Below are 57,671 nucleotides of genomic sequence, written 5' to 3' on the forward strand. Positions count from 1 at the left end.
GAAACCGTCTCGGGGTGAAACGTGATCAGGATCGATGGGTGGTCGAGGTCGATGGCAAATTTCCCGAAGAACTCGACTTTGGTTAGCAATGTCAGGTGCCGGAGATTATCGATGCTGAGCGCGCCTACATTGTACACGTTCTCTGCCGAGCCGGTCAGTTCGAACACCCGCGCTTTGTAGGCGTCGGTGGTTGTGAAATGGTAGGTCGACATGACCGTGATCGCGTGCCGAAACGCGTTGTCGATAGCGCCCAGCGTGGTTTCGCCCCCGTGGATATGCGCGATGGGAATGTTGAACGGCACGGCGCTGGCCACGGCGGCAAACATCTCGAACCGGTCGCCCAGGCACAGCACAAGGTCGTAGCTTTCGGTCGGCCACAGCCCCGAAAACGCCTGCATGACGCTGCCCATGGTGTGACTAATGTCGGCCGGGGTGTCGCCTGCGGGGACCGCGTCAATCCGGTGCGTTACCGAAAAGCCGTTCGCCACGATCTGGTCGACGGTATGGCCGTGGCGGGCCGACAGGTGCGTACCAAAGGCGATGACGCCGAGATCGAAAAGCGAATCGTCTGCTAGGGCCGTCAGCAGTGGGTAATAGATGCTGTAGTCGGCCCGGGAGCTGGTTAAAACGCCGATTTTCATGCCAGATCCTCCCAGCGTAAGAGGTGATCGGGCATGACATCGACGGCCAGAGTCCGGCCCGTGACGCTATCCAGGAGCATGGGCGAAATACCGCTGCCGGGGCGTTTCATCACCAGATCGGCTTCGGTCAGTACGTGCCCCGTTGCCAGTGGCCGGGCGAGGTGAATACTCTTCCGGGCAACGGCTATGTTCTTCTGTTCCGATGGAGTAGGCTGTTTCACGCTATCACCCAGCGCTAGTTCAATGTTTCGGATGGCTCGGACCATGTGTGTCAGCTCATCCGGTTCGAGGGATGCCAGATGGTCGGGGCCTTCCAGCGACCGGTTCAGCGTGAAATGTTTTTCAATCACCGTAGCGCCGAGGGCAACGGCCGCAATGGGTACTTCGATGCCGGACGTATGGTCGGAGTAGCCAACGGCCACGCCAAACGTTTCGCCGATGGTATGCATGGCACGCAGGTTAACATCCTGGAACGGCGAGGGATAATCGGTGTTGCAGTGCAGTACGGTAATGTTTTCGCGGGCAGTACCGGCTTTGATCAGGACATCCAGCATGGCTGAAATGTCGTCCATCGTGGCCATACCCGTTGAGGCAATGACCTGCTTATTATAGCTCCCGATCTTGCGGAGGTAGGGCAGGTTGGTGATTTCACCGGATGGAATCTTGAAAATGTCGATGCCCAGACCCGCCAGAAAGTTGAGACTTTCAAGATCGAAAGCGGTAGACAAAAACTGTATGTTCCGCAGCTGGCAGTGCGCCATCAGCTCCAAATGATCGGTCGGGCTCAGTTCCAGCTTTTTCAGCATGGCATACTGGGAGTTGTCCGTCTCGCCGGGCATGTTGTTCACCTGGTAGTCGGCTTTTTTGGCCGACGTACTCACGAGCTTCTCGGTTTTGAACGTCTGGAACTTGACGATATCGGCCCCCGCTTCGGCCGCTATGTCGATCAGCTGCTTGGCGAGGTCGATATCGCCGTTATGATTGACGCCGGCTTCGGCGATGATCAGTGTCTTACTCATGCTACTCGTTTTTTCAGAACTGCCGGGTTACCCGCATACAGCCCTCCTTCCTCGGAATTGGTCAGCAGCACGGCCCCCGCGCCAATCAGCCCGTTTGGGGCTACGTGGACGCCATGGGACAGTATGGCACGGCTACCCACAAAGCAATGGTCGCCCACCAGACAGTCGCCGTTGACGACGGCCCCCGTCGATACGTGGCAGTGGTCGCCAATCCGGGCGTCGTGCTCGATCAGGGATCCCGTATTGATGATGCAATTGACACCGATCTGCGCCCCCGCATTCACAAACGCCTGGTGATGGATAACCGTGCCCTCGCCAATCAGCGCCCGGTGGGACACGTAGGCCGTGGGTGAAATCACCGTGGTCAACGTACCGCCCAGGCTTTTGATCAAGTGATAGAGTCGGGTGCGTACGGCGCTGGACCGGATCTGGCCCACCGTGACCAGAAAATACCGGTACTCCCGCGCCAGGGCTTCAATGTCGTCATCGGTAGCGACGACGGCATAACCGGATTGGGTCGTACCCAGCTTCTCCCGCGTATCGACAATTCCGGCAATACTGAACTGGCCGGACGCTTCCACCACATCGATCACCGATTTGCAGTGCCCACCGCCCCCTACCAGTATCAGTTGTTCCTTGCTCATGTCAGCCGTACACTGCTGGGAATGTTCACAAGACGATCTTCAATGTACTGTGCATTCGTGCTGTCGTCGTGCAGGCAGTGGCTCAGCATGGGCAGCTTGGTCAGCAACGTCCAGGCCGGGCGGGTCATGATGCCTTTGCTGTTCGTATACGCTAAAAACTCGTCGCGCTCCTGTCGGTCGTTCAGCAAGACGGCGTTTAGCCAGAAGTTGGACTGGCTATCGGCGGGCTGTTGAATAAATTGATACGGAGTTGTCTGGAAAAATGCCTGATAGAACCCGGCCAGCTGCTGCTTGTTGGCAATGAACCCGTCGAGCTGCTCCATCTGGGCGCAGGCCATGGCCGCGTTCAGGTTCGGTAGCCGGTAGTTATAGCCCGTCTGGTCGTGGTTGAACTCCCATTTGTGCGGCACCTTGGCCTGGGTCGTCAGGTGTTTACCCAGTTTACCCAGCTGCTCGTCATTGGTGACGACCATGCCGCCCCCGCCACAGGTAATGGTTTTGTTGCCGTTGAAGCTGTAGGTGCCCAGCAGCCCGAACGTGCCGGTTTGTTTGCCCTGGTACGTACTACCCAGCGATTCGGCGGCATCTTCCACGACGGCAATATGGTGGGTCGTGCAGATCTGAACGATAGCCTCGATCCGGGCCGGATGCCCAAATGTATGCATCGGCACACAGGCGCTCACGCGCTTCCCGCTGGCGATGTGGTAACAACTCCCGTTCCTGATTTCGGTTTGGCTGTCCAGAAAAGCGGATAACTTCTCGGGGCTGAGGCTGAGTGTATTAAGGTCGATGTCGATGAAACAGGGTTCCGCGCCGGTATAGGCAATGGCGTTGCTGGTAGCCACGAACGAGAGCGGCTGGGTCAGCACCAGGTCGTCGCGCTCAACTCCCGCTAGTACCAGCGCGATGTGCAGCGCGGCCGTACCATTTACGGTGGCGATGGCGTAGGGCGCCCCGGTGTACTCCCGGATCTGCTCTTCGAACCGATCGACGTACCGGCCTACCGACGAGACGAACGTGGAGTCTATAGCGTCGTTGACATACGCCTTCTCATTGCCTGTGAAGCGGGGCTCGTGCAGGGGAATAAAACCGTCGGTTTCGCCGAAGGTGTCGCGTACGAACTGAACGAACCGGTCAAACATTATAGATATGGGCCTTATATTGGTTGAGGTTCTCGGGATTGCTGAACCAGGCTATCGTCTCTTTCAGGCCCTCGTCGAAACTGTACTGAGGACGCCAGGCCGTTGTTGAAGTAATCTTCTGATTGGAACCCATCAGCCGTTCCACTTCGCTCTTCTCGGGGCGCAGCCGCTGGTCATCCGAAATGATTTCGGCCTGTACGCCCATCAGATCAATGATCTTGTGGGCCAGGTCACCAATGCTGATTTCGGCGTTGGTAGCAATGTTGACTTCCTGACCGATCAGCGCATCGTGTTTGGCTATCTCAGCAAATCCGTTCACCGTATCTTTAACGAACACCAGATCGCGGGTCGGGTGGAGTGCGCCCAGTTTTATTTCCCGGTAGCCATTAAGCAACTGCGTAATGATCGTGGGAATAACGGCCCGTGCCGACTGGCGGGGCCCGTACGTATTGAACGGCCGCACCGTGACGACGGGCAGGTTGAAACTGCGGAAATACGCGTCGGCCATCGAGTCGGCCCCGATCTTGGTGGCCGAGTAGGGCGACTGGCCCTGCCGGGGGTGCGTCTCATCGATGGGAACGGTCAGGGCGGTGCCGTACACTTCCGAAGTCGACGTGACGAGTACTTTCTCGATTCCCAGGTCGCGGGCGGCCTGAAGAATATTCAGCGTACCCTTGATGTTGGTGTCGACATAACTATCGGGCGAGTGGTAGCTGTAGGGAATGGCGATGAGCGCGGCCAGATGAAACACCATGCTTACATCCTTCATGGCAGTTCGGACCCCGTTTGGGTCCCGCACGTCACCGGCAAATATTTCGATTTCCTGCAGTTTTTCGGTCGGGAGGGTGTCGAGCCAGCCCCAGCTGTTGAACGAGTTGTAGTAGACAAAGGCCTTTACAGCATACCCATCGTCCAGCAATTTTTCAACCAGGTGGCTGCCGATAAAACCGTCAGCGCCGGTAACCAATACTTTTTTTTTCATCCACGGTGGCGTGTTCGAGATAGGCCAAAAGTAGCAAATAAATGCCGGGTGGCAAAGCTGAGCAGGCCCGCCCGGCCATTTGCCGGATTCGTAGTAGTTTTGCAGGCTATTACTGCCGCTGGCACTCGTTGATGAATTATCTCGGTCTGAGCATACCCCGCATTCTTGGTTTCTGGTTCGATACGGTGGCCCGCAACTGGTTCTACCGCCTGAAGGTCGTCAGCCGCAACTACGGCCATCTGCGGCAAACCCGTAAACTCCAGGGCAGTATGACGGGACGTAAAGCTATCGTGCTGGCCAACGGCCCGTCGGTTGGGCGGCTCGACCCCGATAAGATCAACCGGCTGAAGCGGGAGCATAACTTCGACGTGTTTGCGGTGAATTCCTATATCAGCTCCCCGCTGGCCGAGATCGTTGTTCCCGATTATTACCTGCTCAGCGATCCGGCCTTTTTCTTTCCCGAGAAATACCCGCACCTGACCGAGCGGCTCAAACGCGACGTCGCGCTGCTGACCGAAAAAAACATCACCTGTTTCGTCCCGCTGGAGCATGTCGATACTTCGCCCTTCAAAAAGAAACACGGCTACTACGACCGGGGTAATGTGTTTCTGAATCGCATCACGATCACTGGTCCCCGCAGCTACATATCCATGACGGCCTACAAGGCGCTGGCTGCTGCCTGCTACATGGGTTACAGCGAAATATACATCTGCGGTTTCGATAACGATTACTTCCTGAATCTGGTCGTAGATGAGGATAATGACATGTATTACATCGACCGGCACTTTTACGACAAATCGGGCGACCCGCCGTCGAAGGTGCGTAATACGAGCGCGAAGAGCATGGGCGAACTGTTGTATTCGCACCATTTCCTCTTCAAAGACCTCGAAAAGTTCAACGGATACCCCATCGTCAACCTCAATCAACAGGGGCTGGTCGACTGTTTCCCCAAACAACACTCGCTGGATATTTATAAGGAGGAAGCTCGTTCAGGCGGACAGGATGTCCGCGTTACGTAACGCGGACATCCTGTCCTGACAATGGTTTTAGGAAATCTGATCGTTGCCTGGGGCGTTTAACCCCGGTAGGGGTGACCTGTCAATAGACAAGAGTCTGCTTAGTCAATCCCAGCCCCGTTAGGGGCGGCCGCATCGTTTGTCTACGATTGGGTCGCCCCTAACGGGGCTGGCTATTTTTGGCACCGTTTATTTCTATTGACAGGTCACCTCTGCCGGGGTTTTCTCGCTCTTACCTGTTATTAACGTTACTTGCCTCTTCCTGGAACCGCTTCTCGAATACCAGCTTGGGGGATTCCTGTGCGCCGAGGTTGCGTTTGAAGCGGATCAAGCTGGGTTTCGGCTGCTGCTCGCTGTCGAGTGATACGCCGAGGTCGAGTAGTTGGATGTGTTGGACCTGGCAATAGGTAACCAGTCCATCCGTGAGCAGCACCATAGGGCTGTAGGCCTGGTAGTCGGGGCTGGACGCGGGCAGAAAATTGTAGAGAATGTCGGCCCGGACGCGTACTGCTACGGTCAGCGCGGCTATCGTGGTTCCGTCGCTGACGGCAAAAACCGGGAACTGATCGGGAAAGGTCCGGAGCAACTGGCGTAAACGGTCGGGCGGGAGGGTGAGGGCATAGCCCTGCCGCTGCCGGGTGCTGACCAGAAAGGCGGTTACCGCGTCGATATCGGGCTTCTCCCAGTGCGCGAACCGGAAGCCGGCATTCCGGCATTTTTGCAGTCGTCGCCGTTCCGACGCGTCGATGATGGTTTCGAAGGCAGTGCTGGTGATGGGCAGAAAGAAATTCTGGTTGGCCGAGACGATCGTAAACCCGCTTTTGATGAGTTGTTCGGTAAGTCGCTGCGCCTGCTGCGGGGCGTAGCAGTGGGGGTAGTTCACCAGTCGGAAAATAGACACGCCCGTTGCTGCGACGGCCGCAGCTAAGGCATCCAGGAAGTCATCAAGAACCGACTCGGGCAGGGTTTCAACAAATTCGACGGAGCCGAACGGAGCCGCTGCGGGACTACGGGCCTGATCGCCATCGACGAAAAACGTACAGCGCGCTTCGGCCTGATTCGTGAGTGAATTGACCGCTAGTACTGTATGGCCGCCACCGACCCGTTGCTGACGAACATGCTCAGGCGTATTAAAAAAGAAGCCGTTCGGTAAAAACGGCAACTCGGTTGAAACCTGTAAATCAGTATGAAGGTCGATGCGGTAGGGCATAGCAAAAAGGTGGTGCTGGTTGGGCAGGAAAGCGCCTGATCAGTGCACCTTGTGCTTCTTCGCATATTGCGAGTAGACCAACTGGATAATGCCATCCTTAAGGCCGAGATCCGGCACGATGATCTCATTGGCGTTGGCCCACTTCATGACCGAAATATAAATGCCGGCGGCCGGAACGATGACGTCGGCGCGGTCGGCGTTCAGGCGTAGTTTATGGATACGATCTTCCTGGCTGAACCCAGCGATATAGTCCCGGATTCGTTCGATTTCGGCCAGCGTGGTGCTGGCATCCGACGTTTTAGACGCCAGATTGAACAGCTTGCTGATGTTGCCACCCGTACCGACGGCCACCACTTCTTTGGACGAATCGACGTTTTCTTCGACCCAGTCCTCAATTTTTCGCCAGCCTCCTTTAATTTCTTTGCCTTCGAGCAACCGCACTGAGCCAACCTTGAACGATTTGGAGTTCACCTTCTGTCGGTTCACATACAGGTTCAATTCGGTACTGCCGCCACCCACGTCGATGTGCAGAAACTGCCGGTCGTCCAGCGCCTGAACGACAACATTGTTAATGAGTTCGGCTTCCTTCTGGCCGTCGATAATGTTGATTTTTACGCCTGTGAGTGCTTCGATCCGTTTGGCTACATCGTGCCCGTTGGTCGATTCGCGCATGGCCGAGGTAGCGCAGGCCATGTATTCCTCCACCTCGTGCAGCTCCATGAGCAGTTTATAAACCTGCATGAGCTTGGTGGTGCGCGCTTCCGATTCGGGCGTCAGGGCACCGTAGTTGAACACGTCATGGCCAAGGCGCAGCGGAAACCGAACGTATTCGACGCGCTTGAAACTCACAACATTGTCGTTGTGGAGGACGGTGGAGATTTGCAGACGAGCTGCGTTGGAACCGATATCTATAGCTGCCAGTTTCATATATAATCTGATAGAGCGAACGAGAGAATAAATGAGAGCGAAAGGGCAGGCGTTGGCAGGCTTTCCTGCTGTATACGGATCAGGCCTTTCGCGGCCCAACGGCTCAGTCACTTGCTCGTTTCGTTCAAAAGTAACGGATTTTTGCCGTTCAGGGTTTGGATGTGTACTTTTGTATAGGGTTCTATTCCTTCCCGCCTGGCCAATTTTGACTTATATTGACCGTGTACGTGTCTCTTACAAAGGCACATTAACAGCAGTAGCTTTTGAAAACATTACCTGAGCTTCTCCGCGAACGCATTCTTGTGCTCGATGGCGCGATGGGGTCTATGATCCAGCAGTATTCGCTCACCGATGCCGATTACCGGGGGGAGCGTTTTGCCGACTGGTCACACGACCTCAAAGGCAACAATGACCTGTTGTCGCTGACCAAGCCCGAAGTTATTCAGGAAATTCACCGGCAATACCTTGAGGCCGGGGCCGATATCATCGAGACCAACACGTTCAGCAGTACGTCCATCGCGATGGCCGATTACCGCATGGAAGAGTTGGCCTATGAACTCAACTACGAGTCGGCCCGGATTGCTAAAGAGGCTACGGTAGAATTCACGCGCCAGAACCCCAACAAACCACGCTTTGTGGCCGGGGCCATGGGGCCAACCAACCGTACCGCATCGCTCTCGCCCGATGTCAACAACCCGGCTTACCGCGCCGTAACCTTCGATCAACTGGTTGATGCCTACTACGAGCAGGTAAAAGGACTGGTCGACGGTGGGGCCGATCTGCTGCTGGTTGAAACGATCTTCGATACGCTGAACGCTAAGGCCGCGCTTTTCGCCATCGACAAATATTTCTCCGAAGAGGGGTTGCTTTCGGCGGAGAATCCAGCCGAGCGGAAAAGCCTGCCCATCATGGTATCCGGTACCATTACCGATGCCAGCGGCCGGACGCTATCAGGCCAGACGACCGAAGCGTTCCTGTATTCGATGTCGCACCTGCCGTTGCTGAGCGTCGGCCTGAACTGCGCGCTCGGTGCCGAACTGATGCGGCCCTACATCCAGACCCTTGCCAAAGAGTCGCCCTTCTTCACCTCGGCCTATCCCAACGCGGGTCTGCCGAACGAATTTGGCGAATACGACGAGACGCCCGACATGATGGCGGGCCAGATCGAGAGTTTCATCCAGGACAGCTTCGTCAACATCGTTGGCGGCTGCTGCGGCTCGACCCCCGATCACATCCGGGCTATTGCGGCTGTGGCGGCTAAGTACCCGCCCCGGCGCTTACCGGAACCCGAGCCATATCAGAAACTGAGCGGTCTGGAACCGCTGAAGATTACGGAGCAAACCAATTTCCTGAACGTTGGCGAGCGGACCAACGTCACCGGCTCCAAAAAGTTTGCCCGGCTGATCAAAGAAGGTAACTACGACGAAGCTTTGAGCATTGCGCGCGGGCAGGTTGAAGGCGGGGCGCAGGTGATCGACGTTAACATGGACGAAGGTATGCTGGACTCGGTCGAAGCCATGACCACCTTCCTGAACCTGATTGCCGCCGAACCAGACATTGCCCGGGTGCCTATCATGGTCGATTCGTCCAAGTGGGAGGTGATCGAAGCGGGGCTGAAATGTGTGCAGGGGAAGGCCATCGTCAACTCCATTTCGCTCAAGGAAGGCGAGGAAGCATTCATCGAACGGGCGCGGCTCGTCCGGCGCTACGGCGCGGCAGCAGTGGTGATGGCGTTCGATGAAGCCGGTCAGGCCGACTCCTACGAACGGCGCATTGAAATTTGCGAACGGGCCTACCGGATTCTGGTCGATAAGGTGGGTTTTGCTCCGCAGGACATCATCTTCGACCCCAACATCCTGACTGTAGCAACAGGTATCGAAGAGCATAATAATTACGCCGTTGACTTTATCAATGCCACGCGCTGGATCAAGCAGAATCTGCCACTAGCGAAAGTGAGCGGGGGCGTCTCAAATATTTCGTTCAGTTTCCGGGGCAACGACGTCGTCCGCGAAGCCATGCACTCAGCTTTCCTGTACCACGCCATCCGCGCCGGTATGGACATGGGTATTGTCAACGCCGGGCAGCTGGAGGTGTACGACAGCATCCCGAAAGACCTGCTCGAACGCTGTGAAGACGTACTGCTCAACCGGCGCGACGACGCCACCGAGCGCCTAGTCGATTTTGCCGAAACGGTGAAAGCCAAGGGTAAAGTGATCGTGAAGGACGAAAGCTGGCGGCTGGAGCCTGTTCACGAACGGCTCAAACACGCGCTCGTCAAAGGCATCACGGATTTTATCGATCAGGACGTTGAGGAAATCCGTCACCTGGTTGAACGGCCGCTGCATGTGATCGAAGGCCCGCTGATGGACGGCATGAACATCGTTGGTGACCTGTTTGGCGAGGGTAAAATGTTCCTGCCGCAGGTGGTAAAGTCGGCGCGGGTGATGAAAAAAGCCGTTGCCTACCTGACGCCGTTTATCGAAGCCGAGAAAGACGGCACCGCCAGTTCATCGGCTGGGAAAATCCTGCTGGCAACCGTGAAAGGCGATGTGCACGACATCGGCAAGAACATCGTTGGTGTGGTGCTGGGCTGTAACAACTACGAGATCATCGACCTCGGCGTGATGGTGCCCACCCAGAAAATACTGGACGAAGCCCGCAGGCACAACGTCGATATTATTGGCCTGAGCGGACTCATTACGCCCTCGCTGGACGAGATGGTTGGCGTAGCGAAAGAGATGGAGCGCCAGGGATTCACACTGCCGCTGCTCATTGGCGGAGCGACTACCTCGCGGATTCACACGGCGGTAAAAATAGATCCGCACTATTCGGGACCGGTTGTACACGTGCTGGATGCCAGCCGGAGCGTACCGGTAGCCGGGCGACTCGTGAGCGAAACCGATGCGACGCGCGAAAAAATATTCACCGATATCAAAGCCGAATACGTCAAGCTGCGTAGCGACCACGCCAAGCGGCAGAAGGAAAAAGCCAGCCTGTCCATCGACAAAGCGCGGGCCAACCGGACAGTTATCGACTGGAACCAGTTCGAACCTACGAAGCCGACTTTCCTGGGCAACCAGTATTTTGACGATTACTCTATTGCCGAGCTGGCGAAGTACATTGACTGGACGCCTTTTTTCCAGACGTGGCAGCTGCACGGTAAATACCCCGCTATTTTTGAGGATGCCGTAGTGGGTTCGGAAGCCAAAAAGCTGTTCGACGATGCTAAGGAACTGCTGCAGGAGATCATCGACAAGAAGCTGTTGCAGGCAAAAGCCGTCGTTGGTTTTTACCCCGCCAACTCGGCCGATGACGATGTACTGCTGCACGATTATGAAGAGCAGACACGCGATATCGCCTGTGAGCGCCACGGTTCGCACCGGCATGTGGAGTACAAGATATCCCGTTCGGCCCGTGATACGACCGCGGCTGTAACCCCGGCGGGTGAACTGATCTACGATACAAAAACGGTGCTGCATTTCCTGCGCCAGCAGAATCTGAAAGCGCCGGGGCTGCCTAACCTGTGCCTGGCCGACTTCGTCGCCCCGCTCGACAGCGGTCACAATGATTATATTGGTGCGTTTGCTGTTACGACGGGTATCGGTATTGAAGCGCTGCTGGACAAATACGAGCGCGACCACGACGACTATAACAGCATCATGGTCAAAGCCCTCGCCGACCGGCTGGCCGAAGCCTTCGCCGAACGGATGCACGAGCGCGTACGGAAAGAATTCTGGCCTTATGCCACCGGCGAGAAACTGAGCAATGAGCAGCTGATCAAAGAAGATTACCAAGGAATCCGGCCCGCACCGGGTTATCCGGCCTGCCCGGATCACACCGAAAAAGGAAAACTATTCGACCTGCTGGATGCCGGTAAAATTGGCATCGAACTAACCGAAAGCTACGCCATGTACCCGGCTTCGTCGGTAAGCGGTTTCTACTTTGCGAATCCGGAGTCGAAGTATTTTGCCGTCGGCAAGATCAACAAAGACCAGGTGATGGACTATGCGCAACGGAAAGATATGCCCGTTGATGAGATCGAAAAATGGCTGGCCCCGGTGCTGAGTTATGATGCGTAACCGGTAGAAGCTAAATCGATACAAAAAATAAGGCCCGGTGATCACCGGGCCTTATTCATTACTCTGTATTACTATTAAAATTACGGCATCAACACCGTATCGATAACGTGAATCACGCCGTTTGACTGGTTCACATCGGCGATGGTAACGGTCGATGTACCACCTTTAGCGTCGGTCAGCACTACGTTTTTGCCTTTCATCATCGCAGTCAGGTCACCGCCGGCTACCGTTTTCAGCGTGGCTTTGCCGCCGTTGTCTTTGATCATCTTCATCAGGTCGGCAGCGCCTACTTTACCGGCTACCACGTGGTAGGTCAGGATACTGGTCAGCATGTCTTTGCTTTCTGGCTTCACCAGCGTTTCAACCGTGCCCTTAGGCAGTTTGTCGAACGCTTTGTTAGTTGGCGCAAATACGGTGAACGGGCCTGCACCCGATAGCGTCTCAACCAGACCTGCTGCTTTTACAGCGGCAACGAGTGTCGTGTGGTCTTTGGAGTTTACGGCATTCTCAATGATATTTTTCGATGGGTACATAGGTGCACCGCCAACAGTCACTGTTTTCTCCTGAGCAAATGAAACCTGGCTTACGGCCAGCAGCGTAATCATTGAAAAAATAAGTTTGAACGTCTTCATGTTTCTGTTTTAAAATTGTTAAAAATGTATTGAATGTGTGATCGATCGACGGGAAGACATACGGTTTAACGCGATTGTTTAGATTTATCGCTAGTAATAAATACGCAGTAGTTTTTACTAGCGCACAAAAAAGACCATCCGCTTCAACTGTCTGGCAGGCTCATAATCAGGAGGAAGAGTGTAGGACAAACACAGCGTAGAAAGCCTGGGCCTGTAATGAACAGTTGCTGTTTATAACCACAAATTTGATTGGCACTTAGGGAGTTGGTTCAGTTTTTCGGGTAGAACATAAGGGTTGGTCGATTTACCGTTCACTTTGTAAGAGACCACAAAAAACTCCCGACCGTGTTGACCACAGCCGGGAGCGCAAAAACTGTCAAACTATAAATCTACTAGCTACCGCACATCTCGCACCCTTCCGGATCGTCCAGCGAGCAGGTCATAGCGGCATACTGCTGTTCCAGATCCGTTACCATCGGCACGGGAACTGGCCCGGCGTTGGTCGCGTGTTCTTTTGCATACTGTACATAGTCGAGTGGCTTCTCTACCATTACTGCTTCGGCTACGACAGGCTCCAGTTGTGGCTCCGCTTGTGGCTGTACTACGGTGAACTTCACAGCATCGGAAGCGGCCTTCGTACGGAGGTAGTACATACCCGTTTTCAACCCCGCTTTCCAGGCGTAGAAGTGCATCGACGTCAGCTTGCCGAAGTTCGAATCCTGAATGTGAATGTTCAGCGACTGCGACTGGCAGATATAAGCGCCCCGGTCGGCGGCCATATCGATAATGTGTTTCTGCTTGATCTCCCAGACCGTCTTGTACAGGTCTTTGATGTTCTGCGGAATGTTCGGAATCTGCTGAACCGAACCGTTGGCCAGGATCAGGTTGTTCTTCATGGCGTCATTCCAGAGACCCAGCTTCACGAGGTCTTTGAGCAGGTGCTTGTTCACCACCACGAATTCGCCCGACAATACGCGACGGGTGTAGATGTTGCTCGTATAGGGCTCGAAACATTCGTTGTTGCCCAGGATCTGCGAGGTCGATGCGGTTGGCATGGGAGCCAGCAGCAGCGAGTTGCGAACACCGTGCTCGACAACGTCCTTCCGTAGCGTTTCCCAATCCCAGCGTCCCGACTTGGGCTTCACCGGCTGACCATCGCGGGTCCACATATCGAACTGGAAGATACCCTGCGAGATGGGCGAGCCTTTCCAGGTCTCATAGGGGCCGGATTCTTTCGCCTGCTCCATCGACGAGGTCATGGCTCCGAAATAGATCGTCTCGAAAATATCTTCGTTCAACCGGCGCGCTTCATCCGATTCGAACGGCATCCGCAGCATGATGAACGCATCGGCCAGTCCCTGCACCCCGATACCGATGGGCCGGTGGCGCATATTGCTCCGACGGGCTTCTTCAACGGGGTAATAGTTGATGTCGATGATCTTGTTGAGGTTGCGGGTGGCCGTTTTGGTCACCTCGTACAACTTCTGGTGGTCGAACCGCATCACGCCATCCGTGCCGCGGGTAATGAACTTCGGCAGGGCGATAGATGCCAGGTTACACACCGCAATCTCGTCAGGAGCGGTATACTCGATGATCTCGGTGCAGAGGTTACTCGACTTGATGGTGCCAAGGTTCTTCTGGTTCGATTTCTTGTTGGCCGCATCCTTGAACAGCATGTAGGGCGTACCTGTCTCCGTCTGCGACTCCAGGATCTTGTACCACAACTCCTGCGCTTTGATCGTCTTGCGGGCACGTCCTTCGCGCTCGTAGCGCTCATACAGAGCCTCGAACTCTTCACTATGACAATCGGCCAGACCGGGGCACTCGTGCGGGCAGAACAACGACCAGACATCGTTTTCTTCTACGCGCTTCATGAACAGATCGGGCGTCCAGAGGGCATAGAACAAATCGCGGGCGCGTCCTTCTTCCTTACCCGAGTTCTTTTTTAGATCCAGGAAGTCGAAGATGTCGGCATGCCAGGGTTCCAGGTAAATGGCGAACGAGCCTTTGCGCTTGCCACCGCCCTGGTCCACGTAGCGGGCCGTGTCGTTGAAGACGCGCAGCATCGGCACAATCCCGTTTGAGGTTCCATTGGTGCCTTTGATGTAAGTACCCGTTGCCCGGACGTTGTGAATGCTCAGACCAATTCCACCCGCCGACTGCGAGATTTTGGCCGTCTGCTTCAGCGTGTCGTAAATACCATCGATGGAATCGTCTTTCATCGTCAGCAGGAAGCAACTCGACATCTGGGGCTTGGGCGTTCCGGCGTTGAACAGCGTTGGTGTGGCGTGGGTGAACCACTTCTCCGACAGCAGGTTGTAGGTTTCGATGGCCGCGTCGATGTCGTCCATGTGAATACCGACGGCCACCCGCATGAGCATGTGCTGTGGACGTTCGGCAATACGGCCGTCCATTTTCAGCAGGTATGACTTTTCAAGGGTTTTGTATCCAAAGTAGTCATAGCCGTAATCCCGGTCGTAGATGATAGTCGAATCGAGCAGGGCCGCGTGGGTACGAACTATTTCATAGACTTCCTTCGCAATCAGCGACGCGTTTTCACCTGTTTTCGGGTCTTCGTAGGTATAAAGCCGCTTGATGGTGCTGGAGAACGACTTGTTGGTTTCCTTATGCAGGTTCGAGATGGCAATCCGGGCGGCCAGAATGGCATAATCCGGGTGCGTGGTCGTCATCGAAGCCGCTGTTTCGGCGGCTAAGTTGTCCAGTTCCGTTGTTTTAACGCCATCGTACAAGCCGCTGACGACTTTAACGGCGACCTGTACGGGTTGCACGTAGGCAGGGTCAAGGCCGTAGCATAATTTCTCGATCCGGGCGGTAATCTTGTCGAATTTAACCGACTCGTGGCGTCCGTCGCGTTTGATTACGTACATGATTGTCTGGGGATTAGTTAGTATGTATAAATGTTGAATTCGGTCAATGAATACCGTCTCTCCAGCCGGAGCTCAGGGTGAAACGGGACGTTAAAGTTGTTCTGAAATAGACGGAAAAGCAACCCCGATGGTTCGGCGTGCTCAGTCAGTTTTTAAAAATAGAAGGCTGCTAACGGATTACCGAATTGTTAAGTCGTCAGTCTTAGCGACTTACCAATGTCCTGTTGCAGCCATAATTTAGAAAAATAACAAAGAGCGATTTTATCGATTGGCTCGCCAGCTACATGGGCAATCAGGCGAACTGGAGAGGAAGTAGTTTGATATCGAAATGTATGAACAAGTGAGAACAGTAACAACCCTACGTTACGCCATTATTAGCCAACGGCCCTACTTTATTCAATTGACAGTCAGGCTTAAAAAGAACAGCAATAAACGCTTGCCAATACCCTTTCGACGCCGTACCTTTGCAATCCTTTTCGGACGGAAACCGAGGAGATGACAAGAAACTGATTAGCAGACCATGAAAAAAGGCATTCACCCGGACTACCGCGATGTGGTATTCCATGACCTGTCGAGCGACTATAAATTTCTGACGCGCTCTACCGTTCAGACCAAAGACACCATCGAGCATGAAGGCCAGACCTATCCGCTCGTTAAGATTGAAGTAAGCTCGCAGTCGCACCCGTTCTACACGGGTAAGAACGTGCTGCTCGATACGGCCGGCCGTGTGGACAAGTTCCGCAAGCGCTATGGCACCAAAGACAACGCTACGCCGACTTCGACGGCTCAGTAGTCGGTTCGTTAGCCCTAATAAAACTCCCCCGCTGCGGTTAAACGCGACGGGGGAGTTTTTATGTATGGGGTGTAGGTTAGGCGATCCTGTTTATCGTTGTATCAGGGAATAATAGTAACCTCGTCCTTGCTGTAAGCCAGAATGATTCCGTAACCGCCCCTGACATTGGAGTAGCGAACCTGGGGCGGCTGAAAAGCCAGCAAAAATCCTTCATTAACATTAAACGTGCGATTGTATTCATAGTAGCCCCGGTTAGCCCGGCGTAATGTGAGCACCACTTTATCTACTTTCCCATTCGGACCTCTCGGCTGGATAGTCCCTTCCAGTTCCACCCCTACCCGAACTGTTGATGTTTGTCCGTTGAAACAGATATCGGACAAATTGTATTCGTCGAACCGGCCCCAGCCTCGAAAACCGCACCCATCCTCAAATTCGTCCGGCCGATCAAGACCAAATGTGTTTATAGCCACACGCAGGCTATTATTGTATCCTAACACTTGCATAGCATAATAGTCGCTGGGTTGTTTCGCATCCGTAAACTGGCAAATCAATTTACGGGCTGGCAGGCCCGGATTTAGTGCCGCCGGAATCGACTCGTCAAATTGATAACGGTCAATCCGTATCGGTTCAGGAACACGTTCGGGAAGGCTCTGCACGTCGGGAAACCCGGCATTCGTTATGGTGTAGTGGTAGAATCGTCCGGGTTGCGGTTTGAATTTTCTGGCTGATACGTAACGTCCGTCGCTTTGATGCCGCAGTTGCTCAACCAAAACACTGTCCTCATACAGCCGAACAACCGCTGTCAATACCCACCGTCCATATTGGTAGCGTCCCGTTGTCGGGTATGTCCGGCTTACCCGTAACGTGGCTACACTGTCTGGTGATAGCACCCCGTACACGACCAGCCGATCTCCCTCATAGGGTAAATCGACGCCTAAATCTTTGGTACAGGCCAGTAGCCCCAACAGAAAAAAAAGAGGTACTGCAAGACGCATCATCGGTTGATCTGTAGGTTATAACTGAGGTAGGGCAAGACCGGAAAAACCGCCTTTCGTACTACTTTATAATCGAACCCAACGATCTGAAGGGAGGAGTCAAAGATCAGGTCCCGGTTGAAGTCAAGAAAGAATGGGTTATATCGATTGTAGGCATTATACACCCCAAACGACCATTGTGCGTCACGCCGTTTGCGGGTAGTATGGCGGACCGTTACGCCCAGATCGAGCCGGTGGTAAGCAGGCATACGAAAGTTGTTTCGGTCACCGTAGATCAACAGCGGGTAGGCCGTGGCTTCCTGACCAATGTTTTCCTGTAGAGCAACAGGAATGGTCGTGGGCTGGCCGGACTGGTAAACCCAGGTGGCCGATGCACTGACTTTGTCGCTGACCGCATACTGACCCGTGAGCGAGAAAACGTGCCGACGGTCGAAGGTGGCGTCATACCAGCGGTTCTGGTCGATGGTAGCGAACCGGCGACGGTGACGGGCCAGGGTGTACCCTACCCATCCGGTTAACCGTCCCTGCGTTTTCAGCACCAGTAACTCGATTCCCTTGCTATCGCCAATTCCGTTGCGCTCAACCGTATTCTCCCACTGACGATTGAAGTTGGTCAGGAAATTGGTGCCTGTCTGGTAGTCAATTAAGTTACTCAACCGCTTGTGGTAGGCTTCCAGCGTGACGTTTATTGATTGGTTCGGGAACGAATACGTTATGCCGACGGCCGTTTGGCTGGATGCCTGGGGTGGAGCCGAGCGGGTAGCCGGTACCCACACATCATTGGGAAGACCAACGCTGTTGCTCGAAAGCAGATGCACAAACTGGTGCATGTCAGAATAAGCAAACTTGACCGACAGTCGGTCGGTGGGCGAAACACTCAGCGAGAAGCGTGGCTCGGCGTAGGTATGCTGTTGGTTGGCAAGCTGATAACTGACCGCCCGCATACCCGCGTTACCCCTGAGCCATTTAGCCAGTCTGAAATCGTCCTCGGCGTAAACAGCCACCTCCGTAGCCCCCACGCTTGCGTTGATCCGGGCCAGCGTATCGGGGTTGATACCATATGTAGTTGAGATGCGCGTGGGCCGAAATCGATGCCGGATTGCTTCCACACCGAATTGCACGTTATGCCCCAGAAGAGGATTCCATTCCAGAGCGACTTTTGCCGTGAAATCCCGAATACTGGACATCGCGCTGAATCGCTGTGTAATTGTCCAGTCGTCATTTTGTTTGGTGCGGGCCTGCGTTTCGATGCCGTACCGGTAGTGCGAGAAGGTAAGCGTGGAGCGCAGGAAAAGATTGTTCAACAATGCTCGGGTGTAGCGCACGGATGCGGTCGTGTTCCCCCAGTTCAGGCCAAACCTCGACCGGTCGGTCTGCGACCCTTCCTGCGCGGCCCAGATGTCGTTACCGTTGTACAAACTCACCAACAAGCGGCTACCGTCTTTGAACTGGTGATTGGCTTTAGCATTTATGTCATAAAGCCAGTAGTTGAAGTACTGACCACTTTTTGACACCTGAAAGGCGATTAAGGTGGGCAACAGAAAAAGGGTGAAGTAGGACGAACGGGCCGAGATGAAATAGGACGAACGGCCCCACAACTGCTTAGACAGGGGGCCCTCCAACAGCAGACGGGAACTCACCAGACCCACACTTGCTTCGGCCCGCCGACGCTGATTGTTTCCTTCTTTCATGGTTACGTCGATGATCGACGACAAACGACCGCCGAAGCGAGCAGGGAAACCGGCTTTGTAGAGGTCTACTTTACGAACCGCATCAGGATTGAACGTAGACACAAACCCAAACAGGTGCGATACGTTATAGACCGTTGCATCATCCAGAATAATCAGATTCTGGTCGGGCGAGCCACCCCGTACCTGCAAACCGGTGGTTCCTTCATTACCGACCGTTACGCCCGGTGTCAGGGCTAAGGCCTTTATGATATCCGTCTCGCCAAACAGGGCAGGAACGGCTTTAAGCTGTTCAATTGGTATGGCTACCAGTCCAGGTTGCTGGTTAATCGCTGAATTTTCGGCTGTGGCGGACACCGATACGGGAGCAATCTCAGTTATGGCCGGCAACAGATTGACCTGAACCACTGTATCGCGGGGGGACACAACAGTAAGCACAACCGACTCATAGCCTACGTACGAAAACCGGACGCTGGCCTGGCGATCTACAAACAGGGAGAAGTAGCCGGACCGGTTGGTGCTAGTGCCTGAATTCTGGCGCATATCATACACGGTTGCGCCAATGAGTGTTTCGCCGGACATTCTGTCGGTCACGTAGCCGCTTATCATCACCCGCTGCGCGACGGCTATATTACATAGAAGTAGCAGTACAACTATTCGAAAAACAATCATGCACGTTTAGTTAATCAGCCCCGCAACGATTGTAACGCTACGGGGCTGATTAAATTAGTATGTAAATTAAAACGGGTAGTACAGCTTCTTTCTTCTTGGTCATCACATTTTCCATCGGCCTTGACTTCCAGCCGGATCAGTTGACATTGGACGATTTCTCATTCAAAAAAAGCCCGAAGCCTTAAAAAGCTACAAAGGATCGTTTGGCAATGAGGTCATCAGGAACGAAGAGAACCCTGATGACTATTTCCAGAATAATAAGTACTCAATTGTCAATAGCTTAGGTTATTTTGGTAAAGCGTTTTTGTCATGCTTCGGCTCCGGCCGACCGGATTCGTCAGCATAAAGAAAAGCCTAATGTATTTTAGATGAGACACTTATACTTTTTATTTAAAGCGTGTTTCCAAAAAAAACTCTTTACTATTCAACACACAACTCATCGAGCAAAATGTATTCCGTTTTCATTCTGTTGGCTTCTTACCCGTGTAAATATTGAACGTATAGGACAGCGAGGGGATAATTTGAAACAGAGATACAGCTTTTACCGTATTGCCCAGCGCGAGGTAATAAAAGTAAGGGTTCTTCCGATTATAGGCATTATACATACTCAGTTCCAACTGGCCTACCCCCCACTTATGCGTTGTTTTTCGCTGAATACTAACATCGAGTCGATGCGTTGCTTTCATACGATAACTATTGCGCTCACCATACGTGAATAATACACCACCATAGGGGTCCAGCCGATTCGTGAAAATGTTGACATTTACCTGACCATAAACGGCTTGTGGCAACGTCACGGGTTGACCCGTCTGATATATCCAAGTTCCATTGATCGACCACCGCTTACTGATCGGATAAATTCCAACCACCGATACATCATGCCGCCGGTCCTGACGAGCGGCAAACGGTTTTCCCTGATTCAATTCGTCAAACTGATGAATCGTCCAGGATACGGTGTAGCCTAGCCAGCCCGTCAGCCGCCCCTGCTTTTTTTGCAGAAAGACTTCGGCCCCGTAAGCCGTACCCTGCCCCGTTGTCACTACAGCCTCCCACCTTCGGCTGGACCCCTGTGAGAGCATCGTGAAATCCTGCGAACTATGACCATCGCGATAAGCAACTATGTTACTCATTTTTTTATAATACCCCTCAACCGACAGTTCCAATTGATGGGTAGCCCCCACTACCATATCACGGCTATAAGCCACGGAAACCTGATCCGACTGCTGCGGTTTGATTGGCCCGTTGGCCGGAAACCACAAATCGACGGGAATACCGAAGCCGGGATTGGTTACTAAATGAAGGGGCTGATTCATCCGGGCGTAGGCCACTTTGATCGACGATAGCGGTGTTAGTTTATAACCCAGCAAAAACCGTGGTTCAACAAACTGGTAATTGATCTGGTGGATAACCCGATACGTAGCGAAGCGTAACCCGGCGGACCGACTTGGCAACAGGAACGAAGCCCTGAGCCGATTCAGGGCGCGAAGCCCGCTCAAAACCAATCGCACCGGCGAACCGGCCCCAACTAGCCAGCGCTTTGGCAAAAACACCGCCATACGCTCTATCGCCAAAGACCGTTTCGACTCGATCACCATACCACAAGATATCACTTACCAAGACTAGCGCGGCAGGGCCGTCAGCGCTATTAGCGGCTTGGACATGAGCCGCCCACAAGCGGCCACCCGTATCAACCAATAGCTGGCGCTTGTGGCCGCACGGATTTCCATGGCTTATGCAAGGGTTGGTGTGTAGGTTTTATCATATTTCTGTTGGCACTGTACTACTGAGCAAATACGATAAATAAGCTTGTTGCGAACGGCGTTAAGCACTAGCATTTTATTCTTGCCTTCGGCTAGTCCTCTCCGTACACTATGTTCAACTATTTAAGTAATTTTACTAACAACCTATTGTATATCAGTTTATTATACTAATATAAGTTAGCAAAAGGGTTAATTGATTATAATGGCAATGTCTCATGAGCAATTTACCTTAGCCGAAAGCTCACTTTTGCCCCGTTGTACGCCCCGAAGCAACCCAGCGCTCCCTGAATGTTACCCCGTATCAGCATCGGCTCCGCGAAGGGGTTGTCCTCATTACGAGCCTGGCTTAAAATCATTTCGTAGTACTCATAGTAGGCTCGGTTCACACTTAACAAATAAACGTTTAGTAAGAAGGGCGGAATAACGGATGGCGGATTCGTCGTGGCGTAGATCTGCAATTGTCCACGGGGGGAATTTATCACCTGCCCGTCGCGGTTAGCATCGGTCAGAAACGGCGATTCGTTATAGCTTTGGAAGGCAATTCCATTGATCGCTTGATAAGGCACCTCAACCGAGTCACCGTATGAGCGGTAAAGACTCCCATACTCATTGTCACCCGCCACCTGATAAAAATTGACCTCACCCGCCGTGTCCTGCCACCGCAATTGAACAAAGTAATCCACACCAGCAAGACTGGCTGGATTCGCTACCGAGTCCAGCAGCACCTCAGGCGTGGGCACCGTGCCGGGTACAGTAGTCGTTGCCGTTGCCCGCTGGCCGTCTGGTAGCTCGACGCTCAGCGTATACGTGTGATCAACTTTTACGGTAAACAGTCGCGCATCAACCTGGTAAAGGGCCCGTTGCGGATTAAAACGCAGGATGACCAAATTGTTGCCTTCGGACAACGTAACGCGGGCATCCGACACCGGGTTGAATTGGGTGCTATCAACCAGTACGCCTACGCTGGTACGTGATCGACTGACGACGACGGTTAACAACGTGTCCTGGGGCGATAGGTAACTGTGAACGACTAATTGCGGATCTGTTTTAGGCAATCGGGCGGGATCGACGTCCTGGACTAAACCAGCGCAACCGGATACCAGCATCAGCAGCGTTAAACACAGAATGAGTGTTTTCATACCGGTTAATTAAAATTTAAACCCATAACTGACCGAAGGCACAACGGGAAACACCGAGTAGCGACGCAGTTTTGTTTCGGTCGTAAACGAGGTTTGTCCCTGTTCGGATTGTCGAGCCAAGGTTTGCGTGTCAAGCTGGTAAAAAAATGGATTACGTCGGTTGTAGAGGTTATAAACGCTGACCTCCCAGGTCCGTTCATGGCGTTTTTTGAGTTTATGGAATTGCACGCCTACGTCAAAGCGGTGGTAGGGTTCGGCGCGGAAGCCGTTTCGCGCTCCGTAGTCCTGCACATTCCGTCCTGATTCAAAAAATGGATTCGAGAAAGAAGAGGGAATTACGTACCCGAATGTTGCGGGTCGGGTGACCCGGTTTAGCAGAGCTGTGTAGTTGGCGCGAGGCATGGTCAGCGCCTGACCCGTCCCATAAACCCACGTCGCCGATAACGTCATGCGTTTGCTTCGTTCGTAGATACCCACTAAGGAAATATCGTGCCGTCGGTCATGACGGGGAAAGAACGGGCGACCCTCATTCAACGCAGCAAATTGCCACTGCGTCCAGGACAGCGTATAACCCGCCCAACCGGAGAATCGTCCCGCTTTCTTCTGCACTAGAAACTCCCCGCCGTAGGACCAGCCCCGACCGGCTGTCACGTTGTCTTCCCATGGGACTTTCTGAGCGGATGACGGGTCGTCGATCAACAGGAAGCTCGCCCCCTCGCGGTAGCTGATGATATTAGCTAAGCGCTTGTAATAGCCCTCGACCGTCAGGGTTACCCCGTTGGTTGACCCGGTGCGCGTGAAATCTTTAGCCAAACCAACCGCGACCTGCTGCGATTGCTGAGGCCGGACCCGATCCGTCGTCGGCACCCATAAATCGGTGGGCAGGCCAATACCGGTGTTGGACAGCAGATGCACGTACTGGTTCATTTGCGCATACGACGCTTTCAGGGAAAGACCGGGCTGAAGTACGTACACCACCGATAAGCGCGGTTCCGGTCGCCCGTACGTGACGTTGCGATGGACAAACTGACTCAGCCGGATGCCGCCGTTAAATCGCCAATGGCTACCGGGACGCCAGGTATCTTCCACGTAAAGCCCCGATTCGAGCGCATCAATGTGGTCGGCTTCGGTACGAAAATCATCCGCCTGCGCATCCCGCACAACCAAAGCCGACGGGGTGAAGCGGTGGTAGGTCGTCTGGAATCCCAGTCGAACCGAATGACTCGGACTGGGATACCAATCCAGGTCGTGCTTCAGCGAAAAGTCGCGGATACCGGACCGGTAACGCAGGGCAATGGTTTGCCGCTCCCCGGTGGGACCAACGAGTTCCTCGTCGCTGGTAATTGCGAACCGGTAGTTGCTGAACGTCAGGGAGGTATTGGCAAATAGTTGACCGGAAAATAAATGGTTCCAGCGAAAGCTGCCCGTGGCGTTACGCCAGTTCAAGCCGTTTTCGTAGGTTGATCCATTAAACCGGTCCCGCGAGTAGAATTGATCCCGCCCAAAATAACCACTCAGAAATAGCTTATCGCGGGGGGTAAGGTCATAATTAATCTTAGCGTTGAGGTCGTAGAAATAATAACCCGCTTTGGCATCGCCGTTGCTACCAGCGGCAACCAGGGGAGCCGTCAGTACATCCAGGTAGGTGCGCCGACTGGATACCAGAAACGAAGCGGGGCGGGAGCGATCTTTTTTCGCCTTGAACAAAGGGCCTTCCAGTGTCAGCCGGGAAGCGATAAGACCAATGCCCCCTTCACCACGCAGTTTCTCCCGGTTGCCATCTTTCATGTTCAGTTCGATCACCGACGACAGTCGCCCGCCAAACCGGGCCGGGAATCCGCCCTTGGTCAACTCGACGCTTTTCAGCGCGTCGCCGTTAAAAACCGAGAAAAAGCCAAACAGGTGATTTGCGTTGTAGACGATAGCGTCATCGAGGATGATCAGGTTCTGGTCGGGTCCACCGCCCCGGACATAGATGCCGGTCTGCCCCTCGGAGCCTTTCTGTACGCCAGGCATTAGTTGCAACACCTTTAGCACGTCTTTCTCACCCAGCAGCGTAGGAATCTTCTTAATCTGGGCTACGGGCACGTCGATGCGGCTCATTTGAGCGCTTTCATTGCCGGTTTCGTCGGTTCGGTTAGCGCGTACGGCTACTTCGGCCAGTGCCTGACCGGGTGAGAGTACTACATTCAACGTGCTGTTCCGGCGTAGCGCTACCGTACAAAAGCGGGTCTGGTAGCCCACCATCGAAAAGGCCATTCGAAGGCTATCCTGAGCCGGTAGCGTCAACGAATAAAAGCCATACGTGTTAGTCGTTGTGCCGCTCGTCGTACCGGGCACGTATACATTAACTCCCATTAACGCTTCCTGACTACCCACCTCCCGAACGTAGCCGCTCAAGGTCTGACGCCCACTTGAGGGTTGAGCCTGCGCTGCATGGAAGGCCATCATGCTGACCAGACTTATATAGAACGCGGCACGCATAGGGGGAAAATTTTTGTCAAGAAATCATTCTGTGACGGCTAACAGGTCTAACAACTACATTTATCCATTGTCGTGTACGTTTTTTGCCCCGTAGCAGGATCTACGTAGAAACATTTGTTGCGCCCCTGCTGGTAATACTGACGATTAGGCTCGGAACAACTTAACCGCTCGATCCCCTTGTCGCATGCTGTTAACAGTAGCAGGGCAGCCAAAATAGTTGTCTTTTTCATAAATTATGTTGAAGTAAAACAGGTACATCCGAAAATTTTCGGATGTACCTGTTAAGTTTTACCAGGTAAACGTCCTGAAGTTGTTGTCCTTACAGGTGCCAGAATGAGTTGAAGAAACAGAAACGAATGAGTAGCCGTAACTTCCGCCGTACTGTATCGTGTAATTGAGGTAGTTGTTATTACTCGATGACAATGTTCCAGTGTTGAATGCTATCGGCCCTCCTACCGGTACACCATTTTGATACGTCTGGTAAGACCCACTTCCAATCAAGTTAATGGATGGAATCTCTTCGGCGTACCAAATTCCCGTTAAACGACGTTGGTGTTTAGTTTGCAAACCTATATGCACACCCTCAGTTATGCCTGGACCCCAGTCATATACGGTTCCAATTAGACGTCGTTTAGACGTGTTATGCCAATATTCAATAATATTATTACGTTCATCATTTGGTCGTGCTCCCCGTACCGAAGAGGACTTGAAAAGTCCACGCTTTATCGCATTTACAGTGATTCCTTCTGCGACATTGGAACTACTGTACTGGTTACCTTCAATACCTGTGGTGTATTTTGAAAACTTAACCACTTTATCACGATCAATCTTGTAAACATCCGATCCGATCTGAATCAATCCCCGATCGTTGACTACAGTCGAAGCTACCCGATCCTCAATGTTAGCGACGATTTCCTTTTCGTCACCGCTGGGGATAACCGACAAAACATCTTTGTAGTTGTCATACAAATTGTGCTCAATCATCTCCTCGTACTGCTTGGCTGTAATGGACTCAAAGGCATTTCGCATTGAGACATAGCCTTCAAACTGTTTTTCCCAGGCAGAAAGCTCGCTTTGGTGATTAACTAAATACTTCATGGTCTTATCATAGGCTGCTTTATCTGCAAATTTCAGCCAACTACCTTAACCGTCGATGCATCATTTACCGTTGCCTTTTGCGGCCCAGGTTTTAACTCCTCCGTTTTCTGACAGCTTGACGCGATCAAAAGTGCTACTACCACGAGCAGTGATGTAAACTTTTTCATTACCTTTGACTGGTTTAATGGTGAAACATTGAACTTCTCCAAAGCCCCGCGTCCGGTCGCCAAACTGTCGTGGGGCTTTTTCTGTGTCAAATGTATGACGCCTGTATACACTGCGAAAGAGGAAAAACCCCTCAGTTTTTGAGGAGATTTCGCCCAATCAGTTGATTGAGATTTTCACCTCAAACTAATTATTACCTTTATGTAACTTTATTTTATTTTTAGGGGGGGGGCGGTAACGCCCGCAACAACTCTTCATGCTGTTGACGCAGTTCACTGGCGTACTTACGGGCAAACTGGGCCAGTTTATGATGGCCTTGTATTTCCAGTTTGCAACCAATACGTGTCCGGTAGTTTTCAACACTTTTTGATGTCAGACAAAGTTCTGTGGCTATCTCAGCTGTTGTCAGATCGTCGGCTAAAAAGAGAAGTACTTTCCACTCGGCAGTGGTTAAGTCATGAAGACCTTTAGGTGAGCAGTGAGTTGCAGACGTCATGCGGGTGTGGAGGGTTGGTATACGCATTCTGTTTCTCAAACAGCAGTTTGTAACCAATAAAGAAAACAAAGTGTAATTAACATCCAAGCCTGCATGAATGCAACCACTCAAGGTTTTTTCGTCTGAAATCACCATTCCACCGGACAGAATCAACCAAAAAGATGGCCAACTAAGTATCCTAAATAAATAATTTGCCTAGTAAACGGCCAGTAGAAAGAAAAGGCACCAACACGTTGCTTTGTTGCTACTGAATCTGCGGCAACGCCCAGTTTCTGCGAATGGCAACCAGCCGAAATATGGTAATGGCACCCACCGACACAATAAACGTTACGTTTGGGTCGATGGGGAGCGAGCGGCCAACCAGGTAGAGGAGCGCCCCCGCCAGACAGGGCGTCGCGTAGAGTTGTTTGCTGAAAATCAGGGGAAGGTCATTGACCAGCGTATCCCGGATAACGCCCCCGAACAGGGCAGAAATAAGGCCCAGTAGTATAGATGCCCACTCATTAACACCCAGGGCCAGTGCTTTTTGCATACCCAGTATCGTAAAGATCCCCGCTCCGATGGTGTCGAAAACAAGCAGGGGGCGCTGTAACGTCCCCAGCCACCATCTCCGGCACAGGACAGCCAGCATAACGCTGCTAAGAATGACGATCAGGTAATTTGGGTCCCGTATCCAGGCAATAGGATAAGCCCCGATGATCACATCACGAAGGGTACCCCCGCCCACGGCCGTCACAAACCCGATGAAAAATAAACCGAACAGGTCGTGGTACATCTTTTTGCCAAGGGCCGATAAGGCCCCTGAAATCGCAAAAACGCTCGTACCGACCAGATCCATGATGTACCAGACTGTCATACAGGAAAAGAATTCGTCAACAGTAACCTGATCGATTGAGTTAAAGAAGCACCGGCAAAAGAAAGCAGAAACCCCCGCATTTATGTCTGCTAAAGCCAACGGTAGCGAATAAAAGCGTTATTCGTTCCATTTAATTATACCAATCAGCGTTCCCTAGTTCCTTGCCTCATGGCTTTTATCCAGACTGACACCTTTACATTACGGGGCTACGAATGCGATGCCTTTGGGCGAATGAGCATTCCGGCCCTGATGAACCTCATGCAGGAATCGGCTAACCGCAACGCCGTCGCCTATGGCATCGGTATTGCCGATCTCGTCAGCCGGGGATTTGGGTGGATGCTGATGCGGTTCAACCTCCGTATGCACGAGTATCCGCGCTACGGCCAGACCGTTCAGTTGCAGACCTATCCAACGCTCGTGGAGAAGTACTTCATCCACCGCGATTTTCGCCTGCTGGCCGACGACGGTACGCTGCTGGGCGAGGCTACCAGTACCTGGCTCGTTTTCAGTATCGAAAAGCGGGCGATGGTCCCAATGCCTGATTTCATTCGCAGCCTCTCGGTGCCCGCCGGTATCGATCCACAACCGAAATTACCGGCCAAGCCAGCCTTTCAAACCACGCCCTGGCAACCCACCGATGAGAAGCTGGTAACGGTTGGCTGGTTTAGCATCGATCAGAACCACCACGTCAACAACGTAGCGTACGTGCAGTGGCTGCTCGAAGCGATGGATAATGAGACATTGCAAACGCGGGAAATTGCCGAAATTGATTTAGTTTACCGAACCGAAAGCCATTGGAACGACCAACTCCGTGTACAGTCGGCGTTGGAAGCACCGGATACCTTTTTACACCGAATCGAACAACAGGAATCCGGCAAAGACGTACTGCTGGCCCGGAGCCGGTGGCGCTAGCCCTGCCAGTGGGCGAAGCCCCTGGTAGTGGCTGAAAATGGCATCCCGCAACCACTACCAGGGGCTGTTCAACCACTGAACATCATTCTGGTTGAATCGGCCGACACGTCACTTGTTCAACCACTACCAGGGGCTACGCCCACTGGCAGGGTTTTGGAAATTACTAACTAACTGAATTATGACCACTTCACCCACTAAAACCCTCGATGCAGTACTGGCCGGTCTGATGCGCCGGTACAGCGAACGTGTGCCGGATGTGCAGAACATTATCCGGGCCATGATCGATGCCCGGATTATTCAGTCGCCGGAGGAGATCGAAAACGATCACATTGCTTTCCGAACGATGGGTGTCCCGAACCTCGGTCTGGCTTCGTTCGGGAAGATCTTCAGCCACTACGGCTATGAAAGACGGGACGAGTTCAATTTTATTGAGAAGAAACTCACGGCCTACTGGTACAGCCCGCCGGGTGATACGCCCAATCTGCCCCGCATCTTTGTCAGCGAACTGCGGGTAGACGAACTGTCGGCCGAAGCCCGGCGCATTATTCATTCCTACACGGATACGGTTACGAGCGACCCCGTCGATGCGCTGGACCTGGACAATGCCGACGCCGTTGACCGCTTCCTGCACCAGCCTCTCTGGCGAACGCCGATCCTGGCCGACTACCGTGCGCTGCTGGCCGAGAGTGAGTATGCCGCCTGGGTCATCTATAACCGGTATTACCTGAACCATTTTACCATCAGCGTGCATAACCTCAAACCGGGGTATAACACAATCGATGAGTTCGTGGCGTTTCTGGAAAGTCGGGGTTTCCGGCTCAATTCGGCGGGTGGCACCATAAAAGTCAGTCCCGACGGTGGCCTGCGGCAGGCGTCGACCGTTGCGCAGATGATCGATGCCGAGTTTGCCGGTAGCGCCGGAGCCACTGTCGACACATTCCGGATCGCGGGCTCGTATGTGGAGTTTGCCGAACGGCGGGTGCTCCCCGAATTCGAGAACCTCCCTGCTCACGAAATTGGACGCCAACACCGGCGCGAAGGCTTCGAAACGGGTAACGCTGACAAGATTTTCGAAAGCACGTTCACAACACAAACAGGAAACTGAGGAATGAGTCGGTCAGTCGGTGAGTTGATCAGTTGGTGAGTCAGTCAGTTGATCAGTCGGTGAGTTGGCCAGCTAATTTACTAACTTACAGGCTGACCAACTGACTGACTCACCGACTGATCAACTGACTGACTGATCAACTCACCAACTCATTGACCGACATGAAGATTATCTACGCATTCCTGCTGGCTGGCCTGTTGCTACCGGGTGTTGCTGCTCTGGCACAAAAAGTGGCTCCGGCAGGTCTCGAACTTTACAGCCTCCGCAACCAGTTTGCCAGCGATGTACCCGGTACCATGGCCAAAGTAAAGCAGATGGGGTTTCGCGAGGTAGAGGTGGCAGGCACTTATGGTCTGAGTTTCGGTGACTTTCGCAAACTGCTCGATGCGAACGGGCTTAAAGCCATAGGGATCGAAGCCAGTTTCGAGGATCTGGAAGGAAACGTACCCAAGGTATTATCCGAAGCGAAGGCGCTGGGGGCCAAATACGTCATCTGCTTCTGGATTCCTCATCCAGGCGATATGTTCATGCTTCACAATGCCGATCAGGCCATCGATGTGTTCAACACCGCCGGTAAGCTCCTGGCCCAAAATGGAATTTCGCTCTGCTACCACACCCATGGCTACGAATTCCAGACGTACAACGACGGCACCTTCTTCGACTATCTGGCCGAAAACTTCGACCCGAAGTCGGTCAATTTCGAGATGGATGTTTTTTGGGTGAAGTCGCCCGGGTACGATCCCGTAGCCCTGTTGCAGAAATACCCCAAGCGGTTTCCACTTATGCATTTAAAAGACCGCAAGCCCGGTACGCCCGACAGCAATACGGGTAAGGCTGATCTGGAATCGAACGTAGTACTCGGTCAGGGCGACGTGGGTATTGCCGCCATTATGAAACAGGCGAAAAAATCGGGCGTGAAGCACTTCTTTATCGAAGATGAATCGTCCCGCGCCCTGGAGCAGATTCCGCAAAGTCTGACGTTTCTGTCGGGGCTGAAATAGAGCACGAACGGGAAAATGCTGGTCATGGCACTTGCCCGTTCGTGCTCTATTTCAGCCAAAAACGTAGGCATACACGGCTTCGGCAAGCGCCTGTATGTCGTCAAATGTGTGGAAGGCGCTGATTATGATACGGGTGTTGGGGCGGTCGGCGGGTGTTGGGTAGGAAAACGAGTAGATCATAATCCCCCGCTCCAGCAGAAACGTGTACAGATCGTCCTGTTCCGAGAAAAAGATCGGGTAGCCAGTCGCGTGACTGAATAAACCGGTTGGTATCAACAACTTCTCCGCCAGCAACAGATTCTGCCGGAGTCGTTCCCGCCCTTCGGCATACAGCGTACCGGCATTGATGAAGGTGTGCATATAAGCGGGCGGCATGGGCGAACAAGCCCCAAAAAAGGCCGTTTCGCGCAACCTGGCCACCGTACTGGTCCCACCCAGCAGTACGCCCCCCGGCAGGCCCATGGCCTTCGCCAGCGACCCGGTCACGATCAGGTTGACGTTTGACTTCCGCGGTATTTGCGGCCAGATACCACTGGTGTTATTGAGCACACCCAGACCATGCGAATCGTCGACAACCAGCGTAATCGGCCGATCGTCGGGCAACTCAGTAACCCAGTCAAAGGAGTAGTAGACCGATCGGGCTGCATCGACCGAGTTGGTCAGGATGGCCACTGGACCCGTTTCGTTAGGTTGCTTAAGTTGCTTGAGCAATTGCGCTGTCCACTCGGTGAACGGCAGCGTCGGCAAGTCAACGACCGGGCCATCCCAAAGAGCCGGATGTGCCTGTGGCCCATAGACGACTGTTGTGTTTTGCGCCCGTAGCCAGTTGACAACGACCTGTCCCGCCAGCATCCCCGACGAGAGGGTCAGGGCCTGGGGAGCACCCACGAGCGCGGCTAGGCTGGCTTCAGCTTCCTCATAAATACCAATGCGGAGGTTGCCATTGCGCGAGCTGCCGAACGACGTCCCGTAGTGGCCGATAGCGTCGATCAGTGCTTGCTGAAAAACCGGGTTCTGTTGCAGACCCAAATAAGCCGTACCACTGAAGAACAGGTATGAATTTCCGTCATGGGTGATCGTCCGGTCAGGCAATTGGTCAATGGTGAACAGATCACTCATTCAGGTTGATGGTTAATTGTACACCGGTTCCATTTTCTGATGCATACACAACCCGGCCCTTATCGAAGGTTACGCCCGTTGCCGGATCGTTGGCAATAAGCAACGAGCCATCCAGATCGGCATAGTCAAGTAACGGCAGCAGTTGAGCAATGGCCGAAATACCCACACTCGACTCGGTCATACAGCCCACCATAACGCGCAGCCCAAGCTGGCGGGCCCGCGCAATCATACGACGGGCAGGCGTCAGTCCTCCGCATTTTGTCAGTTTAATATTGACACCATGAAAGTAGCCCGCACAGCGGTCGACGTCGCTCTCTACGATACAGCTTTCATCGGCAATGATCGGTAAGGCACTCGATTCAACTACCGCTTTGGCACCCTCCCAGTCACCGGCGGGCAGCGGTTGCTCAATAAACTCGACGTTCAGCCCGGCCAGCACCCGCGATTTGGCAATGGTATCGGAAGCCGTCCAGCCGCAGTTGGCATCTACCCGAAACAAGGCATCGGTCTGGCTTCGCATGGCCCGGACCGTCTCTATATCGGTCTCCGGCCGACCCAGTTTGATCTTATACAGCGGCCATGGAAATTCCAGCATCTTCTCAACCATGCGCCCGGGCGTATCGAGGCCAATGGTATAATTCGTAATCGGACTATGACTGGTATCGAGGTTCCATAGGGTATGCAGCGGTTGGCCCTGTCGCCTGGCCCATAAGTCCCAGACTGCCTGATCGAGCGCACACAGAGCAAACGGATGCTGAGCCAGGTGCGGCTGCATGTCAGCCCAGAAGGCTTCAGGATCGGTTAGGTCGGCCGTTTCCAGATGGGGACGTATCTGTTTAAGAGCCGCTACCATGCCATCGATCGTGACACCGTAGTAGCGGGTGGCGGTAGCTTCGCCGTAGCCGCTATTCGGGCCATCGCGCAGCTCGACGATCAGGGTTGGCTGTACATCGCGACTATCATGGGCAATGGTAAATGTATGGTTCAAGCGCAGATCGACGCGGTGAAAGAGTAATTGCATGAAGCAAATATAAGGAAACGATAAAAGGGAAGCGGGGAACTGGCAGGAAGAAGGAATCGTGTTCCTGTTTCCCCGCCGGTTCCCCGCTTCCCTTTTATCGGGCTTAAAGCTCCACTAACCCGTGCCGAACGGCTTCCATGACCATACCAACGCGGGTTCGAACGCTCATCTTCTGAAAAACAACTTCGCGATAGCCATCTACCGTGCGTGGGCTTACACACATTTTGTCGGCTATTTCATTGTATGTCAACTCGCTGCAAGCCATTTTCAAAAATTTGTATTCGCGGTTGTTGAGGTTAAAGAACGACATTGGTTCAGCTACCTCCGGGGCTTTGATAGGCTGAGCCAGCTGATGAGTGATAAAATCGGAATAGTAAAATCCCTTTGCCATAACCTCGTCCAGTGCCCGGTGCAACTCCGACGGGCGACAATTTTTGAACAGATATCCCCTCGCTCCATTGCGAACCATACGACCAATGTGTTCTTCGCGATCGGTCATCAGGAGGGCAATCACGCGGACCGTTGGGTGCAGGTGCCGGAGTTGAACCGCTGTTTCAAATCCGTCCATTTCGGGCATATTAAGGTCGACCAGCGCAATGTCGGGCAGGGGCCCCCGCTGAAAATGGTTGAGCAGATCGCGTCCATTTGCAGCTACGAACAAGACCTCGTAATTGGTAAACTTCTGAACGAGGTTAGCAATACCTTCGGCAACCAGATGATGATCATCGGCAATGGCTATAGAGACAGGCATGAGAGGAAGAGGATAGAGGTGGTTTACTACGCTGAAAAGTAGAGTGTTAACCGGCTAACTGCAATACCTTGACTTGGTGATTTTTCCCAAACCGTGCCCTTTATATTAAACGGTATATGTGCGAAGTAACTGAAACGTAACCCGATTGCCCTGAACCGGCACTTATAAACCGCTTTTCTTTTCCTAACGTGCGCCCTGAATGGTGATCTGAGCGGCCGCTGCTTCCAGTTCGGTCAGCTCATCAGCCGTTAAGTCAACAGCCACAGCGCCCATATTTTCGTCCAGACGATGGAGCTTCGTCGTGCCTGGGCTCTTCCAGCGTGGGAATAATGTCAATTTCAGGCTCTCGGGTCCAGAGGGAGTACTCGCTTTGCAGGGCCGTTATGGGCTGTACTCCGTGAGCCCGGCGAATAGTCTGCGCACCCGCTTCCGACAATCCGAAGTGTTTCACCTTACAGCCATATCGAACTGTTTCTCAATTATGGCGTCCTTTTCTACGACCGGCAGTTTATCACCCGCGACACGCTGCACAAAGACGTGCTGACTCGGTTTGAAGCCCTGCTTAATGATTATTTCCAATCCAAAAAGCTCCAGATACTGGGCCTACCAAGCGTGAGTTATTGGGCGGAGCAACTGCACTTATCCGCCAACTATTTCGGCGATCTGGTCAGGAAGGAAACGGGAAAAACGGCGCAGGATTTCATTCAGGCTACCGTGATTGAACTGGCAAAAGAGAAGGTGTTCGATAGCCGGAAGTCATTGAGTGAGATTGCCTACGAAATGGGCTTCAAGTACCCGCAGCACTTTACCCGGCTCTTCAAGCAACACGTTGGGCGAACCCCTGTCGAATACCGTTCACTGAATTGAGAGGGCTCGAATATAGTTCAGGGGTAATGGGCGGTTTAGAAAAACGCGCTCATGACCCCTGATAGTTTACGACGCTGCTGCTGCTTTTGGCCCTTAGTTCAGCACAGGCGCGTTTCGGCCTGCCTTTAACGGATAGGTCTTCCCTTTCCAGACAAAGCTTCCGGTCGTTTTGGGAGGCAGCGTAATGTCCGCTTTGAGTGCCCCTTTTTCCACCTTGTAGGCAACGGATACCTTCCCATTCGGGTGGGGCATTTCTCCGCTGATGGCGTCGATGGTGCCTAAGTGCGGAGTAATTTTCACTTTGGCAAAGCCGGGGGCGTCGCTGTCGATGCCCAGTACGGTCCGAAAAAACTCCACGTTCGGGCTCGATCCCCAGGCGTGGCAATCGGAGCGCGAGGTGTTCACGTCCGAGGTTTCGGCCCAGGTGGTCAGGCCCGACGCCATATTTTCGCGCCACTTACCCAACCAGGTCATGTAATCGTCGCCCAGCCCGGCTTTGGTCAGGGCCTGATGCAGGTAGAACTTGAAATAGATCGAGGCCGGAGCCAGCGAGGTATCGGTCAGCATCGTTTTGGCAACCGTTGTCGCCTGACTGGCTTGAGTTATTCCCGACAGTATAGCCAGTGAATTGGCGTGCTGTGAGTAGGTATCTTTCGTTTCGGTATCGGCAAAGAGATTTCTGGCCGAGTTCCAGTATTTACGCTGGATGGTCTTTTTGAGCAATTCGGCCCGGCTCATGTACTGACGGCCCAGCTCTTTCAGCCCGATGTTCGTTTCCAGTTCGGCGGCTAGCTGATAGGTCCACAGCAGTTGCATGTCCAGCACCGCCGACTCACCGTTTTTACCAACGGGTGCCATACCAAAATCCCAGCCCTTGCCCTGTGTCCAGTCGGTAAATACCCAGTAAGGCACATTTTTCAGCGAGCCATCAGGCTGTTGGTAGCGCTCAAAAAACGACAGCACCTGTCGGGCACCGGGCAGTTTGTCTTTAATAAACAGGCTGTCGGGCCGGTATCGGTAGTAGTCGTGAAGCATGGCCACCCACCAGAGCGAGAAGGTCGGAATCTGCTGATGCAGATCAGTGGGGTACCGGCTCAGGGTAATTCCTTCGGCAAGGCGGGAATGATCCATGAGCGTGAGTCCGTAGCGCACCAGCCGGTCGTCGCCCGCGTAGAAAAGCGACACCAGCGATTGTATCCGGGCATCGCCGATGTACTGCAACTGCTCGTAATAGGGGCAATCCATATAGGTTTCGAAGGCGCAGAGCCGGGCCGTTCGCCAGCCAATATCGAGCATTTTCCCCATCTCGGGGTTTTGGCTTTGCAGCTTGGCGTTGACTGAAAATGGATAACCAGTAAATGTGCCGTAGAAATCGTCGATCACGAGTGGTTCGGCTTTGGTGCTCACCACCAGTTGAACGTACCGGTAGGTTCGCCACCAGAGCGGGGTGTAGGCCTGATTGGCCGTGCCATCGGATAGGAGACTATCTGCCTTACCGATAAAGATTTTTCCGTCGACATCGTCCCGGTTTCCTTTAGGCAGGGAGGGAACTCTTGGGCCGTTCATGTTTTCGTTCTTCCGAATATAGAGCCCTTCCGAATACCCGATGGATACCCCCGCGCCCTGCCCCCCGCTAAACTGAAGCGTTGGATACGCGTTGGTCAGGAAACCCTGATCGAGCAAGATGGTAGCCGTTGTATTGGCGGGTATGGTCACTTTGGTTGGGGTGGCCGGAAAACCAGCGGGTACGTTGACACCACTTGCTTTTCGGGTAGCCGCTAACCGTTGGGTCGTCATTTCCATCGCGGGGACCGGAGAAGGCACCAGCATCCAGCCCGATGAATTGACAGCGGCATCTTTGGTAACACCGGGGCCGATCAGGCGGGCGCTCACCCACTTGCTCTCGTCATAGTCTGTTTTCTCCCAGCCTTTCAGGTGCTTACTCATGTCGAGCAGTTCGGCAGGGCCGGCCACGTAATAGCCCGGCACCCGAACCGTCAGCGGCTGGTAGCTTTCGTCTTTACTGGTTTTCCAGCTCGCATCGGTATTCAGCACTTCCTCGGCGGGACCATTGCCCTGAAGAATAAAGGCCGTCAGGAAAGAAATCTGCGCTTCGGGCTTCAGACGACCATCGTTCCAGACCACTGCCGCTACCGTATTTCGCCCCGCCTGTAAGTAGGGAGCCAGGTCCAGCGTTTCGAAATTCCAGAAGTAGAGGTCACCTCGCGTTGGGCCCTGCGCCACCTGCTTGCCATTCACAAACAGCTTATACCGGTTGTCGCCCGACACGTGAACGACAAACGAAGTCGGCTTACTGCTTAACTCAATGGTTTTTCGGAATTTATAAACGCCATAGTCTTTCAGCGTCAGATCAGACGAGGCTGTAAACCGGTTAATGGGACGGCCCGGCCCGGTAATCCACTGGGCTTTCCAGGGTTTTTGCAAGAGATCCTCCCGAATGGACTGAGCCTGTAGTCGGGGACTGAGTGCCACCAGCGTAATGATCAGAGTGAAAAAGGCAGATAGTTTTATTTTCATCGGAACGGGTTTGTTAAGGGAGAATACACGCGAACTATTGCGTTTGTAGTAGATGACGGACCTGGTAGCCGCGTAGCGGCTTAATGTTTGTAGCCCAACGTTGAATGATTTCATTCAGGCGTGCCGTAGGTACGCAACCAAACGACTGTCACGTACCTACGGCACGCCTGATTGAGATCATTTAACGTTGGGCTACAAACATGTCGTACCTACGGCACTTAAAAGGCTAAAACCAGCATTACAAATTCTACAATCGTCCAATCGACCGCCACATAGCCAACTCCTGGCCGAATCGGTTATCGATGATTTCGCAGTTGGCATCAATACGCATGGTTGGCCGGGTTTTGAGGTTGAAGGCGGGCCATGCCGGTACGTCTTTGGCGGCTGGTTTACCCGTGCGGGCGAAGGTTGTCCAGAGTTCAGCAAAGTGATGAGAAGCCGTAAACCGTTCGGGGCGGTTGCCGCCGAAGAAGCTTTCTTTCGGTGCCGAACCGTCGCGGGGGGGCACTTCATTGTTGAACTTGAATGAAATATCCATCGCGTGGGGCGTGCCCATGGCGTAGTCCGTACCGGGGATCTTTTTCTCCGACTTGTAGCCGAAATTGTAGAGGTAAACCGGTGCCCCGCCCTGCTTCGTCTTTTTCTCGGCAATGTCTACCGAACCCAGCCCCATCATGGTAATGGACGAAACGGCAATGAAAATATCCGGTGCCGTAGCGTTGGGATTCGCTTTCCGATAGGTGTCGATAATTTTGGGGGTATCCTCGCCAAATTGCGTTTCCAGACGCTTGGGTAAGGTTTCAAACGTCAGTTTGGCAAATTCGGTATCCTTACGCTCCCAGGCGAAGAAGGTGAATTCGTCTTCATTCCAGCCAACCAGCAGGGGTTTGTTGCGGGAGATAGCCGGGGCCGTTGGATCGAAAGGATTATGGGGCAGGGCAACGCCATCGACAACCGGCGAAAAACCACCCGCTCTGCGTTCCATAAGGGGTTTCTTGTTGTTTTTCTCCTGAAACGGCGGAGCAAAAGGAAGCTTGGCCTGCATCGCCAGCAAATCAGCCGCTGGTACATCCAGCAGTTTTCGCCAGTCTTTCGGGGCGATGTTCAACTCTCGGAGCAGCATGGCCGTTGTTTCGGCGGCTGTCTCTTTGGACGCCATCCGAACGCCCGGCCCGCTCTCGATGGAAGCCTTGTTAAAGTAGGGAGCCGCGGATGGCATGGCGTACAAACAGGACGTCTTAGCCCCCCCGCCCGATTCGCCAAAGATCATTACGTTAGCCGGGTCGCCCCCAAAGCGGGCTATATTGTCGTGTACCCATTTCAGGCCATGGACAATGTCGAGCATGCCCATGTTACCCGAACCGGCATAGTCGGCCCCGGCAATGTCGTCCAGATACAGAAAGCCCAGAAGGCCCAGGCGGTGATTGGTCTGCACCACCACCACATCAAAATTCCGGGCCAGGTTCGACCCATCCTGACCGCCAGAAGCCCCGGAGCCAATCACGAACCCACCGCCGTGGCTATAGAACATAACCGGACGCTTCTTATTATCATTGGCCGGGGTCCACACGTTCAGGAAAAGACAGTCTTCTGAAGGAGCCGGTTCGTTCCGGCGTGGCCCCTGCATGGCCGGTGCGCCAAATTCGAGCGCATCCCGCACACCCGTCCAGGGGTCGAGCGGGGCAGGCCGACGGAACCGGCGATCACCGGAGATTCTACCGCCGTAGGGAATGCCCTTAAACAGATTGACGCCGTCTTTACGCATACCCCGAAGCTTACCGTAACTGGTGTCTGTGGTGACAAACTCATCGGCTTTGCCAAATCGAGAAAACCCATAGTTTGGCATTGTAACTACGGCCGAGGTGACGGCTAATTGCGCTAAAAAATCACGTCTCTTAATCGGGTTCATAAAAGAAAAGCTTGAGCTGGCGAAAGGATGAATTAGGTCAAATTTCAGCCTAAAAGGCAGAAATACAGTAGAAAAGTATTATTATAGTTTCTTACTTAATGATAAGAAATACTTATCATTGACGATAGCTTTACTGAGCGTTGTACAAACTCAACTAATGGAATTACGTCAGTTAAAATACTTCGTAGGTGTGGTCGAAGAACTTCATTTTGGTCAGGCCGCCAAGCGATTGTTCGTTACGCAACCGGCCCTAAGTCAACAAATAAGGCTACTGGAAGGTGAACTTGGTGTGGAACTGTTTGGGCTCATCAAACGGCAGCGGCAACACCGAGTGGAACTGACTCAGGCCGGGGCTCTTTTTCTGGAAGAAGCCAGACGGATTTTGCAACTGACTGACAACGCAATTCACAATGTGCGGCAGGCAGGTGCTAAAGAGCAGGCGTTGACGCTGGGCATTTTTAAGCTGATTCTGCCCCAACGCATCATTGGCATGCTTGAACTGTTTTCGGCTCACTTCCCCCTGATCGACATTAAACTGGTGGAGTTACCCAACCCGGCTTCGGTACAGGAATATGTCGCAAACGACCAGATCGATCTGGGCATGACGGTGTTGCCATTGGAGCACAAAGGACTAACGGCTACCCAGTATACCGAAACTGATTACACAGTTTTAATGAACAGACAACATCCGCTTTCCAGCCAACAGGTGGTTCGTCTCGATCAATTACATACCGAAAAATGGGTCGATCATGGCCCTGAGACCGGACTCTATTTCGGGCAGCTTGAGGAGGCTTGCCAGCAGGCTGGTTTTAATCGAAAAATCAACATCGCGCATTTTGTGCCTTCGTTCGATCTCCTGAAAAGCATGGTTCGGTTGGGAAAGGGAATTGCCTTCATTCCGGCTTCGCTGGATTTGCGAACAGACCCCGACCTGCTGTCAATGCCCATCGTTAACGCCGACGGTACGCCCTTCAAACAGGTTGTAATCCGACACGTGCTGGTCCACCGGTCCGAGCAAACGAAACCGCTGGTGCAGGCGTTGAGCGGGTTGGTGAAATCAACCTTTCCAATTACTTCCGGTACTGCTCTTCGCTGACTTTCTCCAGCCAGTCGACTACTTTTCCGTTCAGGTTTTCCTGCATGGCGGTATGGGTCATGCCGGTGGTAGGGGTAGCGCCGTGCCAGTGTTTCTCGTCGGGTTCAAACCAAACTACGTCGCCCGGATGAATTTCTTCAATTGGGCCACCTTCGCGCTGCACCCAGCCACAACCGGCGGTAACCAGCAGCGTTTGCCCCAGCGGATGGGTATGCCAGGCCGTCCGGGCACCGGGTTCAAAGGTGACACTCGCTGCGGCTGCGCGCCGGGCGTCATTGGCCGCAAATAAGGGGTCGATGCGCACCGCGCCAGTAAACCAGTCTTCCGGTCCTTTGCCCGAAGGCTGCGTACCAATTCGTGTGATTTTCATGATGAATTTCGTTTTGAGGTACTAAAAAATGTGATTAATGGATGATCGATTTTGTCATGGCTCCGGCCACCCGGCCCGACGCAGGAGGGATCTTTGGTAAAGATGCCCCCCCCCCGGTTTACCGAAGATCCCTCCTGCGTCGGGCCGGGTGGCCGGAGCCATGACAAAATCAACCACAATAACAAATGATTATCAAACACTTATATTTTACAGTGCCCATTAATCACGTTAAATAGCGTTGAATCTGAATTACAAAGCCTTGACAACTTTAGCGGGAACACCTGCCACTACGGTATTGGGCGGAACATCCCGGCTCACCACGGCACCGGCGGCAACAATCGAGTTTTCGCCGATGGTGACGCCGGGCAAAATGGTGGCCCCCGCGCCAATCCAGGCGTTGCGTTTGATCACAATCGGGCGGGGAATCAGCGTTGTTCGGTCCGCTGGGTCCAGCGGGTGGTTTTCGGAGGTTAAATTGACGCGCGGGCCGATCTGAACGTCGTCTTCGATGCTGATGCCGCCAATGTCCAGAAATGAGCAGGCATGGTTGATGAAGATGTTTTTGCCTAACCGAATCGACCGGCCAAAGTTGGTATGGAACGGAGGGAAAACCGTGGTTGACGGGTCGATCTCGGTACCGATGATATTGCTTAACTGAGTACGTACCTGATCGGTGCTGGTAGCCGACGCGTTCATTTCCACACACAACCGGATGGTGCGCGCCACGACTTCGCCAAACCGCCCATACTCCGGGTCATCCTTGCGGAGTAGCTCACCGGCTTGCAGGCGCTGGAAGATATCGGTGAGGTCTGATGGGTTACTCATAAAATTAAAACAGGTGATAGCAGACGGAAAAGAGTGGGGCCTGAACAGACGAACAGGCCCCACTTACGAAAAATAATAGCTGTTACAGCGTTGCCATGTCGATGACAAACCGGTAGCGCACATCGCCTTTCAGCATCCGTTCGTAGGCCTTTTCAACGTCCTGGATCGGGATGAGTTCAATGTCTGAAACGATGTTGTGTTCAGCGCAGAAATCCAGCATTTCCTGCGTTTCGGGAAGCCCGCCAATACTCGATCCGGCGATACTTTTCCGACCGGGAATCAGGCTGAAGGCCCGCAGGGCAGATGGCGTTGGTGGCGCACCCACACAAATATGCACACCGTCCGTTTTTAGCAGCGACAGATATACATTGTAATCGTGCTCGGCAGAAACCGTATCCAGAATAAAATCATAATAGCCTGCTACCGATTCGAGTTGAGCCGGGTCGCTGGTGACTACAAATTTATGGGCACCGAGTTTTCGGGCATCGGCTTCTTTAGCGGGCGACGTGCTCAGCACGGTCACTTCAGCCCCAAAGGCTACGCCAAATTTTACGCCCATATGCCCCAGGCCACCCAGACCAACAACGGCCAGTTTATGACCCTTGGCTAAACCCCAGTGCCGCAGGGGTGAATAGGTCGTGATACCCGCGCAGAGCAGGGGAGCCGTAGCGGCCAGGTCCAGCTTGTCGGAAATGTGCAGCACAAAATCCTCATGAACCACAATCGTGTTGGAATAGCCGCCGTAAGTAGGCGTCTTTTTATCCTGTTCGAGTCCATTATAGGTCTGGGAATTGCCATTGATGCAATACTGCTCCAACCCGCGCTGGCAGTTGTCACAAGCGCGGCAGGAGTCGACCAGACAGCCCGTACCGGCCAGATCGCCCACGGTGAATTTGCGTACCTCGGCCCCAACCGCGACCACGCGACCAACAATCTCGTGACCGGGCACCATGGGGTACATGCTGTTGCCCCACTCGCCCCGGACCTGGTGAATATCGGAATGACAGACACCGCAATAGGTTATATCGAACTGAACATCGTGAGCGCCGAGTTCACGACGCTGAAAATCCCAGGGAGCCAGTCCCGATTCTTCATGTTGAGCAGCGTATCCTTTTGTTGTAATCATTGTTTTTTTAGTTAAAATCTGGCGTAAAATGAGCCTTCGTTAGTCGCTTTATACGCGCCAAATCAAGGGTAATGCTACTGTGCCAGTGACGTTTTTCGTTTTGTTGATCGTTGATTAAGAAAGCTATTGATAACACTTCAGTTTTTTGTCATGCTGACGTAGGAAGCATCTTCGGGCTAGCTAAAATGGACTTATCCGAAGATGCTTCCTACGTCAGCATGACAAAAAAACTAGTCAGAATACTCTAAATTACTTGTACTTGAGTACTTAACGTTAACCCCTTTTTACACAGCCCGTAGCAGCTTGTCCGGCGTAATGGGCAAGTCGCGAACGCGCTGACCGGTGGCGTTGAAGACCGCGTTGGCGACGGCACCGGCAAACCCGATCAGGGCAATTTCGCCCATGCCTTTGGCTCCCATCGGGTTAATGATGGGGTCGGGCTTGTCGATCATGATCGTTTCGATGGCCGGTACGTCGGCGTGGACCGCTACGTGGTAATCGGCTAGGTTGTTGTTCACGAAGCGGCCAAACCGGTGGTCGATGATGGCTTCTTCGGTCAGGGCCATGCCGATGCCGCCCGCTACGCCACCAATCATCTGACTGGCCGCCGTTTTTGGGCTGATGATCCGGCCTGAATCGGCCACGCTTACGGCTTTCGACACGCGCACCACGCCCGTTAGCGGGTTGACACGTACCTGCACGAAATGCACCGAAAACGAGTACATCGAGTACTTGCCCAGTTCCGGACCGCCTTTCGAATCTGCGCTTTTGTCGATCACCGTCAGGTTGTTAGTCCGCATCAGGTCGCTCAGAGCCACTTTTTTTCCGGGCTCTTTTTCAATAGACAGCATACCATCGGCCATCATTAACTCATCCGCCTGCCGCCCCGCCAATTGACCACCGTCTTTGACGGCCAGGTCAACCAACTGTTTTTTGATTTTCGTACACGCGTCGTACACCGCCGATCCCACCGCCGAAACAATGGCCGAACCGCCCTGCGTGGGCGCTTTCGGTAGCGACGTATCGCCGTAGGCTACCTTGATCCTGTTGAGCGGTACGCCCAGTACGTTGTGGGCAATCATGGTCAGGGCCGTTCCGGTGCCGGGGCCAATGTCGGTCACGGCGCTCTGTATCGTTAGTGAACCGTCGGCGTTGAGGAGCGCCCGGGCCGACGCTTCCCACCGGAACGCGTTGAACGTACCGGTGCTCATGCCGTAGCCGATGAGCCAATCGCCATCGCGCTGACTAGCGGGCTCGTTTTTGCGTTTGTTCCAGCCAATGGCCTCGGCCCCGCGTTGATAGGCTTCTTTGAGGTTTTTGCTCGAATAGGGCCGGTTGTGCTCGGGGTCGGTTTCGGTGTAGTTGCGAAGCCGGAATTCGATGGGGTCGAGGTTCAGTTTATGCGCCATCTCGTCCATCGCCGATTCGAGTGCAAAGGCTCCCGTGGCTTCACCCGGTCCGCGCATCCAGATGGGCACACTGCGGTCGAGCCGCACGATGCGGTAGCGGGTGCTTACGTTCGGGCATTCGTACATGAACTTGGTCATGTTGACGGTTGCTTCCGTAAAGTCTTCGTAGCTGGCCGTTTCGGCCGTTGCCGCGTGAGCAATCCCGATCAGCTTGCCGTTGCTGTCGGCACCCATGTTGATGGTCTGCACCGTATAAGGCCGGTGACCGACCAGCGTAAACATCTGGTCGCGCGTCATAACCAGCTTCAGCGGGCGACCAATTTTTCGGGCAATGGCCACCACCGCCGTTTCCTGCGGCCAGGTACGTAGTCCCATACCAAAGCCGCCCCCCATGAATTCGGTATGCACATGGATTTTCTTTGGGTCGATCTTGAACGCCTGCGCCATAGCATCCTGCGTGGCGTTTACACCCTGCGTTTTGGCGTAGATCATCAACGAATCCGTTCCGGTCCAGTGGGCCAGAATGCCGTGCAGTTCCATTGGGTTGTGCACCTCAACGGGAATCGTGTAGTTGGCTTCCAGCGTAACGGGTGCCGACTGATAACCGTCGGCTTTGCCCCGCAGGTAGTCGCTCGATCCGGGTCTGCCGGGAGCAATGCCTTCGGCTAAGTGCTTTTCCAGATCGGTACGGGCAGTTTGTTTGGTATAGGTCGCCTTCACCAGCGAAGCCGCGTAGGTGGCCCGCTCGAAACTGTTGGCCACCACCATCGCGATGGGTTGCCCGTCGAACAGAATTTTGGGGCTGCTGAGAATTCGATATTTCTCTATCGTATCCGGTTTGGGCGCTGGTCCGTCAGCTTCTCCGCCAACAGGAGCATCCCAACCCGGGATGGGCGGCATATTCTGGTGCGTAAACACGCCCAGTACGCCCGGTGCGCCCTGCGCTTTTTTGGTATCGATACTGGCGATGTTACCCCGGCCAATTTCGCTACCGACAATGACGCAATAGGCCATGTTGGGCAGCTCAAAATCGGCGAAGTATTGCGCCCCGCCGGTCACTTTCATCCGTCCATCGACCCGGTCGATAGGCGGATTTTTTAGGTCTTTCGTCATGATCAGGCGGTTTTAGTGGCGGTTTTCAGCGCGTCGATTAGGGAGTTGGGCGCGAGGGTCAGTTTGAAATCGTTTTCGCCATAGCCTTTTGCGCCGTTCATTGCGATCGTGGCGGCCTGTTTGAAATTGGCTTCTGTAGCGGGTTTACCCCGCAAAAAATGCTCAGCTTCGGTCAGCCGCCAGGGCTTGTGCGCTACCCCGCCCATTGCCAGCCGAATGTCCTGAATGGTATCCCGCTTCATGTCAACGGCAACGCCTACCGAGATAAGCGCGAAGGCATACGAAGCCCGGTCACGTACTTTCAAATAGTGCGAATTGTCGGCAAATTTGTTGGTGGGAATATCGACCGACATGATCAATTCGCCGGGAAGCAGCGTGTTGTCTTTCTGGGGCGCATCGCCGGGGAGCCGGTGGAAATCGCCGAACGGAATTTTCCGGTCGCCCTTCGGCCCCGACACGTTTACCGTCGCATCCAGCGCCACCAGCGCAATGCACATATCGCTGGGGTGAACGGCAATGCACTTGTTAGAGGTACCAAAAATGGCGTGCATTCGGTTGATGCCGCCGATGGCTCCGCAGCCCGATGGCCCGTTTGGTTGCCCTTTGTCCGGGCCAGCCTGCACAGGACTACGCTTGTTGCAGGGCATCGATGGATCGTAGAAATAGGGACAGCGCGTACGTTGCATCATGTTCCCGCCTACGGTCGCCATGTTCCGTAACTGAGCCGAAGCACCCGCGTTGAGTGCCATCGATAACAGCGGAGCGTGTTTTTTTGCCAGATCATGGTCGGCAACGGCTGAATTCTTAGCCATGGCCCCAATCCGCAAACCAGTACTTGTTTTCTCGATGGTTGCCAGCGGCAGTTTGTTGATGTCGACTAGCCGCTCAGGCACCACGACCTCACGTTTTATCAAATCGATGAGGTTGGTACCGCCCGCCAGAAAGTACGTGCCGTTTTCCTGCGAAAGGGCCGATACGGCGGCTTTTGGGGTTGTCACCCGCGTATATTGAAATTGGTTCATACCCTGACTCCCCCCTGTTTTACGTCCATAATCGCATCCACTATGTTGGCATACGCCCCGCACCGGCAAATGTTGCCGCTCATGTACTCCCGAACCTCGTCGGGGTTGTTGGCGTGCCCTTCGCGAATACAGGCCACCGCCGACATGATCTGTCCGGGGGTGCAGTACCCGCACTGGAAGCCGTCGTGTTTGATAAAGGCTTCCTGCATAGGGTGCATCTGATCCAGCGTGCCCAGTCCCTCAATCGTCGTTACTTTACAGCCTTCAGTAGTCATCGCCAGCGTGAGACAGGCATTGACCCGTTGGCCATCGACGTGTACCGTACAGGCTCCGCACTGACCGTGGTCGCAGCCTTTTTTGGTGCCCGTCAGATGCAGTTGTTCGCGCAGTAAATCGAGCAACGTTACGCGTGGCTCAATGGATAGTTTGCGCATTGTACCGTTGATGTCGACCTGAAGCGGCATCTGCTCGAAGGCAGCGGCCATTTTCTCATCCAGGCCGTTGTCGATGGCGGCACTGGCAGCTACTGGCGTCAGGGCCAGGGCTGCCAGTGCGGAGGATTGTTTCAAAAAATTTCGTCGGGACGAGTCGGCGTTTCCGAACTCGTCCTCCAAGTGTTCATACTCAGCCATAACGTCGGTTGGTTTAGTACTGTTGAAAAGCTATTTTCAAGTCTCTCTTTTTTATGAAATCAGTGTGTTTTTGCCTTCCAGTTTTCTGCCTTCTCGTCGCTTTTTTGTCATCCCGACGACAGGAGGGATCTTCGCTAGAAGGCTGTTTTTGCCACTAGCGAAGACCCCTCCTGCCGTCGGGCCGGGTGGCCGCTGCCATGACAGAACCGTCGGCATGACAAAAAAATCAGCAGTTTACCCACTTAGAACTGTCATTGCGATTCACACTCGCAACTACTCCAGTTCGAACGTGACCGTTACGCTTCCCGCGCCAAGGGCAGCTGCCAGACCAGATGGATTATTGACCCTTCCTAGTCTAGTATAACTGTAGGATGTTGGAAACGTTTTATAGAATAGTACCAGCGTATTTGAACCGTATAGCGTCAGATCGCCCGTTTGGATTGTTCCGGGGTTCGATGCACTGGAGGGCAGGTCTTTGGGGAGGTTGTAATACTTCTCGTTTCCGTTTAGCTCAGTCATTGAAACGGTCAATGGCAACCGGGCTTTAAAGGCCGTAACGGTTGCCTTATTGAGCAGCGTTGCCGTAAACGTGGTCGAGCCAACCTTGATTCTTAACCGGCTGCCCGCCGTGTCTGTGGGAACGCTGTTGTTATTCCCTTCGCCCGATGGGCTGGAAGCAATGCTGTCGTCCATGGTACATACCGAACGCGGCCCGGCCGTTGTGCCGATGAAAAATAGGATGAATGGGACGAAAAGTGTGACTGATCTGGACATAATCTATTTTCGGAGATGGTATGCCGGAGCGGGTCTATTGTCTTTTACCGAGTTGCTTTGTATTCTTCATCTGTAACGGCCTGTAGCCAGTTGACGATGCCTTTTTCGGTATTGGGGAGAATATACAAATGGGTCATGCTACTGCCAGGGCTGGCCCCATGCCAATGAGTTACATTAGGCGGGCATTTAACCACGTCGCCCTTCCGAATCACTTGTTTTGGTCCCCCTTTTAGCTGGTGGTATCCGACACCATCTGTGACAAGTAGTAGCTGCCCGGCCGGATGAGAATGCCAGTATGACCGGGCTCCTGGCTCAAATACAACACTGCCTGCGACAGTCGTATAAGTCGAGTCATTCGCGACAAGGCTCGTAACCCAGACTGTACCCGTAAAGGTGTCAGAAGGGCCTCTCGTTGCTTTTGTTGGGCCGTCTGCTTTCACAGTTTGGGCCATAACGGAATTGACTACCCCTAAAAATAGGCTACATAAAAGGCTATAAGTAAGCAGCTTGCCAAACGTTCCGGTTTGTGTCTTCATAAGTACTGAGTTTTACTGCAAACGTACCTGAACCAGGCTGGTAACTTTATAGTAAAACCAAAGTACTTTTTATGAAAAACACATATTTTATGAAAAGCGCATATTTCTACAAAACGAGAGTTTAGTTAGCCATCTACACTCAAAAACCAATTTTATTATCTATGCAATTGATAATAAGCGCTATATAATCAGTTGACTTAATTTTATTGAACGTAACGACACTTTTGCCGTTACCCTGCCGTTTGAAAGAATGATGAAAACACGACCGCACCGGCGGGCCGTAGAAGCCCAGCCTATCACGATGGTGTACGATATGCCATCCGTACTGCCGCCCGGCACTACCCCCGTCAGCCGACTCTATTACGAAGACTGGAATATTAAGGTAGTAGACCGTGAAAAAACCGGTTGTGATAACTACCTGACGCCTAACCGCCGGGATTTTTACAAGATTATGTTCATGACCAGCGGCACCGGCATGAAAACGATGGGCAAAGAGAACTACTTCATCGACGAGCGCACCATTCTGTTTTTGCACCCCAACGAAATCGTATGCTGGCGCAATGCGTCGCCCACGGTGGGCGGGGGTATTTTCTGCATGTTTAAAAAGCGGTACCTCGATCAGCACCCCTCGCTGAAACTGATCATTGATCGCTATAAATTTTTCACCGAGAAAAAGATTCTTCGCCTGTCGGAAGAGTCAGCTAAAATGATTCACAGCCTGTTGACCCAGATGAAAGCCGAAGCGGCCTCGGGCGACCCACTGGCCGAAGAAGCCATGCAGGCGTATGTGCAACTCATTCTGGTCGAGAGTCTCAAAGGCACTGAGTATGCGCCCGTAGGCGAGATTTCCAACGACTACAGCCATGTGTATGATTTCTTTACCCTGCTGGAAAAAGAAACGAACCTGGCCAATATCGACAACCCGATCCGGATACGAACGGCCCGGGAATATGCCGAGAAACTGAACCTGAACCCCAATTACCTGAATGGTCTGGTGAAGAAGCACACCGGGCAACCCATCAGCACCCTCATCAAAAATCGCTTAATCGAAGAAAGCAAAGCCCTGCTGGTGCAAACTGCCTGGACGTTGCAGGAAATCAGCCAGATTATCGGCTTCGCTGACCAGCCGAACTTCAGTCAGTTCTTCAAAAAATACGTCGGCATAACGCCCAACGAATTCCGGCGCTCGCCCATCTCGCCCGATTATGAAGGGTAGGGGAACAATAGGTAAATCCGCCAGTCGAATCGCCTGCGAAATAGGGCTTAAGTATCCCCAGCACGTTAACCGCTTATTTAGCCAACGGGTTGGCCAATCGACCAGCAAACACAGGGTGCCCAATCAAAATTAGGGGCTGTCGGTCCGAAAATTATCCAGTTTTATTTCTTGAAAAATGCCTGACATGACAGACAAACGCAACTTATTGAATCGGGAAGGAGTGCAGCATACTATTCATTTCAGCGGTTTATGGCTGTGTCGTTTACTAGCGGTCAATCTGCTGCTATTGGTATCGGCTGGCCATACGTTCAGTCAAACGAAAACTCAAATGGTACGAATCGCCAAAATTGTCGTTGATCCGGCCCAATTGGAACCCTATAAAGCGGCTCTCAAAGAAGAAATTGACGCGTCGGTACGCCTTGAACCCGGCGTATTGACCTTGTATGCGATGTCTGACAAAGACAATCCTACACACATCACGATCCTGGAAATATACGCGGATACCGATGCCTACAAAGCACACATTCAAACACCCCATTTCCTGAAATATAAAACCGGCACCAAAGACATGGTCAAGGCACTGGAACTGGTAGAAACCGTCCCCTTAATACCCGGCATGAAGATAAAATAGTTGGCCACGGCACTAAATACCGGCGGGGAGGATATGAATAAGTTGAGCTGTCAACTCATTCTCAAAAATTGGTTAGTCGAATCGGATAAGCCATTGTGAGTTGGTCAATATTGGGCTGTGTATCGCTTGAAGAGCAAAACGACCATTGCCGCCAAAAATACGTGATAAACTCCAGCAGGATAATCAGGCCGGGCGGGAACGTACCTACCCATTTTCCTCTGCTTTTTGACGCTGTACCTGACTAATCAACAGAGCCTGCGTGCTGATCTCAGATGATCTGACAGTTCATCGGGCTCGATTAAATGAGGTTGAAAGTGATGCTCGTTCGAGACACAGGCTAAACGTACAGACTACGATTCCTCATCCATTAGTTTCTGTCGATGCGGTATAATCTCCCCTGGTCGGTAATCGCATACAGGGCACCGTCCGTTCCCTGGGTGATATCCCGAAAACGCTGGTTTTGATCGGCCAGCAACCGTTCTTCGCCGACAACCCGATTGTTATCGATCACCAGCCGGGCGATGTGCGTGCCGCTCAACGACCCAATGAAGAGGTTGTTTTTCCATTCGGGAATACGATCGCTGCTGTAGAACGTCATACCACTGGGTGAGATGACCGGGTCCCAGTAATAAACGGGTTGTTCCAAACCCTCCCGCTGCTGAATGCCATCCCCAACCCGGCTACCACTATATTCAATTCCATAGGTGATGATCGGCCAGCCGTAGTTGGCCCCCGGCCGAATGTGGTTCAGTTCGTCGCCCCCTCTTGGCCCGTGTTCACTTTGCCACAGATCTCCTGTTACCGGATGGATAGCCAGGCCCTGCGGATTACGATGCCCATAGGTATACAATTCGGGGCGGGTACCCGCCAGCGGATTTCCGGAAGTGGGCTGACCTTGTTTGGTGATGCGCACAATTTTTCCCAGGCCTGAACTCAGCGACTGTGCCTGAGCCCGTGTCGCCAGGTCGGAGCGTTCGCCTGTGCTGGCGAGTAGGTTCCCCGACTGATCGATCACTAGCCGACCGCCATAATGAGCCGTTCCCCGGTAAGCCGGCAGAGCGCGGTAAATGACCGTTGCCCCCTCGATCCGGGTCTCATCGGTCGACAAGGTGCCCTTGGCTATAGCCGTCAGATTACCATCGGGACGCGCTTCCGAAAATACCCAGTACACCATTCGGTTGGTGGCAAAATCGGGATCGACCCGAATACCCAACAAGCCCCCCTGGCCCGCTGAATTGACCGCCGGTATGCCCGTAATTGGCGCTCCCAGCTGACCTGTTGGGGTGACGATGCGCATGGTCCCGCCTTTCTCGGTAATGAGCAGTCTTCCATCGGGTAGGCTGGTAATACCCCAGGGGCTTCTAAGGGCTTCAGTCAGGACGCTGCCTGTGTAGTTAGTGGTTGACCGGACACCTGCTATTCGCGTCTGGCCCGCAAATGCAGAGCGGTAGGAAGAGTTAGGTGGGGCCGTCTCCACCGAGGCAAGACCAGCAGTATCCGGGCTGGTCGAAGTAGTAGCGTTATCGACTACGTCACGGGTGCAGGCACTAAACGAAAAAGAGGTGACTGCAATCAGGAGCAGGAATGAGTGGTTCATGTTATGTTGATGGTCGGGTGTATATGTGATTGAGCCAAAGCGCATTGACGCGTTTCCTTGTCCGGGAGTTATGTTCTACTAAAACGTAAATCCCCCTTTTCTTCTTGTCCGAATCAGAAAATCAGTTTACCAACGTTCTTTCGGGCTGGTGAGCCGCCCTAGAGGTCAACGTCAATCATTCAGAGTAATTCGCTCATTAAGTATATATTACCAGGTAACACAGCTTATTGGCAGCATTGTTGCTCCGTTAAATCAATTACGATCAGTGAGTTATGAAAAAGATTAAATTGCATTCAAATCCGCCCCCAGCCTATTAGCATAGGTATTTTGAAGTAAAAAATGAAGGAAAGTTCTACGTGGTTTGTGTCTATTTTACTTATAATAGTCGTCATTCTGATTCTGATACCGATAGGCTACTTGTTGTTACGATTTGTCAATACGGCCAGGGATGATCGAGAGGTCTATGAAAGCAAAGACTACTTTTACCTGTTTATTAACGGCTTTTTCCCCTTCCTGATGCTTGGGGCAGAAGGGGCCCTGAAATGGTTTAACAACAGCACCGAACTTGGATCATTCTGGATAATTGGCACCATAAGTGCCGCCATTGGGTTACTACTAGGCAACGTCAAGCCTAAAGAATTAATTACAAACCAGGCACAGCTACAAACCGATCCAGACCTTCATTATGAGTTCATTGTGTTCCATAAGCGCGATAATAACATTATGCGCTGGTGTTGGTTGTTACTCTTTGTAGAGTTCGTTTTTTGGGTTTTGGCTAGTATCGCTGTAACCAAAAATGAACTTTTCGATTTTTGGACTAATCTCATATTGACAATAGCTATTTACGGCGTGTCGTTATACATGAGCTATAGAAAAGAACTGGTATGAACGTTTTAAGCCCTGAAGTCGTGGGATATCTGGTCACAGTAATAAAGATTGCGATTGTAGGACTGCTGCAAGTCCTGATCTTTAGTATGCTATACAGACGGATGCAGATCCAGAAAAAATCGCACAGGGGCGATGTCAGTTTTAAGACCTACCGCCAGGTTTCCAGGAAAAAAGGCAACAAGCCGGGTAAGGCAACTAAAGAGCCTGAGGACCTTTTTTCCCATCTTGCTCATGAATATAGTCGTGAAACAACGGGACATATGGGGTTTCATCGCAGACATCATTAAGGTCTCTATCGATCATCAACCAGTAGTCATTCCAAATCCTTAGGGTTTGACAAAAGAACCTCCTTTCGTGGCTTTGAGCATCTACCACAATGCCAAAGTCGGAAGGGAGGTTTTTTTATGTCGACGGCATACGATTAAAAAAGGCCATCCCGGCCCCTCAGTCAATAGCCACATCAAGATAATTGGTGGCTACCTTCTCACCCCTGTTCATCCGCATCCTGCTGCTACGGCACCCATAACGCCGTCAATGACAGTCGCCCGGAAAACGTGCGAGCGGCCGACCGAAACAGCTGGTTTGTGCCGGGCTTCGCCTGGTCGCGAGTAAGACAATCATATAAGTAATACTGGTCTACTAGGAAAGCTAAAGTTTATTGATTCAAATAATCATAATCTACAAGTCTAAAAATATATAGTTTTTGTCTAAAAAGTGCGCATACGCATCGCCCCAACCAATGACCTTTGTTGCGTCCTAAGCGCAGGGTTACGCATGCTGAAATGCCAGCCAGCTCCTAACTTTTGACAGTTGCCAGGCTCCTCTTCCTTAACCTTATTGATCTTGAACAATGCTTATCTCATGGAATTCTCAGGGAAAAAACCCGACCTCCTACATCCTGGCCAATGAGCAGGGTTTCACGGGTCAGTACAAGGTCAAACCCGACTTCATCTGTATTCAGGAAGCGGGCGGCTGGCAGCCACACATTAATGGCAACGACATACCCTGTCTCTGGAATCCATTACCCTCGTATGGGTACTACAATCAGTTAAAGCGGGTGACCATCAACACCGAAAATTACATCGGTTATATGGTGCCCTGGCAGGCCAGCCTGAAAGGGAACGATCGGTGTACACTGGTCATACTATGGCGCGAAAGCCTGGGAACATACACTGACTTTGTTATTCAGGGATGGCATGATGGTCATGATACGCACCGGCCTGTTTTCTGGATAAGTACCAGTTCAGGCAGCCTTGGTTGTATACACGCCCCATCGGGGGGCGGGCCAACGACCTATCAATATATCCTTGGCGCCATTGCTCAGCTGAACTACTACGCACCAGCCAGCAACTGGATCATGGCGGGTGACTTCAACTATCCGGCCGCCACGATGAAGTCCAATCTGCCAGTGGGGGTTAGCCTGATCGATACGGGAGAAACGACCCAGAAGAGCGGTGGCAACATTGACTACCTGCTCCATAGCCATATCAATCAAACGTATTCAACGGCCGCAGCCGCCGACTATTACGTCCAGTCAGATCATTTGCAGGTACGTTTTATCTAAGCGGGCCTTACCGCCCCAGAGGTAAAGCCAAACGTTCATTACCACAATTTTTTCAGTTCATACTTCCAGTTCACCTTTTAACCAAAAAAAACATGGGACGCTCAAAATCGATTGACGAGAAAATTAAAGACGACGAAAAATTCAGAGAGTTCATGAACAAGCTTGCCGACGAGGCAAAGCTTGAAGAAGATCGTATTGCCGCTCAAATTGACGCGGTTGTCAAAAAACAGTATGAAGATAATGGCTGGGACCACGGTCGTTTATTCGGTAACCGGCAGAGCGACTACCAGAATTACAGTGAATGGAGTTTGACGAGGGTCAACAACATTATTGATTCCCTGGGCAAATCCCTTTCCGGTGGTGATTTCCCCTCCAAAAAGCTGCCGGGCTCCGAAGAAGCACCGAAGTCGACTATTGAAGCGACCAAGGAATTTCTGGGCGTCTTTGCTGGGGATTACAGTTTGATCATTGCGCGGGTGCAGGCCCTTATCTCAGGCATTCTGTCTCAGTTTTCGGTTGCCTCGGATGCCTCACGAAAAACGGCCTTACGCGACATGCCGCTTTCTGGTGGCTTACACCTGTTCTTCGGCTCGTCGGGCATGGTGTATACCAACAATACGTTTTTCTCGAATCAATTTATCGGCACTTTCCAGATCGTCTTCGAGGTGTACATGAGTGTCGATGAGGCACGGGCAATCAGCCTTCAGCAAATTCTGGTCGCAACCGATAAAGAACTGACTATACTGAACCAGTTAATCATCGACATTCGGGAGGAGCAGGCCAAAAGTTTGAAGAAGATCCTGAAAGAGACGCCACAGGATTACGCATCGACCTACGCGACCTATAAAGTTGCCCTGGATATGGTTAAGCTGGACCGGGATGAGTTGTTGCAGCAGTATTCGAAATACAAACAGGTGGTCGACACGGTAGAGTCGCTGTACGACAAACTCGATTTGTCGGAGTTCAGCATCCACGCTAATTCAGGAGACACCTTGTCGTTGCCCGCCTTATTTAATGAGTGGGAACTACAGCTTGCCAAGCGATATATCCACGAGAAAGTTAACCAGGGTCAGCCGCATGAAGTACACTAGAAAGCCAGCAACCCGCACCGAGCGTCAATAACCAAAGCTCTTCAAGACTGCGTTATTGATAACTACGTCTCTACCAGCGAAGCCCGGATCAGAAACGATTCGGGCTTCGCTGGTTTTGATCAGGAGACCAATGGTAAGGTAGTGACCTAACTTCGCTGAACTAGGTAAATTTATGAATAGTATTAGAAGCTGTTACCTGCAAGCATTGTGGCCAAACTCGACAAATCAGACACTATTGCATAACTCGTGCTTGTACCCAGCGCTACTGATGCTATACACTAGGACCATATGGATATAAAATTAAAGATAATCGGTTGTTTGTCAGCAATTTATGATGTAATAAAAGAGGTAGGCTGTTACTGGCCATTTTATGATAGAACGCTTGCTACTGACTAACATATAAATCCAACAAGTAACTTATGAGCTAAATCTACTTTTAAACAAAATATATCTAAATTTATGTATCGATAAAAACTCAGCCTGTTTACTTGTGATAAACAAGTTACCTTGATAGTTTAATTTATACCTAATCCACACTTAAAGCGATGTCGAGAGCCCCTGAATTAACAGCAACAGAATTTTTCAAGGTTCCCCAGCCACATTCTTTAATTAAAGCCGACATAGTCAGTAAGTATATTATAAGTTGGGCAAAGATTATAATAAAAAGTAATTTACACTTCAAGAAAGACTCTCGTGCATATGTAGTGGACTTATTTAGTGGTGCTGGTAAATATGACAATGGAGAAAAATCAACTCCTGTAAAATTAATAGAAGCAGCTCTAGAAATTCCATACCTTAAGGAGAATGTAGTATTCCGCTTTAATGATGAGTCATTAGAGATGATCAAACGATTGGAAAAGAATATTAAGGATATACCAAATTGTGATAACTTTTCACACCCTATTAAGTGTACAAATTTTGATGCTGAGTCTGAGGAAGTATTTTCATGGTTTGTAAAGAATGCTAAAACTCTTAAGATACCGATGTGCGTCTTTATTGATCCCTTTGGCTATAAGCAAATTAGTCGAAACCTACTTAAAACTATCATTCAAGTACCTCAATCAGATATTATTTTTTTCTTCAATTACAAAAGAATAAATGCAGCACTAGGTAATGAGCAATTTGAATCAAATATGGATAAAATATTCGGAGATTTAAGAGTACAAAATATAAAAAGAGAAATGGAAACTGCTAAACCTATTCAAAGATCTGAAATTATTATTCGTCACCTAAATGAGTCACTTAATGAAATTGGGGCCAAATATGTTGTACCATATGTCGTAGTGCCAGAGGATGACGATCAAATATCACATTATATAGTAGGGGTTACGAAACATACTAGGGGATATGAGCTTTTTAAAAAGATAATGAAACAACACAGTAAGATTGGCTTAAGTGCAAAATCAAAGTTCGGTCACGATTTAGCCAGTTTACAAAGAGATAAACAGCAAACTCTGTTTGAAGAAGCACCTGATCCTATTAATGATTTGTCAAATCAGCTAAAAAAAGAATATGCTAATTCAACTGTAGCATTTGGTGTACTGTATAAATCTCATCACCCTACCACAAATTTTACCGAATCTGAGTATAAAGATTCCGTTCGTCGTTTGTTAGCTAATGGACAAGCGTTAATTGCTGAAGAATCAGAAACTCCAAATAGGAAAACAACAAAAGGACAACAATCCATACCTAACTACTTGGTTATTAAATTCTTGTGATATTTTTTTGCAACTATATGTTTTAATTGTATTATATTGCAGGCACAACTTTAAGATAATCAAAATGGCTCAATCTAATATAGAGTGGACTGAAATGACATGGAATCCTACCACGGGATGTGATAAGTTGTCGGCAGGATGTAAGTTTTGTTACGCTGAAGTAATGACAAAACGGCTGAAAGCTATGGGCCAAGAAAAGTATGCAGAAGGTTTTAAAGTAGTTCTTACTCACGATTCTGAACTTCTCAGACCACTTGCTTGGAAGAAACCTAAAGTTGTATTTGTGAACTCTATGAGTGATATGTTTCATCATAAGGTCCCATTATCATTTATACAGAAGGTTTTTGATACGATGAATCAATGTCCACAACATACTTTTCAAGTTTTAACAAAACGCGCTGAGATTCTTGAAGCGTATTCAAACGACTTACGCTGGACTGAGAATATTTGGATGGGAGTTTCTGTTGAAGACTATAGAGTACGTTATAGAATAGACCATTTACGTAGATCTAATGCTAAGATTAAGTTTTTATCATTAGAGCCCTTAATTGGCCCATTACCAAATTTAGACTTAACAGGCATTGATTGGGTAATCGTAGGAGGAGAGTCGGGAAGAAAACCACGTCCTATTAAAGAATCATGGGTTGAGAGCATAAGACAACAGTGTCAAGATGCTGGTGTTGCATTCTTTTTTAAACAATGGGGTGGTGTAAATAAGAAAGAGTCAGGGCGTTTATTAAACGGTCGCACTTATGATGAAATGCCCCGTATTAATAGCATACCACATTGACTTTGTGCAAAGATTTATATTATTCAGGCTTTAATGCATGCAAAAAACGCTCGTATTTACTTATCAATGAAGGTCTAGCAGACTTTGCTATCTGGCTGATGTGATTAATGGCTAATAAGTGTTCTGCGGTGTGACAACTTTCAATCTCGGCTTCAAAGAAAATATTTCCATTAGGAAGGTGCACTTCGTCAAGTTCAATAGTTAGATTTTCTGTCAGCTTTACTACCCATCGGTTATTTCTCATCCACCCAATACGTTTTAACTGATCTATGCCTAATCGTTCTAATTGAAGGGAAAACTCCTCTGGTAAATCTTCTTTAACATTAATTTCTTGCTTGATTTTTTTACTTACGTTAAGACTAATTTGGTGCTCTATTTCCAAACTCTTGCGAGTTCCTCCCTCATACGAGATTGGTAACTTCAACGTGATAACAGGGTTGTCCTCTAAAATAAAGCGGACTCTAAAAGTGGCCGCGCTGCAAGACAACTCTCCATGCGAATCATAGTACACATTTAGTTGCTTAGTACTTTTACAGATGGTTGCATGTTTGAGTAAAAGATTAAAGTCGTCTTGATCAAGCTCGATTTTGGATTCTATTTCGTACGCAGTCATGATTGAGAAGTTTGTTTTTCAGGCAAAGAAACTTGTCTAGCTTGGTCTCTAAGACTCTTGAGATTATCGATACTACTACCTTTGTAATAAATTCTACCAATCGTCTTTTCT

General features: G+C 51.9%; 48 protein-coding genes and 2 pseudogenes (2 of these 50 cut by a window edge). 16 read left to right on the forward strand and 34 right to left on the reverse strand.

The genetic code is table 11. The annotated features are described in order from the left end of the window. The 5 genes in view from neuC to FH603_RS16910 are tightly spaced (each overlapping or abutting the next) and all read right to left on the reverse strand, a layout consistent with a single transcriptional unit that may run on beyond the window. Window positions 1-641: the 5' portion of a UDP-N-acetylglucosamine 2-epimerase gene (gene neuC, locus FH603_RS16890; protein ID WP_235985484.1), read on the reverse strand. Its footprint begins 472 nt before the window's first position; only the first 641 of its 1,113 coding nucleotides appear in the window; the start codon lies at window positions 639-641; its stop codon lies beyond the left edge, outside the window. After that, the gene (neuB, locus tag FH603_RS16895) at window positions 638-1,660 is read right to left on the reverse strand and encodes an N-acetylneuraminate synthase (protein WP_186738722.1); all 1,023 of its coding nucleotides are present in this window, start codon (window positions 1,658-1,660) and stop codon (window positions 638-640) included. The genes neuC and neuB overlap by 4 nt, the downstream gene beginning before the upstream one ends. Beyond that, window positions 1,657-2,304 (reverse strand): acetyltransferase, encoded by a 648-nt coding sequence (locus tag FH603_RS16900; RefSeq protein ID WP_186738723.1) that lies wholly within the window; start codon window positions 2,302-2,304, stop codon window positions 1,657-1,659. The genes neuB and FH603_RS16900 overlap by 4 nt, the downstream gene beginning before the upstream one ends. Then, window positions 2,301-3,446 carry a LegC family aminotransferase gene (locus FH603_RS16905; protein WP_186738724.1) on the reverse strand — a complete coding sequence of 382 codons (1,146 nt, stop codon included), beginning with the start codon at window positions 3,444-3,446 and terminating at the stop codon, window positions 2,301-2,303. The genes FH603_RS16900 and FH603_RS16905 overlap by 4 nt, the downstream gene beginning before the upstream one ends. Further along, window positions 3,439-4,428, reverse strand: a complete 990-nt coding sequence (locus tag FH603_RS16910; RefSeq protein WP_186738725.1) for an NAD-dependent 4,6-dehydratase LegB — start codon at window positions 4,426-4,428, stop codon at window positions 3,439-3,441. Before FH603_RS16910 ends, FH603_RS16905 begins: the two co-directional genes overlap by 8 nt. Window positions 4,429-4,469: 41 nt before the next feature. On the opposite strand from FH603_RS16910, the gene FH603_RS16915 reads away from it, so the two are divergent. Next, entirely contained in the window at window positions 4,470-5,447 is a 978-nt protein-coding gene (locus FH603_RS16915; RefSeq protein WP_186738726.1) for a hypothetical protein, read from the forward strand. A 229-nt stretch (window positions 5,448-5,676) separates the two neighbouring features. Here FH603_RS16915 and FH603_RS16920 read toward each other — a convergent pair whose 3' ends face one another. After that, on the reverse strand, window positions 5,677-6,654 hold the full coding sequence (locus tag FH603_RS16920) for a GNAT family N-acetyltransferase (protein ID WP_186738727.1): 978 nt from the start codon (window positions 6,652-6,654) through the stop codon (window positions 5,677-5,679). Between the two features lie 39 nt (window positions 6,655-6,693). Then, window positions 6,694-7,581 carry a Ppx/GppA phosphatase family protein gene (locus tag FH603_RS16925; RefSeq protein WP_186738729.1) on the reverse strand — a complete coding sequence of 296 codons (888 nt, stop codon included), beginning with the start codon at window positions 7,579-7,581 and terminating at the stop codon, window positions 6,694-6,696. A gap of 263 nt (window positions 7,582-7,844) precedes the next feature. Between FH603_RS16925 and metH the strand changes: the two genes are divergently transcribed. After that, the gene (gene metH / locus FH603_RS16930; RefSeq protein WP_186738731.1) at window positions 7,845-11,660 is read left to right on the forward strand and encodes a methionine synthase; all 3,816 of its coding nucleotides are present in this window, start codon (window positions 7,845-7,847) and stop codon (window positions 11,658-11,660) included. A gap of 80 nt (window positions 11,661-11,740) precedes the next feature. On the opposite strand, the gene FH603_RS16935 is transcribed toward metH, so the two are convergent. Both FH603_RS16935 and FH603_RS16940 read right to left on the reverse strand, forming a co-directional pair. Further along, complete coding sequence (locus tag FH603_RS16935) at window positions 11,741-12,292, reverse strand: fasciclin domain-containing protein (protein WP_186738733.1); 552 nt, start codon at window positions 12,290-12,292, stop codon at window positions 11,741-11,743. Window positions 12,293-12,684: 392 nt separating this feature from the next. Next, a complete protein-coding gene (locus FH603_RS16940) occupies window positions 12,685-15,180 on the reverse strand; it encodes a ribonucleoside-diphosphate reductase subunit alpha (protein WP_186738735.1) in 2,496 nt (831 codons plus the stop codon). A gap of 520 nt (window positions 15,181-15,700) precedes the next feature. Here FH603_RS16940 and FH603_RS16945 point away from each other — a divergent pair. Then, entirely contained in the window at window positions 15,701-15,973 is a 273-nt protein-coding gene (locus FH603_RS16945) for a type B 50S ribosomal protein L31 (protein WP_186738737.1), read from the forward strand. Between the two features lie 101 nt (window positions 15,974-16,074). Here the strand turns inward: FH603_RS16945 and FH603_RS16950 are convergent, their stop codons facing one another. The 8 genes from FH603_RS16950 to FH603_RS16985 all read right to left on the reverse strand — a co-directional run bounded on the left by FH603_RS16950 (window position 16,075) and on the right by FH603_RS16985 (window position 27,326). Next, the gene (locus FH603_RS16950; RefSeq protein ID WP_186738739.1) at window positions 16,075-16,971 is read right to left on the reverse strand and encodes a DUF4249 domain-containing protein; all 897 of its coding nucleotides are present in this window, start codon (window positions 16,969-16,971) and stop codon (window positions 16,075-16,077) included. Further along, window positions 16,968-19,328, reverse strand: a complete 2,361-nt coding sequence (locus FH603_RS16955) for a TonB-dependent receptor (RefSeq protein WP_186738741.1) — start codon at window positions 19,326-19,328, stop codon at window positions 16,968-16,970. Before FH603_RS16955 ends, FH603_RS16950 begins: the two co-directional genes overlap by 4 nt. Window positions 19,329-19,789: 461 nt before the next feature. Then, on the reverse strand, window positions 19,790-20,899 hold the full coding sequence (locus FH603_RS16960; RefSeq protein ID WP_186738743.1) for a TonB-dependent receptor plug domain-containing protein: 1,110 nt from the start codon (window positions 20,897-20,899) through the stop codon (window positions 19,790-19,792). Between the two features lie 413 nt (window positions 20,900-21,312). Continuing rightward, a complete protein-coding gene (locus FH603_RS16965; RefSeq protein WP_186738745.1) occupies window positions 21,313-22,227 on the reverse strand; it encodes a DUF4249 domain-containing protein in 915 nt (304 codons plus the stop codon). Window positions 22,228-22,236: 9 nt separating this feature from the next. Then, window positions 22,237-24,711, reverse strand: coding sequence for a TonB-dependent receptor (locus FH603_RS16970; RefSeq protein ID WP_186738747.1), 2,475 nt, complete (start codon window positions 24,709-24,711; stop codon window positions 22,237-22,239). A 288-nt stretch (window positions 24,712-24,999) separates the two neighbouring features. Beyond that, the gene (locus FH603_RS16975) at window positions 25,000-25,809 is read right to left on the reverse strand and encodes a hypothetical protein (protein WP_186738749.1); all 810 of its coding nucleotides are present in this window, start codon (window positions 25,807-25,809) and stop codon (window positions 25,000-25,002) included. 385 nt (window positions 25,810-26,194) lie between these two features. Further along, window positions 26,195-26,470 (reverse strand): LuxR C-terminal-related transcriptional regulator, encoded by a 276-nt coding sequence (locus tag FH603_RS16980; protein ID WP_186738751.1) that lies wholly within the window; start codon window positions 26,468-26,470, stop codon window positions 26,195-26,197. A gap of 244 nt (window positions 26,471-26,714) precedes the next feature. Beyond that, a complete protein-coding gene (locus FH603_RS16985) occupies window positions 26,715-27,326 on the reverse strand; it encodes a trimeric intracellular cation channel family protein (protein ID WP_186738752.1) in 612 nt (203 codons plus the stop codon). A 168-nt stretch (window positions 27,327-27,494) separates the two neighbouring features. On the opposite strand from FH603_RS16985, the gene FH603_RS16990 reads away from it, so the two are divergent. From FH603_RS16990 to FH603_RS17000, 3 genes are all read left to right on the forward strand, one after another. Next, window positions 27,495-28,238 carry an acyl-[acyl-carrier-protein] thioesterase gene (locus FH603_RS16990; RefSeq protein ID WP_186738754.1) on the forward strand — a complete coding sequence of 248 codons (744 nt, stop codon included), beginning with the start codon at window positions 27,495-27,497 and terminating at the stop codon, window positions 28,236-28,238. A 178-nt stretch (window positions 28,239-28,416) separates the two neighbouring features. Next, entirely contained in the window at window positions 28,417-29,343 is a 927-nt protein-coding gene (locus FH603_RS16995; protein WP_186738756.1) for a DUF1338 domain-containing protein, read from the forward strand. A 161-nt stretch (window positions 29,344-29,504) separates the two neighbouring features. Further along, a complete protein-coding gene (locus FH603_RS17000) occupies window positions 29,505-30,344 on the forward strand; it encodes a sugar phosphate isomerase/epimerase family protein (RefSeq protein WP_186738758.1) in 840 nt (279 codons plus the stop codon). A 51-nt stretch (window positions 30,345-30,395) separates the two neighbouring features. On the opposite strand, the gene FH603_RS17005 is transcribed toward FH603_RS17000, so the two are convergent. The 4 genes and pseudogenes from FH603_RS17005 to FH603_RS29285 all read right to left on the reverse strand — a co-directional run. Next, a complete protein-coding gene (locus FH603_RS17005) occupies window positions 30,396-31,463 on the reverse strand; it encodes an aminotransferase class I/II-fold pyridoxal phosphate-dependent enzyme (protein ID WP_186738760.1) in 1,068 nt (355 codons plus the stop codon). Further along, on the reverse strand, window positions 31,456-32,484 hold the full coding sequence (locus FH603_RS17010; RefSeq protein WP_186738762.1) for a dipeptide epimerase: 1,029 nt from the start codon (window positions 32,482-32,484) through the stop codon (window positions 31,456-31,458). The genes FH603_RS17005 and FH603_RS17010 overlap by 8 nt, the downstream gene beginning before the upstream one ends. A gap of 103 nt (window positions 32,485-32,587) precedes the next feature. Continuing rightward, window positions 32,588-33,235, reverse strand: a complete 648-nt coding sequence (locus tag FH603_RS17015; RefSeq protein ID WP_186738764.1) for a response regulator transcription factor — start codon at window positions 33,233-33,235, stop codon at window positions 32,588-32,590. A 183-nt stretch (window positions 33,236-33,418) separates the two neighbouring features. Next, window positions 33,419-33,689 (reverse strand): annotated as a pseudogene (locus FH603_RS29285) (hypothetical protein); the annotation flags it as partial. Between the two features lie 2 nt (window positions 33,690-33,691). Between FH603_RS29285 and FH603_RS17025 the strand changes: the two are divergent. Then, window positions 33,692-34,102: pseudogene (locus FH603_RS17025) on the forward strand (helix-turn-helix domain-containing protein); the annotation flags it as partial. 93 nt (window positions 34,103-34,195) lie between these two features. Here FH603_RS17025 and FH603_RS17030 read toward each other — a convergent pair. Then, window positions 34,196-36,754, reverse strand: coding sequence for an alpha-L-rhamnosidase-related protein (locus FH603_RS17030; protein ID WP_235985485.1), 2,559 nt, complete (start codon window positions 36,752-36,754; stop codon window positions 34,196-34,198). Between the two features lie 133 nt (window positions 36,755-36,887). Continuing rightward, on the reverse strand, window positions 36,888-38,549 hold the full coding sequence (locus FH603_RS17035) for a carboxylesterase/lipase family protein (RefSeq protein WP_186738766.1): 1,662 nt from the start codon (window positions 38,547-38,549) through the stop codon (window positions 36,888-36,890). Between the two features lie 157 nt (window positions 38,550-38,706). Here FH603_RS17035 and FH603_RS17040 point away from each other — a divergent pair, with 157 nt between their 5' ends. Beyond that, window positions 38,707-39,645 carry a LysR family transcriptional regulator gene (locus tag FH603_RS17040; RefSeq protein WP_186738768.1) on the forward strand — a complete coding sequence of 313 codons (939 nt, stop codon included), beginning with the start codon at window positions 38,707-38,709 and terminating at the stop codon, window positions 39,643-39,645. On the opposite strand, the gene FH603_RS17045 is transcribed toward FH603_RS17040, so the two are convergent. The 8 genes from FH603_RS17045 to FH603_RS17080 form a co-directional block, all read right to left on the reverse strand. After that, window positions 39,620-40,015 (reverse strand): (R)-mandelonitrile lyase, encoded by a 396-nt coding sequence (locus FH603_RS17045; protein WP_186738770.1) that lies wholly within the window; start codon window positions 40,013-40,015, stop codon window positions 39,620-39,622. The two genes, FH603_RS17040 and FH603_RS17045, sit on opposite strands and share 26 nt — an antisense overlap. 249 nt (window positions 40,016-40,264) lie before the next feature. Then, window positions 40,265-40,840, reverse strand: a complete 576-nt coding sequence (locus FH603_RS17050) for a sugar O-acetyltransferase (protein ID WP_186738772.1) — start codon at window positions 40,838-40,840, stop codon at window positions 40,265-40,267. A gap of 82 nt (window positions 40,841-40,922) precedes the next feature. Continuing rightward, window positions 40,923-41,966, reverse strand: a complete 1,044-nt coding sequence (locus FH603_RS17055) for an NAD(P)-dependent alcohol dehydrogenase (protein ID WP_186738774.1) — start codon at window positions 41,964-41,966, stop codon at window positions 40,923-40,925. Between the two features lie 284 nt (window positions 41,967-42,250). Beyond that, window positions 42,251-44,488: a xanthine dehydrogenase family protein molybdopterin-binding subunit gene (locus FH603_RS17060; protein ID WP_186738776.1), complete on the reverse strand. Its 2,238-nt coding sequence runs from the start codon at window positions 44,486-44,488 to the stop codon at window positions 42,251-42,253. A gap of 2 nt (window positions 44,489-44,490) precedes the next feature. Then, window positions 44,491-45,510: an FAD binding domain-containing protein gene (locus FH603_RS17065; protein WP_186738778.1), complete on the reverse strand. Its 1,020-nt coding sequence runs from the start codon at window positions 45,508-45,510 to the stop codon at window positions 44,491-44,493. Next, window positions 45,507-46,142 carry a (2Fe-2S)-binding protein gene (locus FH603_RS17070; RefSeq protein WP_186738780.1) on the reverse strand — a complete coding sequence of 212 codons (636 nt, stop codon included), beginning with the start codon at window positions 46,140-46,142 and terminating at the stop codon, window positions 45,507-45,509. Before FH603_RS17070 ends, FH603_RS17065 begins: the two co-directional genes overlap by 4 nt. A gap of 273 nt (window positions 46,143-46,415) precedes the next feature. Beyond that, a complete protein-coding gene (locus tag FH603_RS17075; RefSeq protein ID WP_186738782.1) occupies window positions 46,416-46,916 on the reverse strand; it encodes a cyclophilin-like fold protein in 501 nt (166 codons plus the stop codon). Between the two features lie 44 nt (window positions 46,917-46,960). Further along, the gene (locus FH603_RS17080; RefSeq protein ID WP_317171282.1) at window positions 46,961-47,452 is read right to left on the reverse strand and encodes a (R)-mandelonitrile lyase; all 492 of its coding nucleotides are present in this window, start codon (window positions 47,450-47,452) and stop codon (window positions 46,961-46,963) included. A 250-nt stretch (window positions 47,453-47,702) separates the two neighbouring features. Here FH603_RS17080 and FH603_RS17085 point away from each other — a divergent pair, with 250 nt between their 5' ends. Both FH603_RS17085 and FH603_RS17090 read left to right on the forward strand, forming a co-directional pair. Beyond that, window positions 47,703-48,668 carry a helix-turn-helix domain-containing protein gene (locus FH603_RS17085; protein WP_244968013.1) on the forward strand — a complete coding sequence of 322 codons (966 nt, stop codon included), beginning with the start codon at window positions 47,703-47,705 and terminating at the stop codon, window positions 48,666-48,668. A gap of 175 nt (window positions 48,669-48,843) precedes the next feature. Continuing rightward, window positions 48,844-49,299, forward strand: coding sequence for a putative quinol monooxygenase (locus FH603_RS17090; protein ID WP_235985487.1), 456 nt, complete (start codon window positions 48,844-48,846; stop codon window positions 49,297-49,299). 367 nt (window positions 49,300-49,666) lie between these two features. Here FH603_RS17090 and FH603_RS17095 read toward each other — a convergent pair whose 3' ends face one another. Beyond that, window positions 49,667-50,896 carry a PQQ-dependent sugar dehydrogenase gene (locus FH603_RS17095; protein ID WP_186738783.1) on the reverse strand — a complete coding sequence of 410 codons (1,230 nt, stop codon included), beginning with the start codon at window positions 50,894-50,896 and terminating at the stop codon, window positions 49,667-49,669. 339 nt (window positions 50,897-51,235) lie between these two features. Between FH603_RS17095 and FH603_RS17100 the strand changes: the two genes are divergently transcribed. The 6 genes from FH603_RS17100 to FH603_RS17125 all read left to right on the forward strand — a co-directional run bounded on the left by FH603_RS17100 (window position 51,236) and on the right by FH603_RS17125 (window position 56,947). Continuing rightward, window positions 51,236-51,784, forward strand: a complete 549-nt coding sequence (locus tag FH603_RS17100; RefSeq protein ID WP_186738785.1) for a hypothetical protein — start codon at window positions 51,236-51,238, stop codon at window positions 51,782-51,784. Continuing rightward, window positions 51,781-52,071 (forward strand): hypothetical protein, encoded by a 291-nt coding sequence (locus FH603_RS17105; protein ID WP_186738786.1) that lies wholly within the window; start codon window positions 51,781-51,783, stop codon window positions 52,069-52,071. The genes FH603_RS17100 and FH603_RS17105 overlap by 4 nt, the downstream gene beginning before the upstream one ends. Before the next feature lie 563 nt (window positions 52,072-52,634). Beyond that, window positions 52,635-53,348, forward strand: coding sequence for an endonuclease/exonuclease/phosphatase family protein (locus FH603_RS17110; RefSeq protein WP_186738788.1), 714 nt, complete (start codon window positions 52,635-52,637; stop codon window positions 53,346-53,348). Between the two features lie 92 nt (window positions 53,349-53,440). Further along, a complete protein-coding gene (locus tag FH603_RS17115; protein WP_186738790.1) occupies window positions 53,441-54,439 on the forward strand; it encodes a hypothetical protein in 999 nt (332 codons plus the stop codon). A gap of 545 nt (window positions 54,440-54,984) precedes the next feature. Then, the gene (gene tcmP, locus FH603_RS17120; RefSeq protein WP_186738792.1) at window positions 54,985-56,157 is read left to right on the forward strand and encodes a three-Cys-motif partner protein TcmP; all 1,173 of its coding nucleotides are present in this window, start codon (window positions 54,985-54,987) and stop codon (window positions 56,155-56,157) included. Window positions 56,158-56,221: 64 nt separating this feature from the next. Beyond that, entirely contained in the window at window positions 56,222-56,947 is a 726-nt protein-coding gene (locus FH603_RS17125; protein WP_186738794.1) for a DUF5131 family protein, read from the forward strand. 19 nt (window positions 56,948-56,966) lie between these two features. On the opposite strand, the gene FH603_RS17130 is transcribed toward FH603_RS17125, so the two are convergent. Next, window positions 56,967-57,560: a CYTH domain-containing protein gene (locus FH603_RS17130; RefSeq protein ID WP_186738795.1), complete on the reverse strand. Its 594-nt coding sequence runs from the start codon at window positions 57,558-57,560 to the stop codon at window positions 56,967-56,969. Continuing rightward, on the reverse strand, window positions 57,557-57,671 hold the end of the coding sequence (locus FH603_RS17135; RefSeq protein WP_186738797.1) for an HD domain-containing protein. Its footprint extends 743 nt past the window's final position; 115 of the gene's 858 nt are visible here — the last part of the coding sequence; its start codon lies beyond the right edge, outside the window; its stop codon occupies window positions 57,557-57,559. The genes FH603_RS17130 and FH603_RS17135 overlap by 4 nt, the downstream gene beginning before the upstream one ends.

The organism is Spirosoma utsteinense, assembly GCF_014282275.1.
Lineage (GTDB): Bacteria > Bacteroidota > Bacteroidia > Cytophagales > Spirosomataceae > Spirosoma > Spirosoma utsteinense.

Bases quoted from the DNA above. Each gene is read 5' to 3' on its own strand.
- neuB (WP_186738722.1), bottom strand. From the start codon at position 1,660: ATGAGTAAGACACTGATCATCGCCGAAGCCGGCGTCAATCATAACGGC.
- FH603_RS16900 (WP_186738723.1), bottom strand. From the start codon at position 2,304: ATGAGCAAGGAACAACTGATACTGGTAGGGGGCGGTGGGCACTGCAAA.
- FH603_RS16905 (WP_186738724.1), bottom strand. From the start codon at position 3,446: ATGTTTGACCGGTTCGTTCAGTTCGTACGCGACACCTTCGGCGAAACC.
- FH603_RS16910 (WP_186738725.1), bottom strand. From the start codon at position 4,428: ATGAAAAAAAAAGTATTGGTTACCGGCGCTGACGGTTTTATCGGCAGC.
- FH603_RS16915 (WP_186738726.1), top strand. From the start codon at position 4,470: ATGCCGGGTGGCAAAGCTGAGCAGGCCCGCCCGGCCATTTGCCGGATT.
- FH603_RS16920 (WP_186738727.1), bottom strand. From the start codon at position 6,654: ATGCCCTACCGCATCGACCTTCATACTGATTTACAGGTTTCAACCGAG.
- FH603_RS16925 (WP_186738729.1), bottom strand. From the start codon at position 7,581: ATGAAACTGGCAGCTATAGATATCGGTTCCAACGCAGCTCGTCTGCAA.
- FH603_RS16935 (WP_186738733.1), bottom strand. From the start codon at position 12,292: ATGAAGACGTTCAAACTTATTTTTTCAATGATTACGCTGCTGGCCGTA.
- FH603_RS16940 (WP_186738735.1), bottom strand. From the start codon at position 15,180: ATGTACGTAATCAAACGCGACGGACGCCACGAGTCGGTTAAATTCGAC.
- FH603_RS16945 (WP_186738737.1), top strand. From the start codon at position 15,701: ATGAAAAAAGGCATTCACCCGGACTACCGCGATGTGGTATTCCATGAC.
- FH603_RS16950 (WP_186738739.1), bottom strand. From the start codon at position 16,971: ATGATGCGTCTTGCAGTACCTCTTTTTTTTCTGTTGGGGCTACTGGCC.
- FH603_RS16955 (WP_186738741.1), bottom strand. From the start codon at position 19,328: ATGATTGTTTTTCGAATAGTTGTACTGCTACTTCTATGTAATATAGCC.
- FH603_RS16965 (WP_186738745.1), bottom strand. From the start codon at position 22,227: ATGAAAACACTCATTCTGTGTTTAACGCTGCTGATGCTGGTATCCGGT.
- FH603_RS16970 (WP_186738747.1), bottom strand. From the start codon at position 24,711: ATGCGTGCCGCGTTCTATATAAGTCTGGTCAGCATGATGGCCTTCCAT.
- FH603_RS16975 (WP_186738749.1), bottom strand. From the start codon at position 25,809: ATGAAGTATTTAGTTAATCACCAAAGCGAGCTTTCTGCCTGGGAAAAA.
- FH603_RS16980 (WP_186738751.1), bottom strand. From the start codon at position 26,470: ATGACGTCTGCAACTCACTGCTCACCTAAAGGTCTTCATGACTTAACC.
- FH603_RS16985 (WP_186738752.1), bottom strand. From the start codon at position 27,326: ATGACAGTCTGGTACATCATGGATCTGGTCGGTACGAGCGTTTTTGCG.
- FH603_RS16990 (WP_186738754.1), top strand. From the start codon at position 27,495: ATGGCTTTTATCCAGACTGACACCTTTACATTACGGGGCTACGAATGC.
- FH603_RS16995 (WP_186738756.1), top strand. From the start codon at position 28,417: ATGACCACTTCACCCACTAAAACCCTCGATGCAGTACTGGCCGGTCTG.
- FH603_RS17000 (WP_186738758.1), top strand. From the start codon at position 29,505: ATGAAGATTATCTACGCATTCCTGCTGGCTGGCCTGTTGCTACCGGGT.
- FH603_RS17005 (WP_186738760.1), bottom strand. From the start codon at position 31,463: ATGAGTGATCTGTTCACCATTGACCAATTGCCTGACCGGACGATCACC.
- FH603_RS17010 (WP_186738762.1), bottom strand. From the start codon at position 32,484: ATGCAATTACTCTTTCACCGCGTCGATCTGCGCTTGAACCATACATTT.
- FH603_RS17015 (WP_186738764.1), bottom strand. From the start codon at position 33,235: ATGCCTGTCTCTATAGCCATTGCCGATGATCATCATCTGGTTGCCGAA.
- FH603_RS17030 (WP_235985485.1), bottom strand. From the start codon at position 36,754: ATGAAATCATTCAACGTTGGGCTACAAACATTAAGCCGCTACGCGGCT.
- FH603_RS17035 (WP_186738766.1), bottom strand. From the start codon at position 38,549: ATGAACCCGATTAAGAGACGTGATTTTTTAGCGCAATTAGCCGTCACC.
- FH603_RS17040 (WP_186738768.1), top strand. From the start codon at position 38,707: ATGGAATTACGTCAGTTAAAATACTTCGTAGGTGTGGTCGAAGAACTT.
- FH603_RS17045 (WP_186738770.1), bottom strand. From the start codon at position 40,015: ATGAAAATCACACGAATTGGTACGCAGCCTTCGGGCAAAGGACCGGAA.
- FH603_RS17050 (WP_186738772.1), bottom strand. From the start codon at position 40,840: ATGAGTAACCCATCAGACCTCACCGATATCTTCCAGCGCCTGCAAGCC.
- FH603_RS17055 (WP_186738774.1), bottom strand. From the start codon at position 41,966: ATGATTACAACAAAAGGATACGCTGCTCAACATGAAGAATCGGGACTG.
- FH603_RS17060 (WP_186738776.1), bottom strand. From the start codon at position 44,488: ATGACGAAAGACCTAAAAAATCCGCCTATCGACCGGGTCGATGGACGG.
- FH603_RS17065 (WP_186738778.1), bottom strand. From the start codon at position 45,510: ATGAACCAATTTCAATATACGCGGGTGACAACCCCAAAAGCCGCCGTA.
- FH603_RS17070 (WP_186738780.1), bottom strand. From the start codon at position 46,142: ATGGCTGAGTATGAACACTTGGAGGACGAGTTCGGAAACGCCGACTCG.
- FH603_RS17075 (WP_186738782.1), bottom strand. From the start codon at position 46,916: ATGTCCAGATCAGTCACACTTTTCGTCCCATTCATCCTATTTTTCATC.
- FH603_RS17080 (WP_317171282.1), bottom strand. From the start codon at position 47,452: ATGAAGACACAAACCGGAACGTTTGGCAAGCTGCTTACTTATAGCCTT.
- FH603_RS17085 (WP_244968013.1), top strand. From the start codon at position 47,703: ATGATGAAAACACGACCGCACCGGCGGGCCGTAGAAGCCCAGCCTATC.
- FH603_RS17090 (WP_235985487.1), top strand. From the start codon at position 48,844: ATGCCTGACATGACAGACAAACGCAACTTATTGAATCGGGAAGGAGTG.
- FH603_RS17095 (WP_186738783.1), bottom strand. From the start codon at position 50,896: ATGAACCACTCATTCCTGCTCCTGATTGCAGTCACCTCTTTTTCGTTT.
- FH603_RS17100 (WP_186738785.1), top strand. From the start codon at position 51,236: ATGAAGGAAAGTTCTACGTGGTTTGTGTCTATTTTACTTATAATAGTC.
- FH603_RS17105 (WP_186738786.1), top strand. From the start codon at position 51,781: ATGAACGTTTTAAGCCCTGAAGTCGTGGGATATCTGGTCACAGTAATA.
- FH603_RS17110 (WP_186738788.1), top strand. From the start codon at position 52,635: ATGCTTATCTCATGGAATTCTCAGGGAAAAAACCCGACCTCCTACATC.
- FH603_RS17115 (WP_186738790.1), top strand. From the start codon at position 53,441: ATGGGACGCTCAAAATCGATTGACGAGAAAATTAAAGACGACGAAAAA.
- tcmP (WP_186738792.1), top strand. From the start codon at position 54,985: ATGTCGAGAGCCCCTGAATTAACAGCAACAGAATTTTTCAAGGTTCCC.
- FH603_RS17125 (WP_186738794.1), top strand. From the start codon at position 56,222: ATGGCTCAATCTAATATAGAGTGGACTGAAATGACATGGAATCCTACC.
- FH603_RS17130 (WP_186738795.1), bottom strand. From the start codon at position 57,560: ATGACTGCGTACGAAATAGAATCCAAAATCGAGCTTGATCAAGACGAC.